The sequence below is a fragment of the Sphingobacterium sp. UBA7249 genome, assembly GCF_002472835.1.
In the GTDB taxonomy this organism is placed as follows: domain Bacteria; phylum Bacteroidota; class Bacteroidia; order Sphingobacteriales; family Sphingobacteriaceae; genus Sphingobacterium; species Sphingobacterium prati.
Map to the genome: position 1 here is coordinate 173,015 of NZ_DKST01000012.1, position 57,671 is coordinate 230,685.

The following is a 57,671-nucleotide window of genomic DNA, read 5'->3' on the forward strand; positions in this document are numbered from 1 at the left end:
GCAAATTTTAATGATTTTATGGACTGCTTTGGGAACAAGTAGTGTGGTTTATGGGCAAACAGCAAAATTGAAGCTGTCGAAAGAATTTGTTCAGCAGCAACTTGACGGCGCTGCCAAGCAGATAAAAGTTTTGGATAAGGAAATGCCAAAGGATAAATTTCCAAAAACATTTGAACATGGCAAGGAAGTTTTTTCATCGTCGAGCTGGTGGTGTTCGGGATTTTATCCCGGAACTTTATTTTATCTGTATGAAGGAACCCAGGATCAGCAACTATTAAAGAGCGCTGAAGATAAATTGACCTACCTGGAGAAGGAGAAGAACAATAAGGGGACACATGACCTGGGCTTTATGTTGTTCTGTAGTTTTGGGAACGCGTTAAGGTTGACTGGAAATACCCAACAATATAAACCCGTTTTGACGACAGGGGCAAATTCGTTAGCATCGCGCTATAGTCAGAACACAAAAGCAATTCGTTCTTGGGATCACGGATCGTGGGATTATCCGGTCATTATAGATAATATGATGAATCTGGAATTTTTAACGCAGGTTTCTAAAATTACAGGCGATAAAAAATATTATGATATTGCTGTCACACATGCTGAAACGACATTGAAAAATCATTTTCGAAAAGATTATAGTTCGTATCATGTGATTGACTATGATAAAAATACTGGTAAAGTGCGATCTAAAAAAACACATCAGGGTGCTTTTGATGAATCTGCATGGTCGCGTGGCCAAGGCTGGGCTTTATATGGTTACACAATGATGTACCGTGAAACAAAGAAAAAGGAGTTTTTAAAACAAGCGCAACAGATAGCGAAATATATCCTTGACAATCCAAACTTACCCTCAGACCTGATTCCTTACTGGGACTTTGACAAGGATAAAATCGCTGCCTCTGATAAGATGTATCCGAATAAAGATTTGAGAGATGTATCGGCAGCAGCGCTGTATGCCTCGGCGTTATTGGAGCTTTCACAATATACAAAAGGTCAGGAATCTGCAAATTATCTGGATAAAGCAGAAACGATGATCAAAAATCTATCGCAAGCACCTTATTTGGCTGCCTACGGACAAAATGGGGGTTATATTCTTCAACACAGTGTGGGGGCACTGCCTTTAAATTCGGAGATTGATGTACCTTTGACTTATGCTGACTACTATTATGTAGAAGCACTAGTGCGTTATAAGCGATTGTTGGCCGGTGAGCCAATGATTAAGGAAATCGCAAAATAAATAGACATCACATACAATATCAAGCCACATTTTTAGCCTAAAATGTGGCTTCTCTATTTAATGCCCCTGTTTAACATAAGGTTTCAGCTGTCTTGCTCTGGTTGTGAAATTTCTTCAGACGGGTTATGTCCAAATTGTTTCTTGAATTCCCTGCTGAAGTATTTTCTTTCGGAAAACCCAACGGCATAGGCGACCTCACTGATATTCATTGACGACTTCAACAACGTTTTGGCTTTATTAAGTCGGTACATCTTGACATAATTGTTGATAGACAAGTTGGATATGGCCCGGAGCTTACGATAAATAATCGGCGCACTCATTCCCATATTGCGGGAAATAAAGTTGACGTCAAAATCAGCTGATTGGATATTCGCTTCGATCAGTTGATCCAATGTCGCAATAAATTGAGCATCCAGTTCATTGTCGAAATCTGTTTTTTTAACATGAAACTCACGGCTCTTTTTGTGACTGATCGCCAGGAGGTTTTGCACAGATAGAAATAACTGTCTATTATCGAAAGGTTTTGTTAGGTAGATGTTTGCTCCGTATTGCAAGGCTTGGGTCTGAGAATTGCTATCTGTCACCGCTGTCAGTAAGATAACTGGAATATGACTGGTTACGATCGTTGTTTTTATGGCCTGACATAATTGTGCTCCATTCATATAAGGCATCATAAGATCTGATAAAATCAAATCAGGTATATATGCTTGTGCCTTTGATAGTGCATCTTCGCCATTGACGGCTGTGATGATGGTGTAGCTCTCCTGAAACAGGCGGACAATGGTATCCAATAGTTCCCTATTGTCTTCGACAATAAGGAGAGTCTGCCGCAAGGAGTTATCGAGCACGAAAGGCGTTACAGGGGTTGGATCTTCAGTCGTGCTTGGGAAGGGCTCTTCCAGGGAGATTGCTTTGCTGTCTGATTTAGGTAAATGCACGCTGAATACGGTCCATTTCCCTTTTTCATTTTGTGTTGTGGAACAGTTTACTTCGCCTTGATGCTGTTGGACAATCTGTTTGGTTAATGCCAATCCGATTCCGGTGCCTATGGTATCATTTGCTTGTTCCTCCCGATAATATTCTTCAAAAATCTTGAATTGATTCTCTGTAGCAATTCCGATTCCATTATCAACGATGTTAATGATGGTATTGTCTTTGTTATCAATAAGTTCTAGGTAAACGGTACCGTTTTCTGGGGTATATTTAATCGCATTTGACAAAAGATTGAACATCACTTTATCAAATTGTACCGTATCGATGAACTGGAGTCCAACGCTATCCAGTTGCCGAATATAGTAGTTAATGTGTTTATTCTGCGCGAGATCGTTGAGTAGGTAAAAGGTATCTTCTATATATTCCCTGAAAGGGATGTAATTTGGTTTCAATACGAAATGTTTGTCATCAAATTTTTTAAAATCAAGTAGTTCGTTAACAACACCTAGTAATTTAGTGGCATTCTTTTTAATACGTTTTATTTTAGATTGGGTAGACGATAAGTTTGCTGTTTCGGAAATAATTTCATCTAAAGGTGCTGTTATCAAGGTCAGCGGTGTTCGGATCTCATGAGAAATTTGTGTGAAAAATTTTATTTTCTTTTCATGGTCGCGTTCGGAATTGATCAGCATCTGCCGTTCGACGACAAACTTAATAATAAAGTGTACTCCGAGCGCAAATAGCCCTGCATATAATAGATAGGCCCACCAGGTCCTCCAGAGAGGGGGCTTGATATCTAAGTGTATCTGAAGGGGAGTATCGCTCCAGATTCCATCATTATTGCTTGCGTATATGGTTAAGGTGTGCTGTCCCTCTGGGATATTTGTATACCTGACGCTGGGTGTGCTGGTTTCTATCCAATCTTTATCAAAGCCCTCGAGTTTATAACGATACCTGTTTTTCAGTGGTTTAATAAAATTGGAACTTGAAAAATTAACTGTGATGAAGTTTTCGTCATGGCGTAATTGCAGCTGATAGCTGTTGGATTTCTCGTCTTTTTGGAGACGTCCGTAATTTAAGGGGCTGTCCTCAAGAAATATATTCCGGAACAGGACATTGGGTTTTGCCTGGTTGAAGGTAATTTTTCGGGTATCGATGGAAACCAGTCCGTTCAGTGTCGTGACAAATAGCATACCGGCTTCGTTTTTATAAACCTTGGCCCCTTGCATATTTTTGACAGGCAGGCCATCATATTGATTGAGTGTTGTTGTGTATTTTGTTGTTGGATTAAAGAAAATCAGTCCATTTTTGCTGCTAATCCAGAAATGCCCATCGATCATGATAGGCCAGCCTAGGGTATTATTAGGGAAACCCACTGTAAGGGTCAAACGATCTTTAAGATCGAAGTGATATAAATCTCCTTTTGAAGTAATCCAAACATTGCCATTTGGGGCTACGTAAAAGCCATTTATGTAAAGTGAGCTTACTTGCTTTATGGGGTGGATAGTAGCACTAAAATTCTTTTTCCGAAATAGCTTTCCTGATTGGAGTAAATAAATCTGCTGTTTATCATCTGCCTGTATCTCATCTATTGTGTTTGCTGCGAGCGAGGAATCAAAATGTGGTGGTTTTTCCTGTTCCGCAATGTAAAGTCCCTTATTTGTACCTAAATAGATTCGTTGTGCTGGATCTACATAAATACTGTAAATATTGTTTTTCAGATTTAAGAGGTCCTTTTCGAGGAAGAAATTTTTGGTGTTGCCTGATTTTAAGTCAATGACGGAGTAGCCACCACCATATTGTGCGGCGTATAATTTTTCATCCCGAATATAGAGATCTTTTATAAGGTTTGATCGGGTAAATTTGGGCTGCGGACTTGTATTCCCTGTAATTTTATCAATTTTATTGATCCCTTCCTCTTCAGTCCCAATCCAATAAGCATTTTTGGAAACGGCAAAACTACCAATAATATCGCTGTTCAATCGTCGATTTAATAAAGAACGTGTAGAATAGGTTTGGATAGGGATCAAATCAGGATAAACTGCGTTGATACCCCCAAAATATGTTCCTAGCCAAATCACTTTTTGGTTATCCATAAAGATATCATAAATTGAGTTCTGACTGAGGGAGTTTTTGATGGACGTATTATGTTTGTAATTCGTGAAAACAGGGGACCCGTTGAAAATGGAAAGACCTTTCAACGTTCCAATTAATAGTTCCCCATTTGCATTTCTAATGATTTTGCGAACATTATTGCTCAAGAGATTACTATTTTCTTCGCTTAGATTTCGCCAGTTTCCACTGGAAAAATTGAACAGAAATAGCCCATGTAATTTTGTCCCTACCCAAAGTGTGTTGTCTTTAAAATGCATTGTACTAAAGATTCGTTCCTTTGGTGGTAATAGGGGAAATCCCAGGTTATGGGTTTGAGATATTCGTTTGTTTTTATAGGTAAATGATTCGATACCGTCGGAGCTAGCTATCGTATACGAATCTAGTCCTGTTTGAACGATAGCCTGCGTATGAGGGCGATCTAAAATTAATTTAAAATCATAGGAGCCTGAAGCTGGAACAGCTACGTATAAGCCTCTGTTTGTACATAGAAAAATATGACCGGAGAGAATTTGTATATCCGAGACAACGAGTTTTTCGATAAAAGGCTTTCCTCTTTTTAATACAGCCTTTCGTTTGTCTATGTTGAAAATAAATACTTGAGTTGCGGTAGCAATGAAAAGATCATCTTTGTCGTTTATACAAATCTTATTAATATAATCTAATTTGTTGAATATGCTATCCTGAACACGAAGGTTTACAATAGTTTGTGAGTCGTAAACAAACAGATTGTCCCCTCCTCCAAACCAAAGTTTCCCTTTTTTATCCTGAGCGATAGTTAAAACTGCCTGCTTATCTAATACATTGTCCTGTGTTAATGTCTCAAAATTGAAGTTCTGAGCCAAACAGGACATAAGTGGGCAAAATAGCCATACAATAATGACCATGTGTTGGATCTGCTTTACGAGGAAATTCATAGATAAATAGCGGTTACAGTTCAAATTTAAGATTTTACCCCTTAATATTTATAAAAATCACCCTATTAAATAGTTACGCTTGCTCAATTTTGATACTGTTAAGCAACCAATTTTTAATTTATAAAACCAATTTCCTAAAGTATGGTTAAGTTTTACGCAATTGGATTGTCCGCTATGACATTATTTGCTGTTGGTGTCGCTAACGCCCAACAGAAAGTAAGTGTTACAGGACAAATCAAAGACAGTCAGGGAGCACCATTATCAGGTGTTACAATTCGAGAGAAGGGAGGAACACTCTCAACCTCCACAAATGGATCGGGAACCTATTCCTTGTCCGTCAGTCCCAACGCAACACTAGTAATCTCCTATGTTGGATATCAAAACCAAGAGATAGCCCTCAACGGACGAAATGTCGTTAATGTAACTATGGATGGTACGAGTTCGGTTATTGATGAAGTTGTTGTTGTGGGGTATGGAAAGCAGAAAAAAGAAAAACTTTTGGGATCTGTAAGTACAATTGATGCAAAGCAAATTGAAAATAGACCCGTAACAAATGTTTCTACAGCATTAAGCGGTGCTGCTGCAGGTGTACAGGTGAAACAAAGTACAGGACGTCCGGGTTCGGACGGTGCAACTATTCGTGTACGTGGTATCGGTACGATGAATAATGCGGAAGCATTGGTTGTGATTGATGGAATAGTGGGGACAATGGATGCCGTAAATCCTAATGATATAGAAACAATCTCAGTATTGAAAGATGCTTCATCTGCCTCAATCTATGGTACGCGTGCTGCCAATGGAGTTATATTGATCACAACGAAAAAGGGTAAAGCGAATCAAAAGACACAATTGGCTTATTCAGGAATTCTATCGAAGACTAAACCTATGGGAACACCTGAGTTTGTATCAGACTACGTGCGCCACATGGAGTTAATGAATGAGGGAACATTTAACTTGGGAAAACCGGCAAAATATGCTGAATCTAGCATCGAGCAATGGCGAAAAGCAAATGCAGATCCAAATGGTGTTTTAGCACCTTCCGGTTTACCAAATAATGTAGCTTACCCAAATACTGATTGGACAGATTGGATTTATAACTCGAGCTGGCTTCAAAGTCATAATATTTCAGCAACAGGTGGATCAGAGTCTACTAATTATATGATTTCAGGACGGATCTTGGATAATCCAGGTATTATGAAAAATACGGGTGCCAAGAAGTATGAATTGAGGACGAACCTAAGTACCAAAATTGGAGACCGATTAACGATTGGAACAAACACTTTTGCCTCAACAGAAGATAGAAAAAAGGCAAATGTGGACAACTTGTATAATTTCTTACGGCAATCGACACCTGGAGTTTATCCGATGTATGATGGAAAATTTGGCGGCGCTGTAGCAGCAGAAGAGTCTGTTCAGTTGAACAATTTGATGCAGTATCTATACGAGCCTCAGGGGATGGACAAAGTATCGAATTTTAATTCCACAATTTTTGCTAATGTAAAAATTATCAAAGGATTAACGTTTGAGACTAAATTTAACTATTTGACCCGCTTTAGAGAGCAGACAGGTAGCAGTATTCCTGTAGATAAATATAATTTTGCAACTGGTGCAATTGTCTTTCCTGCTGGCGTAGCGGCAAATTTGACACTCTCCCAAAGCTATGAAAATCTTCGTACGTTAACATTTGATAATGTACTCCGTTATGAAACAACAATAGGAAAGCACAATATTGGGGCATTATTAGGGCATAATGAATTCCAAACAAAATGGTACATATTCTCAGCATCAAAAAGGGGAGTTATTGATCCGACGATTTCCAATATTAGTACAGCAAATGAGATGAACAGCATTGATGGTAACGAATATGAAACCAGTATGCGTTCCTTTTTTGGGCGGGTGAACTATGATTTTGATGGGAAATACCTTGTTGAATTCAATCTACGCCGAGATGCATCGTCAAAATTTGGAAAGGATAAGCAAGTTGGCTATTTCCCGTCTGTAGGTTTGGGTTGGTTGCTTTCCAAAGAGTCGTTTATGAAAGGTCTAGAACCTTATGTTCAAAATGTTAAATTACGTGGGTCTTGGGGTAAATTAGGAAATGATCGAAATAATGGGGATCCAAATAGTGAGAATTATTTTCCTGCACTTGCTTTTTATGGAAACGTGGGGTACTCTTATGGCGGGGCACAAGTTAGTGGTTTAGAACGGAGCAAATTCGGGAATAGGCTATTAGCTTGGGAAGAAAGCGAAAATAAAGAGGTCGGGTTGGAATTTTCTACTTTCAAGAGTAAGGCTTACGTCGAGGTAAATTACTATAACAAACTCACCTCTGGAATATTGGTTCCTGAACAATTGCCACTCACAACTGGTAACACTTCAGCCCCAATTGTCAATTCTGCTGCAATGCGTAATAGCGGTATTGAACTTAATCTGACCTGGAAGGATAAAATTGGTGAAGTTAGCTACAATATCGGCGGTAATTTTGCCTACAACAAAAGTAGAGTGACTAAACTCAAAGGTCAGCTCTTAAGAGGTTGGAATGACTTAAACGGTACGAATACCTACAGTACCAATATTGGACAAGTATCAAATGCTGTCGGAACTAACCAACGCAACCTGGAAGGTCATCTATATAAAGAGTTTTATGTAAGAGAACGATATAGGGGGGATGGCAGTTACTATTCTAGTGACGGATCAGTCAATCCAAATGGGGGGCCGCGAGATGGTATGATCCGAACAGAAGCAGATTATAAATGGGCGGAGGATATGAAAACTGCAGGGTACAGTTTTTCTCCGGTAAATACGCTTGGCAAAGAACAGCTTTATTATGGTGATTTTCTTTACGCAGATTTAAATGGAGATAAGATCTATGGAAATGAGAATGATCTTGATTTCACAGGAACTTCTGATATTCCGAAGTATATTTATGGTTTTAATTTGGGCTTTTCCTATAAGGGATTTGATCTGCAAATGCTGTGGTCAGGGGAAGGGAAATTACAATATTATTGGAATGATGAGGGGTACAGCAACAATATTGTGCGTGATGGAAATGGCATTTCAAAACGGGTAGCAGATGACCATTATTTCTATGATCCTGCTAATCCTAGTGATTCTCGCACAAATATCACTGGATCTTATGCTCGCTTAAAATATAATGGCGAAACCATCAATAACGTAGCAAATAATTATTACCTCTACGATGCAGACTTCATTAAATTGAGAAACTTGCAGATCGGTTATACCTTCAATAATAAGCTTACAGAACGTTTGCATGTGCGCAATCTACGCGTATATTTCTCTGGAGAGAATTTATTGATGTTTACAAAATTCCCGGGAGCTGACCCAGAAATCGGAGCGGGTGCTAAGTATCCGACGATGAAACAGTATGCATTTGGTTTGAATTTTGGATTTTAATACTAAGACAAATGAAGAAAATATTAACGATAGGTGTGCGTAGATTATATATGCATTACAAACAATATAATAAATGCTTAGGACATATTTCCATGTTGGCTATTGTCTTAGGTACAATGGGATCATGCAAAAAGGATTTATTGGATATTACCTCAAATACGCAAGTTCCTGAGGATAAAATGTGGACAACCGATAATTACACTGATCTTGGTGTAAATGGCGTGTATCAGGCTTTACGTTTTGGATATGCTACAGGAGGAACAAACAATCGCGAGCTTTATCAATATGACCGTCTGTCTAATACACTAATGCCAAGGGGCGGCGATCCGTTGCTAAATGCAACCGCCAATACTTCTTCAGGGATTTTTGTGGACGTTTGGAAGGAACTATATGAAAGTGTACATCGCGCTAATGATGCGATTTATGGGATAAGTAACATTTCACCTTCCACACCGGAAAAGAAAGCACGGTTATTGGCCGAAGTGAAATTTTTGAGGGCATTTTATTATTACAGATTAAATCAATTGTATAAAGGAGTACCCCTATATGATGCGCCAATAAATTATAATGAGGCAACTAAACCTAGAAATACAGAAAAGGAAGTTTGGGATTTTATTATAAAGGACCTTAGTGATTGCATTGGCGAAACTAACTTACCTACAAAATTTCCGGCTGGAAGTAAGGAGTTCGGCCGTATCACAAAGTCTGCGGCCTATGCTTTGCGCGGTAAAGTGTATATGTATTTGCAGGATTGGGATAAAGCGATAGCAGATTTTCAGGCCGTTAAAGATGCGGGGCATCAACTGTTTCCTGACTATAAAACGCTATTTACTGCTGTGAATGAAAAATCTGACGAAATGATTTTCTCTATTCAGAACATTGCACTGGATAATTATGGATCGACCATGCAGTTCTACTTTGGTAGCCGTTCTGCGTTTGGATCCAATTGGGATAGTTATTTGGTTAGCCCCGATTTTGTTGATTTGTATGAAAATAAAGATGGTAGTAAATTCAATTGGGATGATATTATCCCGGGCTATAACGCTATGGCTCCAGCAAAAAGAGAAATTTATTTCATACGCGATAACGTACAGCAAGTAGCTCAGGCCAATAACAAACCTGCTAAATACACGGATTTGGTCGATCCCAAACGTGGGCTCGATTTTGGACTTTATCTGCAAAATGGAAATGAGGCTCGTTTAAAGAAAGCTTTTGAAAATCGAGATCCACGTTTAAGTGCGAATGTTATTTTACCTTACTCGACTTTTGTGGGAATGAACGGCACTTCCGATCAAACTTTCACTTCTCGATGGCCTCATATCGAACAGTTGAACAATGTTTTTGATTTAAGAACAGATATTGAAAGCCAGTATTTTTACTTGCCACGCAAATTTGTATATGAAGGAGGTAAGCCTCCTATTCCAAGCAGGGTTGCAGGTGACATAGATTATCCGGTAATACGTTACGCAGATGTATTGTTGTTGTGGGCTGAAGCTCTAAATGAAAAGGGACTGACTGGACCTGCAATTGATAAAGTAAACGAAGTCCGTGCCCGAGCTAAAGTGGGACTGCTAAATAGTTCTGCTGCGACTACTGTTAGTGATAAAGCTGATTTAACCAGTCGAATTCGTAATGAACGCAGACGAGAGTTTTTTGGCGAAGGTGTTATTTATTTTGATGAGCTGAGATGGAAATCATGGAAGGACCAAGTCTTTGGCGGTAATGCCGGAAATAAACAACCATGGGGTGCAATCGTAGACAAATACACCTACTTGGGGGATCAACTTTATACCTGGCCTATTCCTGAACTGGAAAGACAACGAAATACAAGCTTAACCCAAAATACGGGTTGGTAGATCAGTCAGATCCATTTATGTTACGTAAAGAAGTTGTTATCAATCGCTCGTGCAATCGTTTGCTAGAGTGATTGATCCATTTTGGTTTGTTTTTTTATATTAAAATAAAGATTTTTAATGTTTGGTGTAATACTTAGTGTTTAAGTAGAGCTACCTAATAAACCGTTTTTGATGAAAAGAAGAGTCTTATTAAAACTGCTAGGTGGAGCTGGTCTGGGTGCATTTGCAACATCCTTGACTGTGGAAGCAAAAGCTAAAGATAGTACTTCTGCAAACCGATACTATAGTGATAATGATCGTGCCTATTGGGTATCTATCCTACACAAGATGGCCGCGCCTATATTGAGCAATATCAGTAAGCAGCAATGGCGTAAAAATATGCCAATGGAGGTGAGCCCAACTTTTGATAGTAGAGATCCTGGGGTCGGGTATTTGGAAGCTTTTGGCCGATTATTGGCTGGTATGGCTCCTTGGCTAGCATTACCGAATGATGCGACAGCGGAAGGTAAATTGCGTAAAAAATTATGCGATCAGGCATTACTCGGGATACAATATGGTGTCGATCCGAAATCTCCGGATTATTTTACCTGGCGGGGACCTTCGTCACAAACTCTCGTAGATGCAGCACATCTTGCTCTCGCTTTCCTGAGAGCACCAAAAGCGTTGTGGGAACCATTGGAAGAGGTAACCAAAAAACGCGTTGTAGAAGAATTTAAGCTATTGCGCAAGATCAAACCCAATGAAAGTAACTGGTTGCTTTTTGCAGCAATGACCGAGACATTTCTGTATAGTATAGGAGAAGAGTGTGCACGTGAAAAAATAGATTATGCGGTCAATAAATTTGACCAGGAATGGTATGTCGGTGACGGCTGGTATAGTGATGGGGCTCGATTTAGTTTTGATCATTACAATGGCTATGTGATCCATTGCATGCAAGTCGAATCGCTGCGCCATAATATCTCAGCTGGTGGGAAATATAAAGAAATGTATGAACGGGCTTATAAACGCATGCAGCGCTATGCGCATCATCTAGAGCGGATGATATCCCCAGAGGGACATTATGTGGTTGTGGGGCGTTCGTCTACCTATAAGAATGCAGCTTTCCAGCCGTTGGCAGCAGTAGCTTTAGAAGATAAATTGCCAGAAGATATCTCAAAAGGTCAGGTTAGGGCTGCGTTAACAGCGGTACTCAGGCATATCTATATTGATAAAACTTTTGCCCCTTCAGGATGGCTTCGCATGGGCGTGGTAGGGGACAAACAAACGAATCTAGCAGATTACTATACAAATGCGGGTTCGATGTATGTGGCATCGCTGTCATTCCTTCCGCTGGGATTACCTGCTACGGACGAGTTCTGGACATGCGCTCCGCAGAAATGGACATCGCAAAAATGTTGGGACGCAGAGCAGTTTCCCAAGGATTACTATGTTAGCTATTAAAAAAGAGCAAAGATTAAGGGTTGGCTATGGCAGGTTGCAGGTTCGTTAAATAGAGCACTGAACCCCTTCTTCTTAATCTAAATACTGGAAAAAAAATGTACTTAAATAAGCCGAAGGTTTGCATTATGTGCATCTAAATACGCAATACTAAAAAATGAAGATACAATACTATATTACAGGTGCTTTACTGGTTGGGCTGGGAATACAAGGAATTTCCTGTTCCAGTCAGAAAAGTTTAGGGTCGGTTAAGTTAGAGCTTGACAAAGAATTCGTTCATTCCAATTTGGAGGATGCTCGTAAACAAATTAGCTATCTTGCTGAATCGATCAGTGAATCAGATATGCCGACGACTTATAAGGATGGCAAATATGTGAATTGGGGTTCGACCTGGTGGTGTTCGGGATTTTATCCCGGTACAGTGTTATATCTATACGAATATAGCAAGGATGAAAAGTTATTGGTCGAAGCAAAACGTAAATTAAAACATCTTGAAAAAGAAAAGAATAACAAAGGAACCCATGATTTAGGGTTTATGTTGTATTGCAGTTTTGGTAATGCCTTGCGATTGACCGGAGATTCAGTGGCCTACAAGGAAGTTTTAAGTACAGGTGCAGCTTCATTGGCAACACGTTTCCATGAGGCTCCGAAGACTATTCGTTCATGGGACGGGGGCAAAAACTGGGATGGTCAGCCTTGGAACTATCCTGTGATTATCGATAATATGATGAATTTGGAGTTTTTGACGGAGGTTTCTAAGATGACGGGCGATAAGCGATATCAGAATATTGCCGTGCAGCATGCCAATACGACGATGATCAATCATTATCGAAAAGATTATAGTTCCTACCATGTCGTGGATTACAACCCGAAAGATGGAAGCATTATATCGAGAAAAACCGCGCAAGGTGCTTTTGACGAGTCCGCATGGGCCAGGGGACAGTCTTGGGGACTTTATGGTTATACAATGATGTACAGGGAGACTGGTGACAGGAAATATCTAGAACAAGCACGTCATATCGCCCAATTTTATTTGAATCATCCCAATCTACCGGAAGATTTAATTCCATATTGGGATATGGATCAAAATAAGCTTACTCCAGATAGTAAGTACTATGGCCAAAAGGATCTACGTGATGTTTCTACCGCTTCGGTTACTGCTTCAGCACTATTAGAATTGGCACAGTATACTCGTGGTAGTGAAAGCCAACTGTATATTTCGAAGGCAGAGCATATGTTGCGGTCACTCTCGTCAAAACCATATAAAGCAGAGTATAAGGAAGCGGGTGGTTATATTTTGAAACATAGTGTCGGTTCTATTCCACATAAAACCGAAGTCGATGTACCATTGACTTATGCGGATTACTATTATGTTGAAGCATTGATCCGATATGATCGAATGCTCAATGGAGAAAAAGTGATCAAACAATAATAATGATGTCTCCTGAGGCTTTTTAAACAAAATAAATCACGATTCGAAGTGTTGGATCGTGATTTTTTGCTTTGTTATGTAGTTGATTAGTCCTTATGATTTTGCTTAAAAATATGGAATAACTTGTACCTTTATCCTTATGACCGACATTCAGAAAAGATTTGATCGTATACTCGCTATTTATATGCATCTGCAGGCGAAGCCTGTGGTAACTGCTGCTGCGTTGGCGGAAAAATATGAAGTAAGCCTACGGACGATCTATCGTGATATCCGATCTCTGATGCAAGCTGGAATTCCCATTTATGGTGAAGCAGGAAATGGCTATTCACTGGTCGAAGGATATAAAATGCCGCCCCTGCAATTTAGCCGGGAAGAGGCATTGAGTTTTGTTGCAGCAGAAAAATTGGTTGAGAAGTATACAGACAAGAATCTCGCCCACCATTTTACGACAGCTATGCTCAAGATGAAGGCTATTTTGAGAGGGAACGAAAAGGAACATGTTGCTTTGTTGGGGGACAATTTTCTCGTTCGAGGCGGCCGCCATCAGTTTAATGAAAAATTGACGCACGGAACCAATACGCTTATTGAGAGTATAGCTGCAAAAAAATGCGTGGAGATCTATTATTCCAAGCCTTCGGATAAAGTGCCAGAAAAACGCGAGATCGAAGCAGTTGGTATTTTTGTAGAGAGTAAGTTCTGGTATATACTTGCTTTTTGTAAACTCAGGAAGGACTATAGACAATTTCGTCTGGATCGGATCAGTAATATCCGAATGCTTCCTGACAATTTTGGAAAGGAACATCCCGAGCTTTCTTATTTTCTAAACAAGCGCCATGAAATGCCAACCACGAAAGTGGTGATCCGGGTAGATAGGGAAATGGCGCGGTATATGGAATGGGATCGTCACTATTTCGGGTTTCAGAAAGAGGTGGTGACAGATAATTATGTAGAAATGCATTTTGAAAGCATTAACGTGGAGGGTGGATTCGCACGCTGGTACTTGATGTTTGCCGATAAAGGGGAGATTATCGAGCCGGAATCGCTAAAAGAAACGGTGAAGCAATTGCTTTCGGCTGCGCTCGAACAGGTGTAATCTGAGGTTAGGGGGCTTGGGGTTCCCCGTCGAGAGATTACTAAAAAGAATACTTGTCCGGTATCTGAATTGAACCCGAACAAGTATCTATATATGATATAGATTTTAAGATGTCAGTGATAATAATGTGGCAGGTCTCCAATATTATATAGAGCGTCTTCGACTAGTAATACTAGAATCTCCCATTTCAAATCTAATATCTCTCATCTAATAAGTTAATCCCGCTCCCAGAAAAATGGTGGTTGGATACCCAACAAACGTAAATAAACAAATCCTTGACCACGGTGGTGGATCTCATTATCGATGAAATAAAATATACTTTGGATGATTGGCGAGTTGTATTGTCCGAACAGGTTAAATTCCTCGGAGAAACGTTCTGTTGGAATCTTGTCGAATAATGCACTGATCTGTGGAGTAGCCTCATCCCAAGCTTGTAACAGTTGAGCTTTGGTCGTATAGTTGAACTTCTCGTTAAGTTCGCCATTTTTATTATTGACAATTTCCTGTAACCCCGGGACAGCAATACCCAAAAGCTCTTGGGTCATTTCTGCAAATGTCCGCATGCCTTCTACTTTATAATTGAAAAGCGCTTCCTCTGGAAATTTTTCGATTGCTTGTCTTGTTAAGTTTCTGTGGCCTAACCAATGTGCAAGTAGTTCGTTCTTAGAAATGATTTCTGTTTTCATGATTGTCGTATTTAAAGTATTAAAATTTTAGTCTATTTTAAACATCTTACGTTGTTAAGACATCTCAAAATTAGGTGAACCAATGACAGCAGTATGGCAGCAGGAAAATAGAAATATTGTTTTTTATTTTTTTGGGGAGGGCTGTCGTGATCGGGAAAGGGAGCCGTGTGATTGGATGAATAAAAACTGGAGATAGAATAAAGTAGAAAATAAAAAAAATAATTCACTAATTATTTGACAGTTATAAAAATGTTTGTAACTTTGCAGTCCCTTAATGGGAATAGTGTGTCTTGAGCGAAGCCCTACTGCTTCGAAGGACTTTTAATTAATTAATTTACAACATGTCAGGTATTATTGGAAAAAAAGTAGGAATGACGAGCCTGTTTAACGCTGATGGGAAAAATATTCCTTGTACAGTGATTCAGGCCGGGCCGTGCGTGGTTACGCAGATACGTACGGAAGAAAAGGATGGCTACTCGGCAATTCAACTTGGTTTCGACGAAGCTAAGGAGAAAAACACGACAGCTCCTTTGAAAGGGCACTTTGCGAAAGCAAACACAACGCCTAAGCGTAAGTTGGTAGAGTTTAAAACTTTCCCAGATGCAAAACAACTTGGTGACGTAGTTGACGTTACACTTTTCGAGGAAGGCGAATTCGTAGATGTAGTCGGTACTTCAAAAGGTAAAGGTTTCCAAGGTGTAATGAAACGTCATGGATTTGGTGGTGTAGGTGGTGCGACTCACGGTCAGCACAACAGATTACGTGCTCCAGGTTCATTAGGTGCTTCATCATGGCCTTCACGCGTATTTAAAGGTATGCGCATGGCTGGTCGTACAGGTGGTGACAGAGTTAAAGTTCAAAACTTACAGGTGTTGAAAGTTTACGCTGAGCAAAACCTTATCGTTGTTAGTGGTTCCATTCCAGGAGCTAAAGGTTCTTATGTAATCGTAGACAAATAGTAGAGATGGAAGTTAAAGTTTTAAATTTATCAGGTAAAGAAACAGGTGCCAAGGTGCAACTTCCTGAGTCGGTATTTGGGTTAGAGCCTAACGATCATGCGATCTATTTGGACGTGAAACAATACTTAGCGAACCAACGCCAAGGAACTCACAAATCTAAACAACGTAATGAAATCGCGGGTTCAACTCGTAAATTACACAAACAAAAAGGTACTGGTGGTGCTCGTGCGGGTTCTATCAAATCTCCATTGTTTAATGGTGGTGGTCGTGTGTTCGGTCCTCAACCTCGTGATTACTCGTTCAAATTGAACAAAAAATTGAAACAAGTAGCACGTAAATCAGCGTTGTCTTACAAAGCTCAAGATAACAATGTAGTTATTTTGGATGCAGTTCAATTTGATTCTTGCAAAACAAAAAACTATGTAGCTTTAGTAAACGCGTTGAACATTGCTGACGAAAAAACGTTATTGGTTTTGCCAGCATATGATAAAAATGTTTATTTATCAAGCAGAAACTTGAAAAAAGCAAAAGTTATTGTTGCTTCTGATTTAAATACATATGATGTATTAAATGCAACAAAATTATTGTTAACGACAGATTCTGTTAAAACTTTGGAGGAAGCATTAGCTAAGTAATATGGAAATTATCAAAAAACCTATCTTGACTGAGAAAGCTTCTTTGTTAACGGAAAAATTAAACCGTTATGCTTTCAAAGTAGATCACAGAGCAAACAAAATCCAGATTAAATCAGCTGTTGAAGCTATGTTCGGTGTTACAGTTCTTGCTGTAAACACTGCAGTTGTAGCAGGTAAAGCAAAAAGCCGTTACACAAAAGCAGGTTTCGTATCTGGTAGAGCTCCTAAGTATAAAAAAGCTATCATTACTATTAAAGATGGCGAAACTATTGACTTTTACAGTACTATATAATTTAAGATGGCAGTTAAAAGATTCAAACCGGTAACCCCTGGTACTCGTTTCAGAATAGGCGCAGATTATTCTGATGTTACTACAAACGTTCCTGAAAAATCGTTAGTAGTAAAAATCAACAAGAAATCAGGTGGTCGTAATAACTCCGGTAAAATGACTATGCGTTATCTCGGTGGGGGACATAAAAAAGTATACCGATTAATTGATTTCAAACGCGATAAAAAAGATATCCCTGCAAAAGTAGCTACTATTGAGTACGATCCAAACCGTACTGCTCGTATTGCTTTGTTGCACTACGTAGATGGTGAAAAACGCTATATTATTGCTCCAGCTGGTTTAAAAGTTGGTCAAACTGTAGTAGCAGGTGATAAAGTTGCCCCAGAAGTTGGTAATACATTACCATTAGCAAACATTCCATTGGGTTCTATCATCCACAACATTGAATTAAATCCTGGTCAAGGTGGTTCAATTGCTCGTTCGGCTGGTACTTATGCTCAATTGTCTGCTCGTGATGGTAAATATGCCATCATCAAATTGCCTTCAGGCGAAACACGTATGATCTTATTGACTTGTGTTGCTACAATTGGTTCAGTATCGAACCATGAAAGATCTAACCAAGTGTTAGGTAAAGCAGGTCGCAAACGTTGGTTAGGTCGCCGTCCAAGAGTTCGTGGTGTTGCAATGAACCCAGTAGATCACCCAATGGGTGGTGGTGAAGGCCGTACTTCAGGAGGTCACCCACGCTCACGTACAGGTGTATTAGCTAAAGGCTTCAAAACACGTTACAAGAAGAAAACATCGAATCGTTACATCATTGAGAGAAGGAAAAAATAATGGCTCGTTCAATTAAAAAAGGTCCTTATATCGATCACAACCTAGAAAGAAAAGTTCTTTCTATGAATGAAACTAACAAAAAGTCAGTTATCAAAACATGGTCTCGTAGATCAATGATTTCACCTGATTTTGTTGGCCATACCTTCGCAGTGCACAACGGGAATAAATTTATCCCTGTTTATGTAACAGAAAATATGGTAGGTCACAAGCTTGGTGAATTCGCGCCTACGCGTACATTCAGAGGCCACGCAGAAAAGAAAAAATAATAGGTAATGGAAGCAACAAAAAAACTTAAAAAGTCTGTCTTAATTAGACAGCGCAAAGAGCAAGAGAAAGCTCAACAAGGTGGAGCTTCGGATGCCAAATTATTGAACTGCCCTACTTCGCCTCGTAAGATGCGTTTAGTGGTAGACTTAATTCGTGGCCAGCGTGTTGAAAATGCATTATACATTTTGAAACACTCTAGTAAAGAAGCTGCTGCTCGTGTAGAAAAATTATTATTATCTGCAATCAAAAACTGGGAAGCCAAAAACGAAGGTAAATCAGTGGAAGAAAGCGAACTTATTGTAAAAGAAGTATCAGTAGGTGGAGGTCGTCAATTGAAAAGATTGCGCCCAGCTCCTCAAGGTCGCGGATACAGAGTTCGTAAACGTTCAAATCACGTTACGTTGGTAGTTGATAGCAAATTAAACGTTGAACAAAACTAATTTATTGAGAAATGGGACAAAAAGCAAATCCAATAGGTAGCAGATTAGGAATCATCAAAGGTTGGGATTCTAACTGGTTCGGAGGTAAAAACTATTCCGATAAATTAGTTGAAGACGAAAAAATCAGAAAATATCTTTCTGTTCGTATTGCAAAAGGTGGTGTAGCTAAAGTTGTTATCGAAAGAACTTTAAAACGTATCACTGTTACAATTCACACTGCTCGTCCAGGTATCGTTATCGGAAAAGGTGGTCAAGAGGTTGACAAGATCAAAGAAGAGTTGAAAAAACTGACTAAAAAGGATGTTCAAATCAACATTTTCGAGATCAAACGCCCTGAGTTAGATGCTAAGTTAGTAGCTGAAGGTGTCGCTAAGCAATTAGAGGCGCGTATTTCATTCCGTCGTGCAATGAAAACTTCAATCGCTTCTACAATGCGTATGGGTGCAGAAGGTATCAAAATCATGTGTTCTGGTCGTTTAGGTGGTGCTGAAATGGCGCGTACTGAACAATACAAAGAAGGAAGAACTCCTTTACACACATTGCGTGCTGATATCGACTACGCTTTAGCTGAAGCATTGACTACATACGGTAAAATTGGTATCAAAGTTTGGATCTGTAAAGGTGAGGTTTACGGTAAACGTGACTTATCTCCAAACATTGGTCAAGCATCTGGTGTAAAATCACGTGGCAATCACGAAGGTGGTGGCGAACGTCGTGACAACCGTAACAAAGGTGGTCGCGGTGGAAACAGTCGTGGTGGAAGCAACCGTGGTGGAAATAACCGTGGTCCGAAAAAAGATTAATAGAGTTTATTTAGATTACAACAAAAACCTGCTGAGGAAGCAGATTTAAAAAGTATACGAACATGTTACAGCCAAAAAGAACGAAGTTCAGAAAGATGCAGAAAGGCCGCATGAAAGGTAACGCTTCTCGTGGAGCGGAGTTAGCTTTCGGTTCTTTCGGTATCAAAACAATGGAGCAAGCATGGATCACTAGTCGTCAAATCGAGGCAGCTCGTATTGCGGTTACACGTTATATGAAACGTGAAGGTCAAGTTTGGATTCGTATTTTCCCTGACAAACCTGTTACGAAAAAACCTGCAGAGGTACGTATGGGTAAAGGTAAGGGTGCTCCAGAATACTGGGTAGCAGTAGTACGCCCAGGCCGTATGTTATTTGAAGCAGAAGGTGTGCCTTTGGAAATTGCCAAAGAAGCTTTACGCCTTGCAGCTCAAAAACTTCCGGTTCAAACTAAGTTTGTGATTCGTAGAGACTACGTTGAAGCATAAAAATCTTGGTAATGTCATCATTTAAGCGTTAGGGCCGTTACCCCTAACGCTATATATAAACGGATGATAACCCAAATAACAACTGAAAAAACATGAAAAATTCAGAAATTTTAGAATTATCTAATGAGGACCTTGCAGCTCGTCTAGTCGAGGAGAAAACGGCCCTTACAAAATTGAAATTTGCACATGCTGTTTCAGCTATTGAGAACCCTAACGTGATCAAAGCAGCACGCAGAGCTATCGCTCGTATTAGTACGGAGATCAGTGCACGCAAAGCTGCAGCTAAAAATGAAACAGCCTCTGAGGCATAAAATTAAGTCGAAATGGAAAGAAATTTAAGAAAAACAAGAATCGGCTTAGTAGTTAGCAACAAAATGGACAAGTCTATCGTGGTAACTGTTGAACGTAAAGTTAAACACCCTATCTATGGTAAGTTCGTTAAAAAAACTACTAAATTTAAAGCTCATGACGAAACTAATACCTGCGGTATCGGCGATACGGTATTAATCATGGAAACTCGTCCGCTGAGTAAAACAAAAAACTGGAGATTAGTTGAAATTATAGAAAGAGCTAAATAACATGGTACAACAAGAATCAAGACTTAATGTAGCTGACAATAGCGGTGCTAAAGAAGTTTTAGTAATCCGTGTATTGGGCGGTACGCGTAAGCGTTATGCATCAATCGGAGATAAGATTGTTGTATCGGTGAAAAGCGCTATGCCTTCAGGAAACGTGAAAAAAGGTTCCGTTTCTAAAGCAGTAGTAGTTAGAACGAAAAAAGAAATCCGTCGTAAAGATGGTTCTTATATCCGTTTTGATGACAACGCCGCTGTATTATTAAATAATAATGATGAGCCACGTGGCTCACGTATCTTTGGCCCTGTTGCCAGAGAATTGCGTGAGAAACAGTTCATGAAAATTGTATCACTAGCACCGGAGGTTTTATAATTATGGCAATCAAGAAAACAAAAACGACTACGCACAAAATCAAAATTAAAAAAGGTGATTTAGTGAAAGTTATCGCTGGTAACTCTAAAGGTGTTCAAGGAAAAGTATTAACTGTTTTAGTGGATAAAAATAGAGCTATCGTTGAAGGCGCTAACATCGTAAAAAAACACACTAAACCAAGTGCAGCTAATCCTAATGGTGGTATCATTGAGAAAGAAGCTGGTATTCACATCTCTAATTTAGCTGTTATCGATCCTAAAACGGGTGAAACTACTCGCGTAGGTCGTAAGTTAAATGCAGATGGTAAATTAGTTCGTTACGCTAAAAAATCAGGGGAGGAAATTAAATAATGACTTACGTACCAAGATTAAAAGTGAAATATGCGGAGGAGATCCGTAAAGCACTTCAAGAAAAATTTCAGTATAAAAGTATTATGCAGGTTCCTAAACTTGAGAAAATCGTTGTTTCACAAGGCGTAGGGGCTGCAACAGCTGACAAAAAATTAATCGATAACGCTATCGCTGAATTGACTTTAATTACAGGTCAACAAGCTGTTGCTACAAAATCGAAAAAAGATATTTCAAACTTTAAATTGCGTAAAGGCATGCCTGTAGGGGCACGCGTTACTTTACGTGACAACAATATGTTTGAATTCTTGGATCGTTTGGTAGCAGTATCGCTTCCACGTATTCGTGACTTCCGCGGTATCAACGATAAAGGTTTTGACGGACGTGGTAACTATAACTTAGGTATCACTGAACAAATCATTTTCCCTGAGATCAACATTGATAAAATCAACAAGATCCAAGGTATGGATATCACTTTCGTGACTTCTGCTCAAAATGATGTTGAGGCTTTAGAATTGTTGAAACAGTTCGGTTTACCATTTAAAAATCAAAATACTAATAACAATGGCTAAGGAAGGATTAAAAGCACGCGAAGTAAAACGCGCTAAATTGGTAGCTAAATATGCGGCAAAACGTGCAGAATTAAAAGCTGCTGGCGATTACGTTGCATTAGATAAATTACCTAAAAATGCTTCTCCGGTACGTTTACACAACCGTTGTAAATTGACTGGCCGTCCTAAAGGATATATGCGTCAATTCGGTATCTCTCGTGTAACTTTCCGTGAGATGGCTTTAGATGGCAAGATCCCAGGGGTGAAAAAAGCTTCTTGGTAATTAAAAAAAAATACTTAATTTTGCCCGGGCAATTCTACTGAGGATTGCCGGGGTTTTTGCATTTTAAAATTGTTTAACAGATAGAAGGTCCCATACCAATGGTTGGGAGGGAAACCGCTGTCACAAATTTTCATATATAATGACTACAGATCCAATTGCGGATTACCTTACACGAGTAAGGAATGCCATCAAGGCCAACCACAGGGTTGTTGAAATTCCTGCATCGAACCTAAAAAAAGAAATCACTAAAGTTCTTTTTGATAAAGGTTACATTGCTAATTACAAATTCGATGAGAATGGCGTACAGGGTACGATCAAAATCGCATTGAAATATAATCCAATTAGCAAAATTCCGGCTATTCGTACGTTGACACGTGTGAGTAAACCTGGTTTAAGAAAGTATGCAAGCGTTGATACTATGCCTCGTGTTTTGAATGGTTTGGGTATTGCTATCTTGTCAACATCGAAAGGTGTAATGACAGATAAAGAAGCTAGACTTCAAAATGTTGGTGGTGAAGTTTTATGTTACGTTTATTAATCTAGGTAAAAACACGAAGAAATGTCAAGAATTGGAAAAGCGCCTATCGCTATCCCTGCAGGGGTAACTGTTACTATTTCGGACAAAAACTTAGTTTCAGTAAAAGGTCCTAAAGGCGAATTAACACAACAAGTTGACCGTGACATCACGATTGCGCAAGAAGAAGGCAATATCGTAGTTACGCGTCCAACTGATCAAAAGAAACACAAAGCATTACACGGTCTATACCGTTCCCTGTTGAATAACATGGTTCAAGGTGTGACTGAAGGTTACAAAACTACTCAAGAGTTAGTCGGTGTAGGTTACCGTGCAACAAGTACAGGTAATGTATTAGAGTTAACTTTAGGTTTCTCTCACCAGATTGTTTTTGTATTGCCAAAAGAGGTTAAAGTATCAACTACTGCTGAAAAAGGTAAAAACCCTACAATCACTTTAGAATGTGCTGACAAACAATTGATCGGACAGGTAGCGGCTAAAATCCGTGGCTTCCGTAAACCAGAACCTTACAAAGGAAAAGGTATCAAGTTTGAAGGTGAAGTATTGAGAAGAAAAGCAGGTAAATCAGCTAAAAAATAATAATCATGGCAGGACAAAAAGCATCTCGTAGAGAGAGAATCAAAAAAGGAATCAGAAAAAACCTTGCTGGAACGTCTGAACGTCCACGTTTATCGGTTTTTAGAAGTAACAAAGGTATCTATGCGCAAATCATTGACGACAATGCAGGTAAAACATTAGTTGCTGCTTCTAGTTTGTCAAAAGAATTTGTTGCATCCGGTAACAAAGTTGATCAATCTAAAGCTGTCGGTAAATTAGTTGCTGAGAAAGCAGTAGCAGCAGGTATTAATAAAGTAGTTTTTGACCGTAATGGGTACTTATACCATGGCCGTATCAAATCTTTGGCTGAAGGTGCTCGCGAAGGCGGTTTAGACTTTTAATCATAGAAAGAAATGGCATTAAGCAATATAAAAAGAGTGAAATCAAGCGAAATTGAATTAAAAGATCGCTTAGTAAGTATCCAACGTGTAGCTAAAGTTACTAAAGGTGGTCGTACTTTCAGCTTCTCTGCAATTGTTGTAGTAGGTGATGAAAACGGTATTGTTGGTTACGGTTTAGGTAAAGCTAAAGAGGTAACTGAAGCAATCACTAAAGGTATCGACGACGCAAAGAAAAATTTGGTAAAAGTTCCTGTAATCAAAGGTACTGTTCCTCACGCACAATATGGTAAATATTCTGGTGGTTCAGTTTTGATTAAACCAGCTGTTGGTGGTACAGGAGTTTTGGCAGGTGGTGCAATGCGTGCAGTATTGGAGTCTGCTGGTATCAAAGACGTATTGGCTAAATCATTAGGTTCTTCTAACCCACACAACGTGGTAAAAGCAACTGTAACTGCCTTAGCAAACATGCGTGATGCATATACAGTGGCACAGCACCGCGGTGTCGATTTGAATAAAGTATTTAACGGTTAATTATCATGGCAAAAATCAAAATCACCCAGATAAAGAGCGTTATCGACAGAAGCGAGCGCCAAAAGAAAACTATTGAGGCATTAGGTTTGAAAAGAATCAACCACTCAGTAGAAGTTGAAGCTACTCCATCAATTATTGGAATGGTACGTAAAGTAAACCATTTAGTAGCTATCGAAACTATTTAATATTAGCATATGGAAAGGGTCTTTGGGCTCTTTCCATTACTTGTTATTAATAATAATTATTTTTTAATCGCTAGTACCTGTTTAGTGAGAGCGAAGGGCTAGCACAATTTAGTTTAAAAATGAACTTAAGTAATTTAAAACCTGCAAAAGGTGCAGTAAAAGGTAGCAAACGTATCGGTCGTGGTACTGGTTCTGGTCGCGGTGGTACTTCTACACGTGGTCACAAAGGTGCTGGTTCCCGTTCAGGTCACTCAACGAAAATCGGTTTCGAAGGTGGTCAAATGCCTTTGCAACGTCGTGTGCCTAAATTTGGTTTCAAAAACATCAACCGTGTAGAGTACAATGGTGTAAACTTGGATACTTTGCAAGCGTTGATCGAGAAATACAATTTGACAGCTGTAGATTTCGATGCATTAAAAGCTCATGGATTAGTGTCTAAAAATGACAAAGTAAAAATCTTGGGTCGCGGTGAATTGAAAGCTAAAGTTGAAGTAACAGCGCACGCGTTTACTGCTTCTGCTCAAAAAGCTATCGAAGCTGCAGGCGGTTCTATCGTTAAAATTTAATAAATGAAGAAACTAATCACAACCTTAACCAATATTTGGAAAATCGATGATTTACGTACGCGTATTCTAAATACCTTACTTTTTCTTTTGATTTACCGTATTGGATGTCACGTGGTATTACCAGGTGTAAATCCTCACGCTTTGGCTTCTGGTCAAAAGGAGGGTTTATTAGGCTTATTAGATATGTTTGCGGGAGGCTCGTTCTCTCGTTCAGCTATCTTTGCTTTGGGGGTAATGCCATATATCTCGGCATCCATTGTTGTTCAATTGTTGGGCATCGCGGTTCCTTACTTCCAAAAGATGCAGAAAGAAGGGGAAAGTGGTCGTCAAAAAATGAATCAAATTACTCGCTATTTAACATTAGGGATTACTTTGCTTCAGGCTTTTGCTTATGTACGTACTCAGATTGAGCCAAGTGCTAAGACAATCGCAGACCCATTATTCACTATTCTAACTGCCATAGTTTTGACAGGCGGTACTTTATTTGTGATGTGGTTAGGGGAAAAAATTACCGATAAAGGCATCGGTAATGGTATTTCTTTGATCATTATGACAGGTATTATCGCTCAATTGCCAAGTGGTATCACTGCGGAATGGGTTTCTAGAATGGCGAAAGGTGGTGGTGGTCCAATTCCATTGTTGCTTGAATTTGTAGCTTTATTCTTTGTTGTGATCTTTACGATCTTGATTGTACAAGGGGTTCGTAAGATTCCTGTACAATACGCGAAGAAAATTGTCGGTAACAAGCAAGTCGGTGGGGTACGTCAGTATATACCGTTAAAGGTAAATGCTGCAGGTGTAATGCCGATCATTTTTGCGCAGGCAATTATGTTTGTGCCAATGAGTTTAGGGCAGTTCTTCCCGAATCTTCAGTCGGAATTTTTGACTTCGTTGAGTAACTACACTTCTGTAGCCTATAACGTGACTTTTGCGGTGTTAATTATCGCATTTACGTTTTTCTATACAGCAATCATGGTTAATCCGCAACAGATGTCAGATGACATGAAGAAAAACGGAGGTTTTGTCCCAGGTATTAAACCGGGATTGGAAACTAGTAATTTTATAGACCGCGTAATATCAAATATTACATTTCCAGGTGCAATTTTCTTAGCGATCATTGCTATTCTACCTGCTATTGCAAGTTTGTTTGGTATTAATAATCAATTTGCACACTTCTATGGAGGTACGTCATTATTGATTTTAGTAGGTGTGGTGTTGGATACTTTGCAACAGATCGAATCTCATTTGTTGATGCGTCATTATGATGGATTGATGAAAACAGGTCGTATTAAAGGTCGTTCGGCCGCGTCTGTTGAGGGAATGGATCATTCGGCAATTTAATTTCTTTAGATGTCTAAAGTATTTTATAAGTCAGCAGATGATATAGAGCAATTGCGAAAGTCAGCAGATGTGCTTTCGCAATTGCTTGGTGAAATCGCAAAAGTGATTAAACCTGGGGTAAAAACTATATCTCTTGATAAATTAGCTTATGAGTATATCCATGATAATGGAGGGACGCCAGCGTTCTTAAACTATCAAGGATTTCCATACTCTTTGTGCATCTCTGTCAACGATCAGATTGTACATGGTTTTCCTAGCGATTATGAAATTAAAGATGGTGATCTTGTTTCGGTCGATGGGGGTGTCAATTTGAATGGGTTTATCAGTGATTCGGCCTACACCTTCGGGGTTGGTGAAATTTCTGAGGAAGCGCAGTTGTTGTTGGATGTAACAAAGGAATCATTGTACAAAGGTGTTGAACAGGCTGTGGCCGGTAAACGTGTTGGGGATATCTCCTCCGCGGTTCAAGAGTACGTGAGCAAGTTCGGTTTCGGAATTGTACGCGAACTGGTAGGGCATGGAGTTGGATATCATTTACATGAAAAGCCAGAGGTTCCGAATTATGGGAAACGTGGTGCAGGCCCGAAATTGGAAGAAGGTTTGGTCATTTGTATCGAACCCATGATCAATGCGGGACGCGCAGGCGTTCGTTTTTGGGATGATGGTTGGACAGTAAGTACAGTAGATGGGAAGTTATCGGCGCACTTCGAACAAATGGTTGCAATCCGAAAAGGTGAGCCAGATGTGTTGCTGACATTCGAACATGTAGAGAAAGTTTTGAACAAAAAGTAGTTGGTTTTCAATTATTTTTATTTATCTTTGCACTCCTGTTCGCAGGCTTTTAAATTAAATTTAATCGAGAATATATGGCTAAACAAGCCTCAATAGAACAAGACGGTATAATTAGAGAGGCACTTTCTAATGCTATGTTTAGGGTAGAATTGGAAAATGGACATGAAATCATTGCCCATATTTCTGGTAAAATGCGTATGCACTATATCAAAATTTTACCTGGGGATAAAGTTAAATTGGAAATGTCTCCGTATGATTTGACTAAAGGAAGGATTACTTATCGCTATAAATAGTCGTAAGCCTTTTAACTAGCGCAAGCTTTTGAAAAAATAAATATCATGAAAGTAAGAGCATCAATTAAAAAACGTAGCGCGGACTGTAAGATCATCCGTCGTAAAGGTAAAGTTTTTGTAATCAACAAAAAGAACCCTAAGTTTAAACAACGTCAGGGTTAATTCATTAAAAATAATAGCTTAATATTATATGGCAAGGATAGCAGGTATTGATTTACCTAAAAACAAAAGAGGTGTGATCGGCCTTACCTATATTTTTGGTATCGGTCGTACAAGAGCTCAATATATCTTGGAAAAAGCTGGTATCAGCGAAGATGTGAAGGTACAAGAGTGGAATGATGAGCAATTGGCAGCAATTCGTAGCATCATCAATGATGAATTGAAAGTAGAAGGTTCATTGCGTTCAGAAATCCAATTGAACATCAAACGTTTGATGGATATCGGTTGTTACCGTGGATTGCGTCACCGTAAACACTTACCAGTTCGTGGTCAACGTACTAAAAACAACTCACGTACTCGTAAAGGTAAACGTAAGACAGTTGCAAACAAGAAAAAAGCTACTAAATAATAAATAAGAAATGGCTAAAACTAAAAAAGCTGCAAAAAAGCGTATCGTTGTTATCGAACCTATAGGTCAGGCTCACATTAACGCAACGTTTAACAATATCATTGTAACTTTGACTAATAATCAAGGACAAACTATTTCTTGGTCTAGTGCTGGTAAAATGGGTTTCCGTGGTTCTAAAAAGAACACTCCATATGCTGCTGGTCAGGCTGCACAAGACTGTGGAAAAGTTGCTCATGACTTGGGTTTACGCAAAGTTGAAGTGTTTGTTAAAGGACCTGGTGCTGGTCGCGAATCTGCAATCCGAACATTACAAACTGTAGGAATCGATGTGACTACTATTAAAGACATCACACCACTTCCTCACAACGGTTGTCGTCCTCCAAAACGCAGAAGAGTTTAATTGATTTAAAGATAAGATTCATTGGCTATAGGCTGATAGATACTTTAATTGTAAAAGAAAATGGCTAGATATACAGGACCTAAGTCCAAAATTGCCCGTAAATTTAGAGAGCCGATCTTCGGCCCTGATAAAGCGTTAGAAAAGAAAAATTACCCTCCTGGACAACATGGAGCTTCTAAACGCAGAGGTAAACAATCTGAATATGCTATTCAGTTGTTAGAAAAACAAAAAGCAAAATACACTTATGGTGTACTAGAGCGTCAATTCGCTAACTTATTTGTTAAAGCTTCCTCTAAACAAGGTATTACAGGTGAGATCTTCTTGAAATTATTAGAAGCTCGCTTGGATAACGTAGTTTACCGCTTAGGTATCGCTACTTCTCGTGCTGCTGCTCGTCAGTTAGTATCTCATAAACACATTACTGTTAACGGAAGTGTTGTTAACATTCCATCATATAGCTTGCGTCCAGGTGACGTTGTAGCAGTTCGTGAACGTTCTCAAACTCTTGAAGCCATCACAAATTCAGTTGCAGGCCGTACTGTAAATAAATTTTCTTGGTTAGAGTGGAATGCGAAAGAATTGACAGGTACTTTCTTAAGCTATCCAGAAAGATCTGATATTCCTGAAAACATTAAAGAGAACTTAATCGTTGAGTTATACTCTAAATAATAAATAAAATAGAAGTATGCATAGTCCAATTTTGGGGTATGCATCTTTCTGTTGTATTACAATTATTATTACAAATAAAACATTAAAAGAAAATAAATGGCAATTTTAGCATTTCAAAGACCGGATAAAGTTATCATGCAGAAATCTACGGATTTTGATGGTACGTTTGAATTTCGTCCATTGGAGCCTGGTTTTGGTGTAACCATTGGTAATGCTTTGCGCCGTATTCTATTGTCCTCGTTAGAAGGATATGCAATTACGTCGATAAGGTTTTCTGGCGTTTCGCACGAATTTTCAACGATCAAAGGTGTTGTTGAAGACGTAACTGAAATTATCTTGAACTTGAAACAGATCCGTTTCAAAAAAACAGGTGAGATTGGCGACAACGAAAAGGTATTTGTAGTAATCAATGGTCAAGAACAATTCTTAGCTGGTGATATCACAAAATTCTCTAATAACTTTACTGTCTTAAATCCAGACTTAGTAATCTGTAATATGGATAACGCAGTGACAATTGAGTTGGAATTGAGTATTGCTAAAGGTCGTGGATATGTAAATGCGGACGAGAATAAAGTGACTGATGCGCCAGTAGGTGTTATCGCTATCGATTCGATCTTTACTCCGATCAAGAATGTTAAATATACCATTGAGAATTACCGTGTAGAGCAAAAAACTGACTATGAGAAATTGTTGTTGGATATCTCTACAGATGGCTCAATTCACCCCGAGGAAGCTTTGAAAGAGGCTGCTAAGATCTTAATTCAACACTTTATTTTATTCTCTGATGAGAATATGCTTCTTGAGTCACAAACGAAGGAAGAAACCAAAGTGGTAGATGAAGAAATTTTGCATATGCGTAAGATTTTGAAAACGGAATTAGTAGACCTTGATCTTTCAGTGCGTGCATTGAATTGTTTGAAAGCTGCTGATATTCGCACATTAGCTGAGTTGGTAACTTACGATGTAGCTGATATGTTGAAATTCAGAAACTTCGGTAAAAAATCGTTAAGTGAAATTCAAGAATTGGTTAAATCGAAAGGTTTGTCATTCGGAATGAACTTGGCAAAATATAAATTAGACGAAGAATAATAATTTATTAAGCGACCACTATATGTAATTCCTCTTGAAGTTGATTGCTGAAGAAGATGTGTAGATTGCCTTTGAAAAGTTTAGCGATTTAAGTAAAACAAGAACGGTATATATAGTATAATAAAATCAAAATGAGACACGGAAAAAAAGTAAATCACTTAGGCCGTACGGATAGCCATAGAAAAGCAATGTTGGCTAACATGGCAACATCATTAATCCTACACAAACGTATCACAACTACTTTGGCTAAAGCTAAAGCGTTGCGTACATATGTGGAGCCTTTGATTACTAAATCTAAAAACGACACAACACACTCTCGTCGTACAGTATTCGCTTATTTGAAAGATAAAGACGCAGTTTCTATCTTGTTCCGCGAAATTTCTGAAAAAGTAGCTAACCGTCCAGGTGGTTACACTCGTATTATCAAAATGGAAAACCGTTTGGGGGATAACGCGGAAATGGCGTTCATCGAGTTAGTTGATTACAACGAAATCTACGGTAAGAAAGCTGCTGCTGAGAAAAAAGCTACTCGTCGTCGTGGTGGTGCTAAAAAAGCTGCTACTCCTGCTGAAACTGACGCTCCTGCGGAAGTGAAAGCTGAAGTTGAAGGCGAAGAAAAAGTGGACGGAGAATAATATTGATCCGTTATAAAATAAAAAAAGTCCTCTTTTTAAGGGGACTTTTTTTATTTTATAATCATTCCTACCGTTATAACTGATATATTTGTAATGCTAAAATTTGATAGCTTTTCTATTACAAGCTATTTCGTTTATCAATCTATAATTCATTAAGATGAAACCATTTGATGTTTATCCCATTAATCCCATTAACATAGTGAAAGCTAATGGATCAACGGTGTGGGATGCCGAAGGAAATGCTTATTTGGACTTGTATGGTGGTCATGCCGTAATATCGATCGGACACACGCATCCACATTATGTGCGACGTATTACAGAACAATTGAACCGTATCGGATTCTATTCCAATTCTGTTGAAATTCCAATTCAGCGTGAACTTGCACGATTGCTCGGCGAAGTATCTGGTAAGGTTGATTATGACTTATTTCTATGTAATTCAGGGGCAGAAGCGAATGAAAACGCATTGAAACTTGCTTCTTTCTATAATAAAAGAAAGAAAATCATTGCATTTTCGAAATCTTTTCACGGTCGAACTTCGTTAGCCGTAGCTGCTACGGACAACCCAAGTATTGTTGCTCCTGTTAACGAAACAGAAAATGTTGTTTTTCTTCCGTTTAACGACGAGGAAGCCCTGAAGGAGGCATTTGCAGTATATGGAGAAGAGATTTCTTCCGTTATTATTGAAAGCATACAAGGTGTCGGTGGGATTAGAGAAGCATCTATTGCTTTCCTTCGCTTGATTCGTTCACTTTGTGATCAATATAATGCAGTATTTATTGCTGATGAAGTGCAATGTGGCTATGGTAGAACAGGCTCATTTTATGCACAAGACTATTCTGGTGTAAGCGCGGATATTTATACGATGGCGAAAGGAATGGGAAATGGTTTTCCTATCGGTGCGATCAGTATCTCTCCTAAGTTTAAAGCTACACATGGTAGTTTAGGAACAACCTTCGGTGGCAATCACTTGGCCTGTGCAGCAGCTATGGCGGTATTAGAAGTGATCCATCAGGATAATTTGATGGCGAATGCGAATGCGGTGGGACAGTACCTTATTGATGAGCTAAAGAAAATTGATGAAATTGTGGAAGTAAGGGGGAGGGGGTTGATGATAGGAATTGAACTTCCGGCGTCTTTAGCACATGTAAAAAAGGATCTTTTGTTAAAAAATCGCATTTTTACAGGGGAGGCCAAACCTTTTGTTATTCGATTGCTTCCAGCATTGAATATTACCAAAGAACATGCTGACCAATTTTTATCAGCATTGAAAGAACATATAAAAGCGGCTGTGGCCGTATAAAGATAATAGATGAAATTATGATGATGGAACTCAGGTATAACAGAGTATTCATCAAAATTGTTTTATCAACATAAACGAACAAAACGGGTAGCGCAGATTATTGCGTGAAATAATACTCGTATAAAGATTTACATAGATGAAAAAATTTTTCTCTGTTAATGACGTATCCAATGTAGCTGACGTTGTCCAAGAGGCCTTAGCCTTAAAAGCTGCTCCTTATGATAATCAAGATCTTGGTAAACATAAAACCTTGGGGCTTGTATTTTTAAATCCTAGTTTGCGTACGCGTTTGAGCACTCAAAAAGCGGCAATGAATCTGGGCATGGATGTGATGGTTATGAATATGGACAAAGACGGTTGGGCCTTGGAGACTCAGGATGGTGTTGTAATGAACGGCAGTACCGTTGAACATATCCGCGAGGCAGCAGCAGTCATGGGGGAATATTGTGATATCCTTGGCTTGCGATCTTTTCCAAAGCTCAAAGACCGAGAAGAAGACTACAGCGAGGATCTGTTTAATAAATTTATTAAATATTGCGGAGTACCTGTAGTATCTTTGGAAAGCGCAACACGTCACCCTTTACAAAGTTTAACGGACATAATCACCATTACTGAACATAAAAAGACAGCAAAGCCAAAGGTTGTTTTGGCTTGGGCTCCGCATGTGAAAGCTTTGCCACAGGCAGTTCCGAACTCTTTTGCAGAATGGATGTGTAAGGCGCAAGAAGAAGGACTTGTGGAGTTTACGATTGCACAACCTATGGGCTATGAACTTAGTAAGGATTTTACGAAAGGAGCTACGATTTCAACGAATTTAAATGAAAGTCTGAAAGACGCTGATTTTGTTTATGTGAAAAACTGGTCATCCTATCAGGAATATGGCGAGGTATATACGGTAGATGAGGATTGGATGATGGATAATGAAAAACTGTCTTTGACAAATGACGCGAAAGTCATGCATTGCTTGCCAGTCAGACGAGACCTGGAACTATCTTCTGAGATTTTAGATGGACCAAACTCGTTGGTTATTAAAGAAGCAAGTAATCGTGTATGGGCTGCACAGGTTGTTTTAAAACGAATGCTGGAAGATCTAGTCTAAGACAGGTCTTTTGATTATTGAGAAACTATTTTTATTTGGGAAAAGTTGCGTAATGGCTAATAGTGTATTAAATATTATAAAAATTGGCGGAAATATTATCGATGATGAGGATCTATTGGATTCTTTTTTAGAGAAATTTTCTGCACTGTCCGGGAAGAAAATCCTCGTGCATGGCGGTGGCAAAATTGCGACCCGTCTAGCAAGTGAACTTGGCATACAGGCCCAGATGGTTGAAGGACGGAGGGTGACTGACGAAGATATGTTAAGGGTGGTTACTATGGTGTACGCCGGATTAACAAACAAAACAATTGTTGCCAAATTACAAAAATTAAAATGTGATGCTGTGGGGTTATCAGGGGCAGACGGGGATGTAATCAAGGCTATAAAACGCCCTGTCAAAGATGTTGACTATGGTTTCGTAGGGGATTTACTGCACGATTCGGTTAATACATTGGCGATAAAAAAATTCTTGGAAGCAGGTTTTATACCTGTATTTTCTGCCATTACACACAATGGTTTAGGACAATTGCTCAATACCAATGCCGATACCATTGCATCATCCTTGGCAGTTTCTTTGGCATCCTTATACGAAACGTCATTGGTCTATTGCTTTGAAAAAAATGGCGTATTGCGGGATGTGACGGATGAAAACTCCGTCATACCGACGATTAAATCTGAGGAATTTGAATTTCTCAAAGAATCCGGAATAGTCAATGATGGTATGATTCCAAAGCTACAAAATGCATTTAATGCAATAAATAAAGGTGTTCAGGAGGTATATATTGGCCATGCCAACAATTTACACCTGTTCCAGCAGGGACAGTTCGGTACCTGTTTGACATTAAAATAATAATCTAATCTAAACCCAACTATGAAAAAGGTCACTATTATCGGGAGTGGGAATATCGGTCTCTCTTTGGCAAAAGGGCTTGTAAAAAGCGAGTTTGCCAGCGCTGCGGATATTACATTGACCCGTAGAAATCTAAATGCTTTGGCTGACGAAGCGAGCCAGGGATTCTCGGTTAGTAACGATAATATAGCTGCTGTTAAAAGCGCCGATATTGTTGTGTTCGCCATATTACCACAGCAGTTAAAAAAGGTATTGGCTGAAGTCGCTCCCGAAATAGATAAGAAAAATCAGATTTTTGTTTCCATTGTATCTGGTGTTTCCTGTGCTGATTTGAAAGCTGTGTTGGGTGAAGATGCGACTGTAATACGTGCCATGCCGAATACAGCGATTGCCATTGCTCAATCAATGACCTGTATTGCTAGCGATAGTGCTTCGGATAGTAGTCTTGCCGAAGTCGAGAAAATGTTTGAGACTGTTGGTTCAGTTGTGATTATAAATGAAGATCTGATGACTTCGGCAACAGCCCTGTGTGCCTGTGGGATCGCATTTTTCTTACGTGCTATACGTGCTGCATCACAAGGTGGAGTGGAAATAGGTTTCCACGCTCATGATGCCTTAAAAATGGCTGTTCAAACGGCTAAAGGTGCTGCGGACTTATTGTTGCATACGAATGCGCATCCAGAGGGCGAGATCGATAAAGTAACTTCACCAAAAGGATGTACAATAGCGGGATTGAATGAAATGGAACATCATGGTTTTAGTTCCGCATTTATCAAAGGAATAAAATTGTCTGCAGATAAAGCAGGAGGATTATATCATGAAGGATAAGGATAGCTTATTCCAGGATAGCCTCGCTTTGTTAAAACAGTTGATTTCCGTTTCGTCCTTAAGCCGGGAGGAAGTATTGACAGCTGCACTGATTGAGGAATTCTTCAAAAAACGGCGGATTAAGACCTTTAGGAGAGGAAATAATATTTGGGCATATAATGCACATTATGATCTAAATAAACCCACTATTCTGCTTAATTCGCATCATGATACAGTGAAAGCAAATCCTGGATACACTCGTGATCCATTCAAGCCCACTGAAAATGGCGGAAAGCTCTATGGTTTAGGTAGTAATGATGCGGGTGGATGTTTGGTGTCCCTGATTGCTACCTTCTTGTATTTTTACGAGAGCGTGGATTTAAAATATAATTTTTGTCTGGTGGCGAGTGCTGAAGAGGAAATATCAGGCAGAAATGGGATTGAGTCTGTATTGGAAGATATCGGACCCATTGATTTTGCAATCGTTGGCGAACCGACATTGATGAACTTAGCAATAGCGGAAAAAGGTCTAATGGTATTGGATTGTCATGCAACTGGAGTAGCAGGTCATGCTGCCCGTAACGAGGGTGATAATGCTATTTATAAAGCGATAGCTGATATCCAATGGTTTAGGGATTATACTTTTGAAAAAGTATCACCAACCTTGGGCCCGGTTAAAATGTCGGTAACAATGATTCAGGCGGGATCGCAGCACAATGTCGTGCCTGCTGATTGCAGTTTTGTGGTCGATGTACGGACGACTGACGCTTATACGAATGAAGAAACACTGGCGATTATCAAATCTCATGTATCCTCGGAGGTTTCGGCTCGGTCGACCCGTTTGAAATCTTCGTTTATTCCGGAAGAACATCCAATTGTACAGGCAGGGATAGCACTTGGGCGCAAGTGCTATGGATCTCCGACAATGAGCGACCAGGCGCTTATTCCAGCACCTTCTTTAAAACTGGGGCCTGGAGACAGTGCTAGATCCCACATCGCCGATGAATTTATTTATATTGATGAAATCAGGGAAGGAATAGAATTGTATATAGCGATGCTCCAAAAAATAGTATAAAAAAAGCTTCCAATTCTGGAAGCTTTTTTTATACTAGACTAAGCTGATCTGGCGCTTAATACTTTCTTCGAGCGAGATGATCGTTTCTGTACGCTGGATACCAGGTACCGATTGGATATCTTCATTCAACACTTTTCTGAGATGGACAGTGTCCCTACAGATGATTTTTGCAAAGATACTGTATTGGCCAGTACAATAATGTAGCTCAACCACTTCTTTGATTTCTTTCAATTTATCTACTGCATCTGCATATTGTGAACCTTTTTCTAGATAGATACCGAGAAAGGCAGTAATGTCAAATCCAACTTTTTGAGGGTTGATAATAAGATTTGAACCTCTGATGATACCTAACTCTTCCATCTTCTTCATTCTAACGTGGATGGTACCGCCTGATACAATTAGCTTTTTTGCTATTTCGGTATAAGGAATAGAAGCATCATTCATTAGAATAGACAGGATTTGGATATCCAAATTGTCTAGATCATAGTTTGCATATTGATTTTCCATTAACAATGGGTTTTGTGTTTCATTCATTGGTCATAGATCAAAATCTGACCAATAGCCAAGATAATTAAATTTATTTCAAAATTACTAAGAATTTTCGGTTTATAGATGTAAATTTAATAAAAAATACTTGTTGATATTGATAATGTTATATGTTTTTGTTTAAAAGTGCTTATAATTGTTTTAGCGGTGATTTTATTGTAAGGTTATCGGATTGTTTCGTTATCTTGTTATTAAAGTCAGAAAGACGATAAAGAGATAGGACAAAGATCAAAAACAAAAGACAGGTAAGTAAACTGCAGGTATATTAGATCAAAGTACCAATATGCATATCTAATATCTCAAGACTAAAATAGAAATGGAAGAAGTTCAAGATGTAAAGATTTCGCGAAAGAAGCCAATTTTTGAGGTAGGGGAAGGGCTTCATAAATATCTTAAAATGTATCAACGCGATGAAAAGCTGCCTATTGGTTATAAGGATCTATTAAATTTTACCGAGACTGTGCCGGTAATGGATAAATTTGGTCATGATACTTTTTGGGAAACGCCACTTTATCCACAACATGTGATCGACCAATTATATGACGGATTAAAGGTCATCTATGCCAAGCTTAAAGCTTCTGGTAATACACGAATTGTACAGCACAAATATATCGATCGCGTCGAGTATTGTGGTTTTGGCAATACAAGACCATTCCGGATTCGTATTGTAAACCGATTGAATGACGTCTACGATTATTTTTATATCAAACAGGCAGACGCATCAAGGATCTATGGTTTGGAATTGGAGGAAATATTATCGCCCAATCAGGTGAATTATATGGTGGATCAGGATACATTGGTTGAGGAACATATTGTTGGTATTCCAGGAGATGTATTTTCCCAAACCAGAATGTTTACGCCTGATTATAATTTGACGCGTATTTCGAAGGAATTTGTGAAGTTTAATGAGCGTTGTATTATCACTTTGCTGGGAGATATGCGTGCCTATAATTTTGTCATGCAGATTACTCCCGATTTTGACGATTTTCAGTTCAGGATCAGAGCGATTGATTTTGATCAGCAATTTTATGAGGGCAATCCTAAGGTATATATGCCACAGTTTTTTAAAGAGAATTATCCATATGTTAAACTTGCAATGGAGCATTTAACTGAAAAAACCGTGTTGCAATATCAACAGGAGGAACGTTCTTCCATTGTACATAGAGTGCGAAGTGAGCGACACCGGATCGCTGATCTCCGGGACGCATCACAGATGCAAGTTCTTTCAACAGCAGAGAATATCAAGCAACTTCGCGAGGGCTATGCTGAGTTTTACCAAAATAATTCCTACCTGAAATGTAAAACAATGACGGATATTGTAGAATTAAACGTAAAAAATGTTATTCGGCAAGTGCAAATGTAGCTACTTGATTCGGTCTTTGTTGTCTTTGATAAAAGAGGACCAACCTGAGTAGGATTTTCCACCGCCTGAGGTACTATTTTTTTGAAATGAATGACAAACTGCAATGGCTAAGCCATCTGTTGCATCCAAAAATTGTGGAGTTTCTTCAAATTTTAGGAGATTTTTGAGCATGGCCGAAACCTGTTCTTTGGTAGCATTTCCATTTCCCGTGACTGACTGCTTTATTTTTCTAGGTGAATACTCAAAGATCGGAATATCCTGCGCCAATGCTGCAGCCATTGCAACACCCTGTGCCCGCCCGAGTTTGAGCATAACTTGAATATTTTTTCCATAGAAAGGAGACTCCAGTGCAACACAATCCGGATTATATTCTTGCATTAATGCAGAGGTCTTTTTGAAAATGCGTTGTAGTTTTAGCGCATGGTCATCGAGATGCCCCATTTTGATCACACCCATTGAAATAAGGGATATGGTATTGCCGACTTCTCTGATAATTCCGTACCCAAGTACCACTGTACCCGGGTCTATCCCTAGAATAATTCTTTCTTTCGCCTTTTCCTTCTGCATGTACAATATTACAAATTTTGCTCTTTATAAGTGGATTGATGTGTACAAAACTTAATCATTTGGCTAAAATTTAGTAACATTGCTCTCTAATTATCAAAAGTTGACTGGGAGACAAAAAAAATATATCAGTCTTTTATTGAAGATACTCGTTTTTGTACTTGCGACATGGTACATCATTGCCAAAGTATCTGATAAGAGCAATATCGGTAAGTTTAAGACTTTAATCGTAGGATTAGAGCAGCATTCTGTCGTCTTGACATTGATCTTGATTGTCGTTTTAATGCTCGTAAACTGGCTTTTGGAGGTTGTTAAATGGCGCTATCTTGCATCCAAGCTGGAACAAATATCGTTTTGGAAAGCATTTCAATCCGTTTTTTGTGGGCTTACATGGGCTATTTTCACGCCAAATAGGATTGGGGAATATGGTGGGAGGGTTTTGTTCCTCCAGCCTCAAAATAGGGCAAAGGGCGCCGTTGCGATGGGGGTGGGGCTATTTGCCCAATTGGTATTGACAAGTGTAGCTGGATCACTGAGCATTGCCTGGTTTATCTGTAAGTTTTTATCCACACCTTTATCCGTTCAATTTGCCGTTTGGTTGCTTGCTATTATTTATGCTATTGGATTTGTTATATTGTACTTTAATGTGAGATGGGTGGATATACTCGTTGGTAAAATTAAATTTTTGACAAAGATCAAACCGTTTTTTGAAGTCCTTGAACATTATTCAGCACGTGAACTTAGTATTGTCTTGATAAATTCATTGGCCAGATTCATCATTTTTACTTCACAGTATATTATTTTGATGAAGTTGACTTTACCTGAGTTACCACTTCTGTCCATGATCTTGATGATTTTCATTCTTTTTTTCGTCCAGGCAGCATTGCCTACCTTGGATATTTTTGATTTTAGTGTCCGCAGTTTTGTTGCAAGTAATCTTTATAGCTATATTACAACACAAGAAATTGCAGTGATGGCGATCGTATCCTGTATTTGGTTTGTTAATTTGATTCTACCCGCAGTATTTGGTTCTATTTTTGTTTTTAAGATTAATTTTTTCGGTGATACAAATTCTTAGCTATTTATTGATCAGTTTTGCTTGTGTGTACGCAATTTTGGTATTGTGGATGCGTAAAGGCTGGACTACCATCCAAGCTCCCATCAGTCCTTTAGTTTGTACGAAGACTGTATCGGTAATTATCGCTGCGCGTAATGAGGAGCTAAATATACGGCGAACGATAACGTCAATATTGAATCAAAATTTTCCGGACGAACTTCTTGAACTCATTATCATTGATGACCATTCGGACGACAATACCTCTGCCATTGTTAGAGAATATACTGAAAATGGTGTAAAATTGATCCAGCTTAATGAGAATGGACGAATGAATTCTTATAAAAAGTTGGCAATTTCACGAGCAATTGACTGCTGTAGAGGGGAGATTATTATCACTACAGATGCAGACTGCCGAATGGGACCAAATTGGCTAGCTGCCGTGATCGGAACCTTTGAAAAAGAAAATGCTTATTTATTGTCTTCTCCTGTAGTCTATTCAGAGGAAAAGAGTTTTTTCGAGCGCTTGCAGACCTTGGAATTCCTTTATCTTATAGGTCTTGGAGCAGCTGGAATAGGCAATAGAAAACCAACGACCTGTAACGGAGCGAATTTAGCGTATCGAAAAGACGTTTTTACGCAAATGGGCGGTTTTAGAGGAATTGATGAACTTGCTTCTGGTGACGATGAGTTATTTTTGCATAAGGTAGCGGAAAAGTTTCCAGAACGAATTGCGTTCTGCAAATCGGAGGAGGCGATCGTGTATACCGATGCTAAGCCTGATCTTAGCTCATTTATTAGCCAAAGAAGACGTTGGGCTTCTAAAAGTACAAAGTACAAAAATAAAGGTGTTATTGCTTTAGGAATCGCTATCTGGCTATTTAATGTGCTGTTGTTGGTCGTAACGATTCTTGCGGTTGTAGCTGTTAAAATCCTTGCTTGGGTTGTCCTCTTTGCATTCCTGCTTAAAATGACAGTCGAATTTTTCTTTATCCAACCGCTAACAAAGTTTGCAAGGCGCAGTAATTTGCTCTGGTATCTCCCAGTCCTGAGCCTTGCCCACATTTTTTACCTCGCCTATATCGGGATATTAGGAAATATTGGCAAATATGATTGGAAAGGTCGGCAAGTCAAATAATACAATTTAATTTTCCACTTTTTGCTTAATCTTCTCTTCAGCTAATTTTACGATTTCCTCAATATTTTTATTGCTTGTATCCAAAGGGTCCAGTACCTCCCATGTCATATGTAGAAAAGGTGTTAGGGGATACATACCATATTGGACCATTTCGTAAGATCCTTTGATTGCAATCGGAACAACCAATGCATTGGGATTTTTCTTTAACAGCGTCGCAATACCTCCAATGTGAAAAGCTTTCATCTTACCTGTTTTAGATCGGGTCCCTTCCGGAAAGATAAAGGCAGACCAGTTCTTCGTCTTCATATTGTTGGCAAGTTTGAGAATTTCTGCGATTGACTGTTTGGGATCATTGCGGTCTATATTGGCGGCGCCGCCATGTTTAAGATTGAATGAAATACTTGGTATACCACTGGCCAGTTCGATCTTTGAGATAAATTTTCCATGAAATCTCCGCAGAAAATAGATGAGTGGAGGAATGTCAAAGGTGCTTTGATGATTGGCAACAAAAATAATAGGTTGCCCCAAAGGGATGGATTTGTTGTCAATAAAAGTAACTCTATTGAATAATGTATAATAAGATGCAACCAAACAGGCATTTAATAGATCCACGCTTTTTTTGTGCGCACGATAGCCCCCCAGTTTTAAACATAGCCATTGAATGGGATGAAATATAACAAGGGATAAACCAAAACAGAACCAAAATAAAATAGATAGGATATAGCCTAAAAACTTTTTCATACACTTTGTTTAATGTTTACAAATATATCATTAAGCGATGATTTTGTAAAATATTAATAATATGTTATTTTATATTAATATTATTAATGCTATATTTAACAATGTTAATATTTATATTACGAAATGAAAAAGATACCCGTAAATTGTCCATGTTGTGATGCGAAGCTAAAAGTCTCTAAATTGGTTTGCGATTCCTGCAACACGGAAGTTGTCGGTAAGTTTACTTTACCCTTGCTTATGCAACTGACTATTGATGAACAAGAATTTGTCCTGAATTTTCTTAAGTATTCCGGTAGTTTAAAAGAGATGGCCAATCAAATGGGTAAGTCTTATCCAACTGTTCGTAATATTTTGGATGATCTGATCCATAAATTAAATTCGCTTGCTAATACGAACAATGTTGGTGCAAATAGGATGATTTAGGTAGCCTTAAGTATTGAAGCAGTGATATACAAAGCAATTACTCAAGATGAGAAATAATACACTTTATAACGAGAGTCAATCATTTTTTAGTTGGTGGCTATGTCTGATCCTTTTATCTGTTAGCGTAGCTAGCATCTCCGCTCACTGGCAGGATATTTTACAGTTCAATTTTGCTCCTCTGTTTAGATTACCTGGATTCTGGATAAATTTAGCCTTGTGGTGTTTCTTCGGCGTGCTTCGTTTAAAGACCACTATTCATGAGAATGGGATTGAAGTCTATTTTTTTCCATTTAATTTCTATCGAAAAAGGATTGCGTGGGGTGATATAACTACAGTTGAAGTACGAAAATATAGTCCAATTGCAGATTTTGGAGGCTGGGGCCTGAGAAGAGGAAGTAGAGGAAGAGCTTTTTCAGCTCAAGGTAATATGGGCTTGCAACTTACCATGAGAAATGGGAACGTACTGCTCATCGGAACTCAAAATCCAGCGGAGATCGAACAATTGAATTTATCCAAATTCTTAAACAATGAAATTTAAACAGCTATTTCTAAACCCATTTGAAGAGTTTTCGGAATGGAAACTATTTTTTGCAGGCGCCATTGGTTTTTTGCTATCGAGCTATTTTGTCTATTTATCAGGGGAGCAATTCAATGGTTTTATGCACTTCTATCGACCAGAGATAGCAGTCTCTTTCGTTGCTGTTTTAAGAGTCCATGCTTATATGGTTTTAGCTCCTTTAGCCTTATTATATATTGTAGGTCTTATATTATACACCAAAACAAGGCTTATTGATGTATTAAACGTGATCCTGATTGTGCCATTTCCGCTTTATTTAGCACTTCTTTTGGGAAGACTATTGCATCAGGATAAGTTTACCAAACAACTGGATGAAGCATTAAAAAGTGGTGACCATACTTTGTCGAGTATAGACAAGAGCCAAATGATCCTGTTTGGTATATTCGGGTTATTGGTTTTGTTTCTTCTGTTTTATCAGTTTTATTTATTGGTGAAAGGAATGAATATAGCCGTTAACAATAAAAAGATTTGGGTTAGTATACTGTTTGTGGCACTATATTTTATGCTTGATGTGGGTATACAGTTTTATTTTTAATGGAAAGGAACTTATGAAGAAAATTCTCTACTTGTTTTTAATCTGTTTACATTTTTCATGTGCAGACGCACAGTCATTTGATGGGTCGTGGAAAGGTGAGGTGAGCGTGTCTGGGCAGAAATTACTTTTGGTATTCAATTTACAGAAGGATAGTGCTAATAACTGGGTGGGAACCTTTGAAAGCCCCATGCAGACCTCGCTGAAGTTTCCAGTTGATATGATAAAAACGAACAAAGACTCGATATCGATGGAGGTCAAAGCGATTGGTTTATTTTATAGAGGCTACTTGGACCGCGACAAAGATGTGATGAAAGGCGCCATGAAACAGGGCAGTTTTGAATCCGCGATGATACTGGTGCGTAGTGAGAGTGAGCAAAGTGGGCTTTCACGCAAGCAAGATGTCTTTCCGCCCTATGATTACATCGAGCAGGAAATCTCATTTCAGAATGTAAAAGGTAATGCTTCGCTTGTCGGAACCTTAACATATCCAAAAGGAGGGGGATCTTTTCCGGCTGTTGTCCTGGTCAATGGTAGCGGACAGCAAAATAGAGATTCAGAAGTTTTTGGACACAGACCATTTAAAATATTAGCGGATCATCTTACTAAAAAGGGCTTCGCTGTGCTGCGTTATGATGACCGTGGTATTGGAAAGTCCAAAGGAGAAGTTAACTTGGCTACGACGATTGATTTCGCATCAGACGCAAATGCAGCCGTGGATTTTCTGAGCAAGCAGCAGATGGTCAAAACAGGAAAGATTGGTGTCATTGGCCATAGCGAAGGTGCTTTAATAGCGGAAATGGTTGCAGCAGAAAACAGTAAGGTCAACTATATTGCGCTTTTATCTGGTCCTGTCCTCAAAGGAGATTCTTTATTGATTCTACAGAGTTATGCGCTCGGGAAAGTCGCAGGGTTGTCTGAGCCAGCATTGGAATTGAATAAGGCTAATAACAGAAAGCTATATGACATTCTTTTGAGAGATGAGCCGCCAAAGATTTTGTCGGAATTATTGGAAAAAGAACTTATTCGCCAAAACAATGGAAATGTATTAACATCGGATATGAGAATCAAATTAAGTCCGATGTTAATGCCTTGGTTTAAAACTTTTCTCCGAATCGATCCAAGTTATTACCTTAAGCAAGTAAACGCACCTATTTTTGCTTCTTTTGGAGGAAAAGATATTCAGGTGCCTGCTAACGAAAATATTTATGCACTTCAACGTTTACGCCTGAATACGACAGATGTGACGATCAAAGACTACCCAAATTTGAATCATCTCTTTCAAAATGCACGGACGGGGAAAATTGAAGAATATTTTGAAAATTCAGAAAGTTTCAATGAGCAATTGATGGATGATCTTACGAAATGGCTTAAATTGAAAACAAAATAATCGAATCTTAAATTTGGTCTTTACGGTATTCGCTTTTGGCAACCTAACATAAGTTTTCGGAATCGGAGAAAAATTAAATTCCGATTATACATGTTCAAGGCTGTATAATCGGAATTTATAAATGTATATTCTGGTGTCGATGATCAGCAACAACCTGTTGCCTTTAAGCGCTCTGTTATGGCGTCGTATTGGCGACAGGAAGAATTTTGCCATTGAAATATTGGTGTCCGTTCTGAGCAAACTCCGCAATGTACCGACCCATTTCAAAGGCTAGCGTGCCCGCTTGCATACCGGGAAAAGCTGCTTCAAACATTTCAGTTTGTGACGAGCCTAATGCTAAACAGTTGACCTTAATTCCCTTTTCCTTAAATTCTTCAGCGAGACATTCTGTTAAAATAGCCAAAGCACCTTTACTGGTAGAATAGGCTGAAAGTCCCGGAAATTTCATTGATCCTTGAAAGCCGCCCATGCTGCTGATGTTGACAATATGGGAACCTTCGTGCATGAATGGAACAACGTGCTGTATCATATTGACATGTCCCATAATATTAGTCTGCAGCATTTCTGCAAAATCCTGCCCACTGGTCTCCATGAATGGTTTATTAATTAATGCACCGGCATTGTTGATCAAGATGTCGACGCTGTCAAATTTCGATTGAATAAAAGGAATTAGCGTTGTGTAATCATCATAGACAATATCAAATTGTGCGGGGAAAAGTGTACCCCCGTCATAATTAAGTTGACTAGCTATTTCATGAAGCTTCCTCAATTTGTCTGCAGATCGAGCCAATGCGATGACTTTGTTGTCCTTTTTTGAGGTCAAATCAAGTACAGCCTCAAATCCGACGCCACTGCTTGCTCCTGTTATAATAATATTCGCCATGTTTATTCCTCTAATTTTTGACTTTGTTCAACTTCTTCGACAGAAGGTAGTTTATCCTCACCAATTGCTTTAGGATTGAAGATAAAATAAATTCCGGAGAGTGCGACCATCGCCGAGATAATATAAAATAACAATGTGATCAACACCGCATTGTGTGAGTCAACCTGAAATATGCCTGCTCCCCACATGATCACGAGCTCACGCATACCCAATCCCCCCACAGAGAAAGGAATGATAGAGACTAACGAAGAGGCCAAAAATAGAAATAGGTAAGGGGAGAATTTTCCGTTAAATCCTAAGGCATAAAGAATTAAAATCGCTGCGATCACTTGCATTGACTGTACGCCTATAGCTTTTAAGTGTGCTTGTAAAAAGGTAGACTTATATTCACTGAAAAATTTTGTAACAACAAAATAGTAGAGGATGCTCCCTGATACAAACAGGATGACCGTCAAGTAATTTGGTATTCCTAGTTGTGGCATGTAAGTGACTAATGCTGCAATGATTAGGCATAAGGCCCATAAACCACTTAATCTATCTAAGAATAATGCTGTAAATAATTTCCTGCCTTTGATACTGAATCTTTTTCGAAGGAAGAATATTTTGTAACCATCCCCGCCCACTCCACCAGGTAAAATGAGGTTATAGAACAGTCCCAATTGGTAAAGCTTCAAATTATATTTTTCAGATACGTCTAAGCCAATAGCCCTCAGAAATGTCAATAAACGTGATGAGGATATAAAAATTGAACTACTATATGCTAATAAAGCTAGAAATAAATAGAAGGGATTTGAATGAATTACAGCTTCTTTGAGATCTTTTAATGAAACTTTACTGAAAACCCAGTAAAGGGCTCCCACTGTAACGACAATCTTCAATATATTTTTTAGGATCTTAAAACCTTTTTTTTTGTCCATAGAAGTTTATTTTTCCAATCTTAATCATACGTATTAGCGATTTTGGAAAATTCAAAGTTAGGAACTTTGTCGAATTGTGCAATTGTACTTATGCGATAGTTGGGTAAATTCTTGAATACAATAATATCAAGTATAAAATACCGAATATTGTCGCAAGAGAAAATAGCCAATTTAGGTCAATTCTATTATATTTGTGTTTTAGCACAGCAATCATTAATCCGACGATAAAACAAAATAATAAGATAGGGGCAATGAAAGCAACCTTATTTGTGAACGCTAGGCTGATTTGGTTTAATTTCGTCTTTGCTTCCTGTCCCAAAAAAAGAGGGTAGGTGGCGAAGGCTAAAAGAATAATGAATAACCTTAAAAGAGTTTTTGCGATTATTTTGCTTATGGTATGATTTTTGGCTGTAATCTTCATGATTTGTGGATTAATTTTACCCCAAAAATACAATTTGAAATTAAAACTAGACATATGAATCGATTCGTTTTATCATTAGCAACAGTTTTTGCTACGGTGACCTTGTTCTCTTGTGGTGCACAAAAGCAAGGTACATCTACTGGAAATCCTGGTTATGGGTCTTCCAATACAAGTGCAACTTCGGGACCTAGCGCCTCAGAATGGAAATCTGCTGTGAAGGGAACTTGGACACTAAATTCAATCGATAGAGAAAACTTACCTTCGACATTCACCATTAAAAGTGTATTTGAGGAAGCTCCTGCGGAATGTTTTGTCGGTAGTACATGGAACTTCATTGGAAATGGAAAGGGATCAATCACGTTCAATGCCCAAGGTACTTTATGTGCTCCGGGTGCATCGCGTGAGATCTTTTGGTCGATATACAATCCTGGAAAAGGTTTAGGCGAACCGCAATTCCAATTTAAAAAGATCTATGCAGGAGACAAAGCAAAGAATGTAACAACAGGTTATCGTTTAGATCTGTCTTATTCTGATGGCAACAAATTAGTTATGAAAATGCCATTGACAGTATCTAATGGTGAAGCTTACTTGGTGTTGAATTTTTCGCGTGTAAACTAAGCTCAATCGAGAAAAAAAGAATAACGAGAAGCTATAGGAAATCCTATGGCTTTTTTTTGTGGAAAATTTAATACTTTTACACGCTGAATCCATCATGATTTATTCAAACTTGAAGTGTGAATTGATGAATACAAAAAGCGGAAGCTGTATGAATAATTGCTTTTGAGACGAATAAATCAGATAGCAGCGTTACCTTAGAAAACAGATTTATCAGATGAAAAATAGCATGATTCCCAATGCTTAAGCTAGGAACTGCTTAATATAGATAGAAATATGGCTGAACAAAACACGAAAACTGCATTGATAACAGGTATTACAGGGCAAGATGGCGCCTATTTAGCAGAATTCCTATTAAAAAAAGGATATAGGGTTCATGGGCTAAAACGCCGTAGCTCCCTATTCAATACCGATCGTATTGATCACCTTTATCAAGATCCTCATCTTGACAATAGAAATTTTACATTGCATTTTGGTGATTTGACAGATTCAACTAATTTGATCCGTGTCATTCAGGAGACTCAACCGGATGAAATCTATAATCTAGCGGCTCAATCCCATGTTAAGGTGAGCTTTGATACGCCCGAGTATACGGCCAATGCTGACGGTATCGGTACACTTCGTATTTTAGAGGCTGTCAGATTATTAGGAATGATCGAGAAAACACGTATTTACCAAGCCTCAACTTCGGAGCTATATGGTCTTGTGCAAGCGGTACCACAAAGTGAGACGACTCCTTTTTACCCAAGAAGTCCATATGCTGTTGCCAAAATGTATGGCTATTGGATTACTGTTAACTATCGTGAAGCTTACAAGATGTATGCCTGCAATGGGATTTTGTTTAATCATGAAAGTCCTGTCAGAGGTGAAACATTTGTAACGCGTAAAATAACCCGAGCCGTTGCAAAAATTGCATTGGGATTGCAGGATAAACTTTATTTGGGGAATCTTTCGGCTCAGCGTGACTGGGGACATGCCAAAGACTATGTTGAAGCGATGTGGCTAATCCTACAACAGGAAAAACCTGAGGATTTTGTCATCGCAACCGGAGTTACAACAACGGTCAGAGATTTTGTCCGTTTGGCCTTTGCGGAATTGGGAATAGAAATTGAATTTAGTGGGAAGGGCGAACAAGAAAAAGGAGTAATTATTGATGTTGATGAGGAGCGTTTAGCTGAATTAAATATTGATAAATCACTTATTAAATTTGGACAAACTGTCGTTAAGGTAGATCCTGCCTATTACAGACCGACGGAGGTCGATTTACTTATCGGAGATCCTACCAAAGCGAATACCAAACTAGGTTGGACACCTAAATATAATCTTCAGATGCTGGTAACAGATATGGTACAATCCGATCTTCATTTGATGAGAAAAGAAGAGTATTTGAAACAAGGTGGTTTTCAGACGTTGAACTATTTTGAATAATTCATAAATGATAATGAAAAAATAAAACTGGAATAATTTTTGTTTAAACATTTATTGGTATGAATTGATGTATTCATACAATGAATATGATAGTGTATTATGATGAATTCAGAGGTTGTTTCGAGCAAGAAGGAAGAAGAGAAGAAGAAAGATACTTCTAAAGTTTATTTCTTCATCATTGCGATCGCAGCGTTACTAGCAACGAATATATATTTTTATGTTAAGTTTAAGACAAATGGAGAGAAAGTCTATGCCTTAACTGTGGAAAAGGAAAATCTTCAGGTACAGATCGACCGGATAGAGGCCGAGTTGGACAAGATTGATGTAGAAAATGTTCAATTGACTCCTGAGATGACGGTGCAAAAAGATGATTCGCGAGCGGAAATTGCTGAACTAAGAAAAAAACTTGAAAATAAGAGTATAACTCCTAAAGATATTGATGACGCTCAGCGTAAAATCAATTTGTTAAAAAAGCAGGTTGATCATTATCGGGTAGATGTTCAACGCTTGGTTCAGGAAAATCAAATTTTATCAAAGCAGAATTCAAATTTGAATGAATCGGTTGTCGAGAAAAATAAGCAAATTACTTCTCTGACAACAACTAATGCTGAATTAAAAGAAAAAGTGACGACAGCATCTGCTTTGAAGGTTTCAAGTATCAGTATCAATGGTCTTGAAGTCAAAAAGAACGGTAAGGAGTCAGTTGAAGAGCGTGCGAAACGGGTGGATAAATTGAAAATTAATTTTACCATAACTGACAATTCATTGGCTAAAAGTGGCGAACGCGATATTTTTGTGAGAATCATTGATCCTCAGGGGAATCTTGTGATACAAGGAGATAATATTTTCTTTGTACATGGGGAGAAGTTGCAGTATACCTTTAAACATAATATTTTGTTTACAAATAAAGGTGAAGATTATGTGGTGTATTGGTCTGCTGAAAACGGTTTTACCAAAGGGGCGTACACCGTCTTGCTTTATGAAGACAATGCTATAATGGGTAGATCAACAGTTGTATTGCGTTAGACAGATGACGTATTTTCTCTCGTTGCAAGTCGTAAGATAGAGCCTGTGATGTTTTTCAAAAGATGAATGTAAAGTAGAGCTTTTTGGTTCAGGGTACTGTTTCATAAAGTGTGTAAGTTATAGAAATGCGGAGTTCGAAAGGACCTCGCATTTTTTATTATTTACTGAACTTTATAATAGTAAGACAGGAGGGCACTATTAAACGATAAAGAGCTCTTAGAGAATTTTAAGGCCGTATTGTTGAAGTTTTTCGCACTCGAAATTCTCTTTTTACCGACATGTTAGTCTATATTGTAGGATTTGTATTGTATCAATACGCATAGGATAGATTCGCTATCGGCTTTGCCTTTTCCTTCGCGAACAAAGCCATTAAAGTTGCTGCAGCTTTTCAGGAGCTATCCAAGGAGGGTATTTTACCATGAAATACTATGGAGTTCTTTTATGAAATGGGACAATAAAGCATTAAGATTCTGTTTGTTGTAATGGAAGTAATATATGAAAGGTAGTTCCTTCTCCTTCCGTTGTTTCAAAATATATCTGTCCATTACTAGCTTCGATTGTTTTCTTTACCAATACCAGACCTAAACCATTTCCTGAGCTTTTTGTAGTGAAGTTGATCTGAAATATTTTATCTTTCATTCCTTCGGGGATTCCATAGCCGTTGTCTTTGACATCTATCTTTACAAACTTGTCGGAGTAACGTTCGATGGAAATTTCTATCTTCATATTTTTTCGTCCATACCCGCCCTCAATAGCGTTTTTTATCAAATTATTAAATGTACGCAATAGTTCATTTCCATCTGCTTTAACAATCAATGTTTTTTGATCGGCATTGTTTATTAGTCGGATGTTGACATTAGGTGTGTTATTATAAAGGGATATTGATTTTGCTATTTTTTCGACGATATTGATATTTTCCATCACAGTTGTTGGAAATTTTGCAAAATGGGAGAACTCGGAAGCAATTTGTGTTAACGCATCTATTTGTTCAATAAATGAAGTAGAGAACTTATTGAAACGATCAGGGAATTTAGGATCATCGTCTTTATAGGATCTCCGCAGCTGTTGTATGCCCAATTTCATTGGCGTTAGCGGATTTTTGATCTCATGAGCAATCTGCTGGGCCATCTCACGCCAGGTTGATTCACGTTCGGTATCCTTTATTTTATTGGCATAGTCCTCGAGTTTTATGATCATGAGGTTATACTCTTTGATCAATGTCCCAATTTCATCATTTCTTTGCCAAAATAAAGGTTCATTGGGCTGTCCTAGTCGAAGTTGGGAGATCTTTTTACTGATTATGCTAAGTGGATTGGTTACACTGTTTGCGACGAAAGTCGCATAAAAACCGAAGCCGATGATGATCAAAGAGTAAATGTTAACAATTGTGTTCAGTAGCAAATTTTTATTGATATTCTCCTCTTTTTGAAGTGAGAAATTCGGAATGCCAATATAGGCCAATGTACTGTAGTTTCTATCCCTTATTGTCGCATAGCTTGTTTCAAATTGGAAAGTTCCGATCCGTTCATCTTCAATCGTTTCTGATTTTTTAAGCAGGGAGAGATTTTTGAGCGCCGCCGGATTGATAAAAGTGGAAAAGAGTTCCAAGTCATAAATCCTGCGTTGAGAACTGTACAATAACCTGCCCGATTTTGAGTATAAATTGAAATCCTTAGATATCGTCTCGGATAAAGTTTTTAAAATACTAATGAGTTGGTTTTCATTAGAGACTTCGTCCGTATAAGTGAGCATATTTTCCATCCGTTTGCCCAATTCAATAATGAAACGCTCTTTGCTATTTCTATTGTTGTTGTAAAGCTGTTTATTGATGCTGATATATGAAATCACAGCGGATATTAGAATCGCTAATATAACAGAGGAAATAATTGAGGTCTGTATACGTGTAGAATATTGTATCTTGTTGATAATTTTATAAAACTGATATTTCAAGTTGCGGAATGTAAGCTTCGTGTTCTTCAGAAAGATATAAAACGATGCTGCATAATGAAAGAGCATGAAAATCATGAAAAATACCAAAAACAGGAAAGAAGTTGTGGCAACATAGTCCCAGAAAGAAGGTTTCTGTTTGCTAATGACATAAGTCGAGAATGTATTGGCAATATAAGCCATGTGAAGATATGAATCTCGATCCAATACTTCAATGTATTCTCCCGGTTGACCTTTTAATCCTCGAAGGTTATTTTCGTAAGTATATTTGCCAAATTGAGTAACAAGTGATCCGCCTTTATATAGAGCAATTGAATATTCACCTTTATTATAATATTGCGAATTATTGATCCGCATATCTGTCAATATTTCAGGGTAGGGCACGGTGTAACTGAAATCCTTGTTGGATAAATTGATAATTACGTTAATAACCCTGTTCTGATCGATCCTCACTGGAATGATCGAAAAATATTCATGAGTCCCTAATTCGGCACTAGCACGGTAGAAATTTTGTGTAACTTTTATCGACTTATTGATTACTTTTTCTCTATATTCATTGATTCTGTTTTGACCATTTGGATTTAATGGAATATTATTTTGATCATAGTAATATGCCTTAAATTCATATTTCGAAAGATAGCCACTGAAATATTTTTTCTTGATAAAATCATTGATCCCCTCTGTATTTGTATACGGTAGACTGATGTTAAACAAATGTTTTAGTTCTTTATCATTGCTGATCCCCGTCTCAATGTCTGAAAATAATGAAACTGCATTCACGTCGTCTTCTGACTGCAGATTGTTCAGCAATATCTTCATATCGATGAGGTCTCGCTCCTGATAGAAACGTGCATGGGTAATTGTACTGATGATTGCCCAAAGGATAAGAACAGCAATATAATTAGTCAATAGATGTCTATCGAAATATTTTTCTCCAAAGGATTTGATTAGAATAATCAGAGCCAGAAGCAAATTGACCAAACTATTTTTCTCAATGTAGATTGAAATAATAAGAATGACAAAAATAACACTGGCTAATTGAATATTTAATAGTTGGGTAGGTTTTAGTTCTAACTTTTTAAGAAAAAATAAGACTAGGTCTATGTAAATATTTAGGGACAGAATCCCCAATCCGATAATACCAAGATCCACCCAACTTAGAAAGTGCAGATCAACAAGTTTGGTGAAATCAAAATAGATATTATTTGAATGTGTCACCAATGTTCCCGCAATATCATATAAAAGCGCAAAGGATAAATATATGCTTAGTATGAGGCCTATCGCAAGGGGTAATTTAAAGAGCCTAATGTTTTTGACCTTGTCAAAATTGAGTTCTTTTCGAATAGAATAGATAAATAACATCCACCATAGAATCAATATTGTCGTGGAGAGTACAGACCAAATATTAGGAAAGAAACTATTGTAGGCATAGTTGCGGGAATCAAATATAGCGAATGTAGCATTTTCTGAGAGTAGATTCCATTTCAAGTCTGCAAATTTGACAAGGATAAATATACCAGCAAGCAGTGCTATAGCCCACCAAGCTCTTTTGGTCTTAGCCATGTGGAGACAAAGGCTGTTAAAAAAAATCAATAGTGCTATCCAAGCTAGTAACCAGCAAAAGAATTGTAAGATGGTATAGATATTTTCATGATTACCGTCTTTGAGTTTCACAGAAAACAGATAAGAGCCCTCATTACTATAAATGTTTTTGATGGCTACGGTATCTGTATAGGATGCTATGTCGATGTTTCGTGTATCAAAGAGATTACGTCGCAGTGACGCGTTTAAATAAGGATTGTTATTGTTGGTATAGGGTTTAACTAGAATATATGCAAGTATGCTTATATTTCCAATTGTTTTTTTACGAACAATATACGAACGGTTGTCATCTTGTACGAAATTTGATTTTTCCAAAAAGCCCTGGTCAGTGATGGGAACAAATAAATTTGTACTCCATAGTTTTGGCTCGTGATCCTTAAAGAGGAATAAATAAACCTTCTGATCATTTTTATATCTTTCAAAGGCCTGATAGACTGCGATAGGGTACTGATCATAATTCTTAAATGTTTTGAGCAGCAAGGAGTCCTTAAAAATACGATCTACTTTTTTCTCTTGTTCGACAATATAGTCATTGAGCGATTTGGTATCGATGTCGAGTATTTCCTTATTTGTAACAGATTCTTTGATGGTAATAGCTGTTCCTATAAAGCAGAGTGTTAAGATCAGTAGAAGTAAACGAATTTTTATACCAGAATTCACGTTAGTCAATTTACATTAGCGTAAATATAAAAAAAAGTCCTTGCTTTCTTAGGGCAAGGACTCTTATATTATTTTATTCTAAAAATACTTATACGTGTGGTTCCTCTTGTCTGAATATTTTAGCAGTCAAGTACTCACGGTTTAAACGCGCAATATTAGTTAATTTAATACCTACAGGACATTCAGCTTCACAGGCACCTGTATTGGTACAGTTACCGAAACCTTCAGCATCCATCTGATCTACCATTGCTTGAGCACGTTCGTAACGTTCAGTCTGACCTTGTGGTAACAAGGCAAATTGAGATACTTTAGCCGATACGAATAACATAGCTGAAGCATTTTTACAAGCTGCAACACAAGCACCACAACCGATACATGTAGCCGATTCGAAAGCTTCATCCGCGATACGTTTAGGAATAGGAATAACGTTAGCATCAGGAACACCACCTGTATTGATATTTACATATCCACCAGCTTGTTGAATGCGATCAAAAGCAGTACGATCAACTGCAAGGTCTTTCAATACTGGAAATGCAGCAGCTCTCCAAGGTTCGATTACGATTGTTTGTCCATCGTGGAAGCTACGCATGTGCAATTGACATGTCGTTGTACCTTCTTTAGGACCATGAGGGCGACCATTGATTACTAACGAACACATTCCGCAAATACCTTCACGACAATCGTGGTCGAAATATACAGGGTCTTCACCTTTACGTGTCAATTCCTCATTCACAATATCAAGCATCTCTAGGAAAGACATATCATCAGCGATGTCCTTTGCCTGATAAGTTACAAATTGACCTTTATCTTTATCATTTTTTTGACGCCAAACTTTCAGCGTTAAATTCATATGTTGTGCCATGATAATTTTCCTTCTTATTTATAACTTCTTTGCGTTAACTGAACGTTCTCGAATACCAAGTCTTCCTTGTGCAACTCCTCAGGTACATTGTCTCCTTTGTATTCCCAAGCGGATACATAAGCAAATTCTTCATCATTACGTTTTGCTTCACCTTCTTCAGTCTGGCTTTCAAGACGGAAGTGACCACCACAAGACTCAGCGCGTTGTAATGCATCAACAACCATTAATTCACCCAATTCCAAGAAGTCAGCTACACGGCCAGCTTTCTCTAAAGAAAGATTTAGTTCTTCGTTCTCACCCAGAACTCTAACATTTGTCCAGAATTCCTTTTTCAACTCTTGGATCAAACCTTGTGCTTTTTGCAATCCTTCAGCTGTACGAGCCATTCCACAGTATTCCCACATGATGAGACCTAATTTTTTGTGGATATCATCAACAGTTTGTGTACCATTTAGGGATAGCAATTTATTGATTTTCTCTTCAACCTCTTTACGTGTAGCTTCGAAAGCAGGATGGCTATGATCTACTGGTGCGAAAGAACCTAGTTTAGCTAAGTAATCACCGACAGTGTAAGGGATCACGAAATAACCATCAGCAAGACCTTGCATCAATGCCGAAGCACCTAAGCGGTTTGCACCGTGGTCAGAGAAGTTACATTCTCCTAATGCATACAAACCTGGGATTGTCGTCATCAAGTTGTAGTCAACCCATACACCACCCATTGTATAGTGAACAGCAGGGTAGATACGCATTGGTTGTTTGTAAGGGTTCTCGTCAGTGATTTGGTAGTACATGTCAAATAAGTTACCATATTTAGCACGTACAGCATCTTCACCTAGGCGGCCGATAGCTTCTTTGAAGTCCAAGAATACGGCGAAACCAGTTTTACCAACACCACGACCATCATCAACGGCTTCTTTCGCATTACGTGATGCTACGTCACGAGGTACTAAGTTACCAAATGAAGGGTATTTACGTTCCAAGAAGTAATCTCTGTCATCCTCTTTGATGTCGTTAGCTTTGATTTCACCTTTGCGTAATCTTTCGGCCATTTCTTGCGTCTTAGGAACCCATACACGACCATCGTTACGTAAAGACTCGGACATCAGCGTCAATTTAGACTGGTGATCTCCAGTTACAGGAATACAAGTAGGGTGAATCTGTGTATAACAAGGGTTAGCGAAGTAAGCGCCACGTTTGTGTGCTCTCCAAGCTGCAGTAACGTTACATCCCATTGCGTTTGTAGACAAGAAGAATACGTTACCGTAACCACCAGTACACATTAATACTGCGTGTGCTGCGTGCGTTTCGATTTTACCAGATACCAAGTCACGTGTTACGATACCTTTAGCATGACCATCGATCATAACTAAATCCAGCATCTCGTGACGTGTATATGATTTTACTTTTCCTTTTTTGATTTGACGGTTCAATGCTGAATAAGCACCTAACAACAATTGTTGTCCCGTTTGGCCACGTGCGTAGAACGTACGGCTTACTTGCGCACCACCGAAAGAACGGTTGTCCAATAAACCACCATATTCACGTGCAAAAGGAACACCTTGCGCAACACATTGGTCGATGATGTTTACAGACACTTCAGCCAAACGGTATACGTTTGCTTCACGTGAGCGGTAGTCACCACCTTTGATTGTATCGTAGAATAAACGGAACACGGAGTCACCATCATTTTGGTAGCTCTTTGCTGCGTTAATACCACCTTGCGCCGCAATGGAGTGCGCACGACGAGGTGAATCTTGGTAACAGAAGGTAATTACGTTGTATCCTAACTCAGCTAGTGATGCTGCTGCAGATGCACCAGCAAGACCTGTACCAACAACGATAACGGTAAATTTACGTTTGTTAGCAGGGTTAACCAACTTAAGATTAAATTTATGATTTGACCACTTTTGGGCTAATGGGCCCGCTGGTACTTTTGAATCTAACATATCTCTTAATTTTATATTGATCGATAAAGCCTGAGCTTTACCTTAAAAGATTCTGAATTATTTAAAGAAGAAAAACAATGGCATTATTGCAAAGCCAATTGGAATTAATACCCCAAATACCCAAACTCCGATTGCTCTGATAATTCCAATATATCTTCTGTGGTTAAAACCTAAAGTTTGGAATGCAGATTGGAAACCATGAATTAAGTGGAAAGCCAACGCTGCCATTGCAATGACGTATAAAGCGACTAAGGCCACATTTTTGAAGGCAAAGTCAACTTGCTTGTACAAATCTCTTGCTTTTAAGATTTGAACATTGTTTTCTACCGTTTCTTGGTAGTCGTGGAATTCAGAAGCTTGAAGTTCTCTCGCTGTTGTCTGTCCTGTTGCCAAATCAGTACGGTATTCGATGTAGGGTACTTCATCATTGTGAAACTTCCACCAAAAATTAGACATGTGCGTAGCTAGGAACACTAAAATGACAGTACCTAAGATACCCATGTTGCGTGAATTCCATTTACTGTTTGCTTTACCATCATATTGGGCATAACCAATAGGACGTGCGGCTTTGTTTTTCATCGACAATGTAATGGCGTAGATGACGTGAACGATTACCGAAGCGTACAATAAGTAGGAAACAACTTTGATTGGTGTAAAGTGAGTCATGAAATAAGCGTACTTGTTGAACGCTAGACCCGCATCATCTTTAAATAATTGCAAGTTACCAACCAAGTGAACAACTAGGAATAAACATAGGAAGATTCCTGTTAAGCTCATGATTAGCTTCTTCCCAATCGAAGAACTGAAAACTGGCTTTGATTTACTCATTATCCTTTGTAATTTAATTTTAATTAAGCAAATCTACTATTTGCTATTAAATATGATACCATTTTGACAAGAAAAAGCAGCAATTTAGAATGTTTCTAAAGTTTATTGAAACAAAAAGTCCGTTTTGGATAAAAACGGACTTTTAAATACGGTATCGACTATGGCTAACGGTCTATAGGATACTGAATAATCTATAGCCTAAACCAATGCTCCACATGTTGATTTTTGGGTTTGCCTGGCTCTCGTTATTAACTTTGTTCAACCCCATTTCGTAACGTACATCGACACGTAAGCTCGATATATCAGCTCCAACACCGAATGCCCAAGCTGTACCACTCTTTTTGTAGTTATTTGGATCTAAATTGGCAATGACCTTATCTTGTTTGTCATCTACTTTAAATGAGAAGATCGGGCCGGTTTGAATTCTAGCGCCGATTGGGCCTAAGCCAAAACGCTTACCCAATAACACAGGGATATCAACAGTGGTAAATTTAACGTCTGTCGATTCACCTTCTGAATTAGTTACTTTTGTGTTTTTTCCAGTTAAGTAAATCTCAGGCTGAACATG

Annotated in this window: 62 protein-coding genes (1 of these 62 cut by a window edge); 50 read left to right on the top strand and 12 right to left on the bottom strand. The window is 38.5% G+C overall.

The features are described from left to right. The first annotated feature begins 10 nt into the window (after positions 1-10). Entirely contained in the window at positions 11-1,237 is a 1,227-nt protein-coding gene (locus B4A24_RS08540; protein ID WP_293944322.1) for a glycoside hydrolase family 88 protein, read from the top strand. A gap of 83 nt (positions 1,238-1,320) precedes the next feature. Here B4A24_RS08540 and B4A24_RS08545 read toward each other — a convergent pair whose 3' ends face one another. Further along, positions 1,321-5,199: a hybrid sensor histidine kinase/response regulator transcription factor gene (locus tag B4A24_RS08545; protein ID WP_293944324.1), complete on the bottom strand. Its 3,879-nt coding sequence runs from the start codon at positions 5,197-5,199 to the stop codon at positions 1,321-1,323. 141 nt (positions 5,200-5,340) lie between these two features. Here B4A24_RS08545 and B4A24_RS08550 point away from each other — a divergent pair, with 141 nt between their 5' ends. The 5 genes from B4A24_RS08550 to B4A24_RS08570 all read left to right on the top strand — a co-directional run bounded on the left by B4A24_RS08550 (position 5,341) and on the right by B4A24_RS08570 (position 14,431). Further along, on the top strand, positions 5,341-8,613 hold the full coding sequence (locus B4A24_RS08550; protein WP_293944326.1) for a SusC/RagA family TonB-linked outer membrane protein: 3,273 nt from the start codon (positions 5,341-5,343) through the stop codon (positions 8,611-8,613). A gap of 11 nt (positions 8,614-8,624) precedes the next feature. Further along, positions 8,625-10,469 carry a RagB/SusD family nutrient uptake outer membrane protein gene (locus B4A24_RS08555; RefSeq protein ID WP_293944328.1) on the top strand — a complete coding sequence of 615 codons (1,845 nt, stop codon included), beginning with the start codon at positions 8,625-8,627 and terminating at the stop codon, positions 10,467-10,469. A gap of 171 nt (positions 10,470-10,640) precedes the next feature. Next, complete coding sequence (locus B4A24_RS08560) at positions 10,641-11,909, top strand: DUF2264 domain-containing protein (RefSeq protein ID WP_293944330.1); 1,269 nt, start codon at positions 10,641-10,643, stop codon at positions 11,907-11,909. Between the two features lie 154 nt (positions 11,910-12,063). Next, positions 12,064-13,338 (top strand): glycoside hydrolase family 88 protein, encoded by a 1,275-nt coding sequence (locus B4A24_RS08565; protein WP_293944332.1) that lies wholly within the window; start codon positions 12,064-12,066, stop codon positions 13,336-13,338. Positions 13,339-13,477: 139 nt separating this feature from the next. Continuing rightward, positions 13,478-14,431, top strand: coding sequence for a helix-turn-helix transcriptional regulator (locus B4A24_RS08570; protein ID WP_293944334.1), 954 nt, complete (start codon positions 13,478-13,480; stop codon positions 14,429-14,431). A gap of 215 nt (positions 14,432-14,646) precedes the next feature. Here B4A24_RS08570 and B4A24_RS08575 read toward each other — a convergent pair whose 3' ends face one another. Continuing rightward, positions 14,647-15,117: a DinB family protein gene (locus tag B4A24_RS08575; protein WP_293944336.1), complete on the bottom strand. Its 471-nt coding sequence runs from the start codon at positions 15,115-15,117 to the stop codon at positions 14,647-14,649. Between the two features lie 341 nt (positions 15,118-15,458). On the opposite strand from B4A24_RS08575, the gene rplC reads away from it, so the two are divergent. The 34 genes from rplC (at position 15,459) to B4A24_RS08745 (ending at position 35,637) form a co-directional block, all read left to right on the top strand. Further along, positions 15,459-16,076, top strand: a complete 618-nt coding sequence (gene rplC / locus B4A24_RS08580; RefSeq protein ID WP_104385215.1) for a 50S ribosomal protein L3 — start codon at positions 15,459-15,461, stop codon at positions 16,074-16,076. Between the two features lie 5 nt (positions 16,077-16,081). Next, positions 16,082-16,711, top strand: a complete 630-nt coding sequence (rplD, locus tag B4A24_RS08585) for a 50S ribosomal protein L4 (RefSeq protein WP_120261738.1) — start codon at positions 16,082-16,084, stop codon at positions 16,709-16,711. 1 nt (position 16,712) lies between these two features. Further along, a complete protein-coding gene (gene rplW / locus B4A24_RS08590) occupies positions 16,713-17,003 on the top strand; it encodes a 50S ribosomal protein L23 (protein ID WP_120261737.1) in 291 nt (96 codons plus the stop codon). Positions 17,004-17,009: 6 nt separating this feature from the next. Next, the gene (gene rplB / locus B4A24_RS08595) at positions 17,010-17,837 is read left to right on the top strand and encodes a 50S ribosomal protein L2 (protein ID WP_172392283.1); all 828 of its coding nucleotides are present in this window, start codon (positions 17,010-17,012) and stop codon (positions 17,835-17,837) included. Continuing rightward, positions 17,837-18,103, top strand: coding sequence for a 30S ribosomal protein S19 (gene rpsS, locus B4A24_RS08600; protein WP_002997495.1), 267 nt, complete (start codon positions 17,837-17,839; stop codon positions 18,101-18,103). Before rplB ends, rpsS begins: the two co-directional genes overlap by 1 nt. A 6-nt stretch (positions 18,104-18,109) precedes the next feature. Then, on the top strand, positions 18,110-18,544 hold the full coding sequence (gene rplV, locus B4A24_RS08605; protein ID WP_077438121.1) for a 50S ribosomal protein L22: 435 nt from the start codon (positions 18,110-18,112) through the stop codon (positions 18,542-18,544). Between the two features lie 11 nt (positions 18,545-18,555). Next, positions 18,556-19,347: a 30S ribosomal protein S3 gene (rpsC, locus tag B4A24_RS08610; protein WP_293944340.1), complete on the top strand. Its 792-nt coding sequence runs from the start codon at positions 18,556-18,558 to the stop codon at positions 19,345-19,347. Positions 19,348-19,409: 62 nt separating this feature from the next. Then, entirely contained in the window at positions 19,410-19,832 is a 423-nt protein-coding gene (gene rplP, locus B4A24_RS08615; protein WP_046674870.1) for a 50S ribosomal protein L16, read from the top strand. Between the two features lie 92 nt (positions 19,833-19,924). Then, on the top strand, positions 19,925-20,143 hold the full coding sequence (gene rpmC / locus B4A24_RS08620; RefSeq protein ID WP_108636200.1) for a 50S ribosomal protein L29: 219 nt from the start codon (positions 19,925-19,927) through the stop codon (positions 20,141-20,143). A gap of 12 nt (positions 20,144-20,155) precedes the next feature. Continuing rightward, positions 20,156-20,410 (top strand): 30S ribosomal protein S17, encoded by a 255-nt coding sequence (gene rpsQ, locus B4A24_RS08625; RefSeq protein ID WP_153844936.1) that lies wholly within the window; start codon positions 20,156-20,158, stop codon positions 20,408-20,410. A gap of 1 nt (position 20,411) precedes the next feature. Continuing rightward, a complete protein-coding gene (rplN, locus tag B4A24_RS08630; RefSeq protein WP_104385212.1) occupies positions 20,412-20,780 on the top strand; it encodes a 50S ribosomal protein L14 in 369 nt (122 codons plus the stop codon). 2 nt (positions 20,781-20,782) lie between these two features. Next, a complete protein-coding gene (rplX, locus tag B4A24_RS08635; RefSeq protein ID WP_104385211.1) occupies positions 20,783-21,130 on the top strand; it encodes a 50S ribosomal protein L24 in 348 nt (115 codons plus the stop codon). Beyond that, positions 21,130-21,699, top strand: a complete 570-nt coding sequence (gene rplE / locus B4A24_RS08640; protein ID WP_046674875.1) for a 50S ribosomal protein L5 — start codon at positions 21,130-21,132, stop codon at positions 21,697-21,699. Before rplX ends, rplE begins: the two co-directional genes overlap by 1 nt. Then, positions 21,692-21,961, top strand: a complete 270-nt coding sequence (gene rpsN, locus B4A24_RS08645) for a 30S ribosomal protein S14 (RefSeq protein ID WP_028071569.1) — start codon at positions 21,692-21,694, stop codon at positions 21,959-21,961. Before rplE ends, rpsN begins: the two co-directional genes overlap by 8 nt. Positions 21,962-22,097: 136 nt before the next feature. Next, a complete protein-coding gene (rpsH, locus tag B4A24_RS08650; RefSeq protein ID WP_223584601.1) occupies positions 22,098-22,499 on the top strand; it encodes a 30S ribosomal protein S8 in 402 nt (133 codons plus the stop codon). Positions 22,500-22,520: 21 nt separating this feature from the next. Continuing rightward, on the top strand, positions 22,521-23,075 hold the full coding sequence (gene rplF, locus B4A24_RS08655; protein WP_172392282.1) for a 50S ribosomal protein L6: 555 nt from the start codon (positions 22,521-22,523) through the stop codon (positions 23,073-23,075). After that, positions 23,072-23,434 carry a 50S ribosomal protein L18 gene (gene rplR, locus B4A24_RS08660; protein WP_172392455.1) on the top strand — a complete coding sequence of 121 codons (363 nt, stop codon included), beginning with the start codon at positions 23,072-23,074 and terminating at the stop codon, positions 23,432-23,434. The genes rplF and rplR overlap by 4 nt, the downstream gene beginning before the upstream one ends. A 27-nt stretch (positions 23,435-23,461) precedes the next feature. Next, a complete protein-coding gene (gene rpsE / locus B4A24_RS08665; protein ID WP_223584602.1) occupies positions 23,462-23,965 on the top strand; it encodes a 30S ribosomal protein S5 in 504 nt (167 codons plus the stop codon). Between the two features lie 5 nt (positions 23,966-23,970). Continuing rightward, positions 23,971-24,150 (top strand): 50S ribosomal protein L30, encoded by a 180-nt coding sequence (gene rpmD, locus B4A24_RS08670; RefSeq protein ID WP_046674880.1) that lies wholly within the window; start codon positions 23,971-23,973, stop codon positions 24,148-24,150. A 119-nt stretch (positions 24,151-24,269) separates the two neighbouring features. After that, positions 24,270-24,716 carry a 50S ribosomal protein L15 gene (gene rplO / locus B4A24_RS08675; RefSeq protein ID WP_293944347.1) on the top strand — a complete coding sequence of 149 codons (447 nt, stop codon included), beginning with the start codon at positions 24,270-24,272 and terminating at the stop codon, positions 24,714-24,716. Positions 24,717-24,719: 3 nt separating this feature from the next. Next, entirely contained in the window at positions 24,720-26,057 is a 1,338-nt protein-coding gene (gene secY / locus B4A24_RS08680) for a preprotein translocase subunit SecY (RefSeq protein WP_046674882.1), read from the top strand. Between the two features lie 9 nt (positions 26,058-26,066). After that, positions 26,067-26,849, top strand: coding sequence for a type I methionyl aminopeptidase (gene map, locus B4A24_RS08685; RefSeq protein WP_172392281.1), 783 nt, complete (start codon positions 26,067-26,069; stop codon positions 26,847-26,849). Between the two features lie 74 nt (positions 26,850-26,923). Then, positions 26,924-27,142, top strand: a complete 219-nt coding sequence (gene infA, locus B4A24_RS08690) for a translation initiation factor IF-1 (protein WP_002997456.1) — start codon at positions 26,924-26,926, stop codon at positions 27,140-27,142. A gap of 45 nt (positions 27,143-27,187) precedes the next feature. After that, positions 27,188-27,304, top strand: coding sequence for a type B 50S ribosomal protein L36 (ykgO, locus tag B4A24_RS08695; protein WP_013665024.1), 117 nt, complete (start codon positions 27,188-27,190; stop codon positions 27,302-27,304). 28 nt (positions 27,305-27,332) lie between these two features. Beyond that, entirely contained in the window at positions 27,333-27,710 is a 378-nt protein-coding gene (gene rpsM, locus B4A24_RS08700; protein WP_108636195.1) for a 30S ribosomal protein S13, read from the top strand. Between the two features lie 10 nt (positions 27,711-27,720). Further along, the gene (gene rpsK, locus B4A24_RS08705) at positions 27,721-28,110 is read left to right on the top strand and encodes a 30S ribosomal protein S11 (protein ID WP_108636194.1); all 390 of its coding nucleotides are present in this window, start codon (positions 27,721-27,723) and stop codon (positions 28,108-28,110) included. Positions 28,111-28,170: 60 nt separating this feature from the next. After that, entirely contained in the window at positions 28,171-28,779 is a 609-nt protein-coding gene (gene rpsD / locus B4A24_RS08710; protein WP_108636193.1) for a 30S ribosomal protein S4, read from the top strand. A 96-nt stretch (positions 28,780-28,875) separates the two neighbouring features. Continuing rightward, positions 28,876-29,868, top strand: a complete 993-nt coding sequence (locus tag B4A24_RS08715) for a DNA-directed RNA polymerase subunit alpha (protein WP_077438111.1) — start codon at positions 28,876-28,878, stop codon at positions 29,866-29,868. Between the two features lie 131 nt (positions 29,869-29,999). Then, positions 30,000-30,503, top strand: a complete 504-nt coding sequence (gene rplQ / locus B4A24_RS08720) for a 50S ribosomal protein L17 (RefSeq protein ID WP_293944353.1) — start codon at positions 30,000-30,002, stop codon at positions 30,501-30,503. A gap of 157 nt (positions 30,504-30,660) precedes the next feature. Next, positions 30,661-31,806 carry an aspartate aminotransferase family protein gene (locus tag B4A24_RS08725; protein WP_293944355.1) on the top strand — a complete coding sequence of 382 codons (1,146 nt, stop codon included), beginning with the start codon at positions 30,661-30,663 and terminating at the stop codon, positions 31,804-31,806. Between the two features lie 136 nt (positions 31,807-31,942). After that, entirely contained in the window at positions 31,943-32,905 is a 963-nt protein-coding gene (locus B4A24_RS08730) for an acetylornithine carbamoyltransferase (protein WP_293944357.1), read from the top strand. 52 nt (positions 32,906-32,957) lie between these two features. Next, positions 32,958-33,755, top strand: a complete 798-nt coding sequence (gene argB / locus B4A24_RS08735; protein ID WP_293944359.1) for an acetylglutamate kinase — start codon at positions 32,958-32,960, stop codon at positions 33,753-33,755. Between the two features lie 21 nt (positions 33,756-33,776). Next, entirely contained in the window at positions 33,777-34,583 is an 807-nt protein-coding gene (gene proC / locus B4A24_RS08740) for a pyrroline-5-carboxylate reductase (RefSeq protein ID WP_293944361.1), read from the top strand. Further along, positions 34,573-35,637, top strand: coding sequence for a M20 family metallo-hydrolase (locus tag B4A24_RS08745; RefSeq protein ID WP_293944363.1), 1,065 nt, complete (start codon positions 34,573-34,575; stop codon positions 35,635-35,637). Before proC ends, B4A24_RS08745 begins: the two co-directional genes overlap by 11 nt. Positions 35,638-35,670: 33 nt before the next feature. On the opposite strand, the gene B4A24_RS08750 is transcribed toward B4A24_RS08745, so the two are convergent. Continuing rightward, the gene (locus B4A24_RS08750; RefSeq protein ID WP_046674894.1) at positions 35,671-36,144 is read right to left on the bottom strand and encodes an Lrp/AsnC ligand binding domain-containing protein; all 474 of its coding nucleotides are present in this window, start codon (positions 36,142-36,144) and stop codon (positions 35,671-35,673) included. Positions 36,145-36,499: 355 nt separating this feature from the next. Between B4A24_RS08750 and B4A24_RS08755 the strand changes: the two genes are divergently transcribed. Further along, the gene (locus B4A24_RS08755) at positions 36,500-37,546 is read left to right on the top strand and encodes a hypothetical protein (protein ID WP_172392275.1); all 1,047 of its coding nucleotides are present in this window, start codon (positions 36,500-36,502) and stop codon (positions 37,544-37,546) included. On the opposite strand, the gene ruvC is transcribed toward B4A24_RS08755, so the two are convergent. Beyond that, positions 37,547-38,113 carry a crossover junction endodeoxyribonuclease RuvC gene (gene ruvC, locus B4A24_RS08760; RefSeq protein WP_293944367.1) on the bottom strand — a complete coding sequence of 189 codons (567 nt, stop codon included), beginning with the start codon at positions 38,111-38,113 and terminating at the stop codon, positions 37,547-37,549. Between the two features lie 136 nt (positions 38,114-38,249). Here ruvC and B4A24_RS08765 point away from each other — a divergent pair, with 136 nt between their 5' ends. Together B4A24_RS08765 and B4A24_RS08770 are read left to right on the top strand one after the other, a co-directional pair. Beyond that, positions 38,250-39,188 carry a lysylphosphatidylglycerol synthase domain-containing protein gene (locus B4A24_RS08765; RefSeq protein ID WP_293944369.1) on the top strand — a complete coding sequence of 313 codons (939 nt, stop codon included), beginning with the start codon at positions 38,250-38,252 and terminating at the stop codon, positions 39,186-39,188. Beyond that, a complete protein-coding gene (locus tag B4A24_RS08770; RefSeq protein ID WP_293944371.1) occupies positions 39,172-40,302 on the top strand; it encodes a glycosyltransferase in 1,131 nt (376 codons plus the stop codon). The genes B4A24_RS08765 and B4A24_RS08770 overlap by 17 nt, the downstream gene beginning before the upstream one ends. Before the next feature lie 6 nt (positions 40,303-40,308). On the opposite strand, the gene B4A24_RS08775 is transcribed toward B4A24_RS08770, so the two are convergent. Continuing rightward, positions 40,309-41,043 (bottom strand): lysophospholipid acyltransferase family protein, encoded by a 735-nt coding sequence (locus tag B4A24_RS08775; protein ID WP_293944372.1) that lies wholly within the window; start codon positions 41,041-41,043, stop codon positions 40,309-40,311. A 123-nt stretch (positions 41,044-41,166) separates the two neighbouring features. Between B4A24_RS08775 and B4A24_RS08780 the strand changes: the two genes are divergently transcribed. Genes B4A24_RS08780 through B4A24_RS08795 form a run of 4 tightly spaced genes read left to right on the top strand, consistent with a single transcriptional unit; the run spans position 41,167 to position 43,965 of the window. Continuing rightward, a complete protein-coding gene (locus tag B4A24_RS08780) occupies positions 41,167-41,466 on the top strand; it encodes a DUF2089 family protein (RefSeq protein WP_293944374.1) in 300 nt (99 codons plus the stop codon). 46 nt (positions 41,467-41,512) lie between these two features. Then, a complete protein-coding gene (locus B4A24_RS08785) occupies positions 41,513-42,004 on the top strand; it encodes a hypothetical protein (RefSeq protein ID WP_293944376.1) in 492 nt (163 codons plus the stop codon). Continuing rightward, complete coding sequence (locus tag B4A24_RS08790; RefSeq protein ID WP_293944378.1) at positions 41,994-42,578, top strand: hypothetical protein; 585 nt, start codon at positions 41,994-41,996, stop codon at positions 42,576-42,578. The genes B4A24_RS08785 and B4A24_RS08790 overlap by 11 nt, the downstream gene beginning before the upstream one ends. Positions 42,579-42,591: 13 nt before the next feature. Continuing rightward, positions 42,592-43,965 (top strand): alpha/beta hydrolase family protein, encoded by a 1,374-nt coding sequence (locus B4A24_RS08795; protein WP_293944379.1) that lies wholly within the window; start codon positions 42,592-42,594, stop codon positions 43,963-43,965. A gap of 175 nt (positions 43,966-44,140) precedes the next feature. On the opposite strand, the gene B4A24_RS08800 is transcribed toward B4A24_RS08795, so the two are convergent. Continuing rightward, complete coding sequence (locus tag B4A24_RS08800) at positions 44,141-44,848, bottom strand: SDR family NAD(P)-dependent oxidoreductase (protein WP_293944381.1); 708 nt, start codon at positions 44,846-44,848, stop codon at positions 44,141-44,143. A gap of 2 nt (positions 44,849-44,850) precedes the next feature. Beyond that, positions 44,851-45,765 (bottom strand): lysylphosphatidylglycerol synthase transmembrane domain-containing protein, encoded by a 915-nt coding sequence (locus B4A24_RS08805; protein ID WP_293944383.1) that lies wholly within the window; start codon positions 45,763-45,765, stop codon positions 44,851-44,853. A gap of 475 nt (positions 45,766-46,240) precedes the next feature. Between B4A24_RS08805 and B4A24_RS08810 the strand changes: the two genes are divergently transcribed. The 3 genes from B4A24_RS08810 to B4A24_RS08820 all read left to right on the top strand — a co-directional run bounded on the left by B4A24_RS08810 (position 46,241) and on the right by B4A24_RS08820 (position 49,255). Next, the gene (locus B4A24_RS08810) at positions 46,241-46,804 is read left to right on the top strand and encodes a lipocalin family protein (RefSeq protein ID WP_172392265.1); all 564 of its coding nucleotides are present in this window, start codon (positions 46,241-46,243) and stop codon (positions 46,802-46,804) included. A 273-nt stretch (positions 46,805-47,077) separates the two neighbouring features. Continuing rightward, positions 47,078-48,229, top strand: a complete 1,152-nt coding sequence (gene gmd / locus B4A24_RS08815) for a GDP-mannose 4,6-dehydratase (protein WP_293944386.1) — start codon at positions 47,078-47,080, stop codon at positions 48,227-48,229. Between the two features lie 99 nt (positions 48,230-48,328). Further along, positions 48,329-49,255, top strand: a complete 927-nt coding sequence (locus B4A24_RS08820; protein WP_293944388.1) for a hypothetical protein — start codon at positions 48,329-48,331, stop codon at positions 49,253-49,255. A gap of 462 nt (positions 49,256-49,717) precedes the next feature. Here B4A24_RS08820 and B4A24_RS08825 read toward each other — a convergent pair whose 3' ends face one another. The 5 genes from B4A24_RS08825 to B4A24_RS08845 all read right to left on the bottom strand — a co-directional run. Further along, a complete protein-coding gene (locus B4A24_RS08825; protein WP_293944390.1) occupies positions 49,718-53,464 on the bottom strand; it encodes a HAMP domain-containing sensor histidine kinase in 3,747 nt (1,248 codons plus the stop codon). An 88-nt stretch (positions 53,465-53,552) separates the two neighbouring features. Further along, complete coding sequence (locus tag B4A24_RS08830; protein ID WP_172392261.1) at positions 53,553-54,326, bottom strand: succinate dehydrogenase/fumarate reductase iron-sulfur subunit; 774 nt, start codon at positions 54,324-54,326, stop codon at positions 53,553-53,555. 14 nt (positions 54,327-54,340) lie between these two features. Next, positions 54,341-56,275 (bottom strand): fumarate reductase/succinate dehydrogenase flavoprotein subunit, encoded by a 1,935-nt coding sequence (locus tag B4A24_RS08835; protein WP_293944393.1) that lies wholly within the window; start codon positions 56,273-56,275, stop codon positions 54,341-54,343. 57 nt (positions 56,276-56,332) lie between these two features. Then, on the bottom strand, positions 56,333-57,103 hold the full coding sequence (locus B4A24_RS08840; protein WP_293944394.1) for a succinate dehydrogenase cytochrome b subunit: 771 nt from the start codon (positions 57,101-57,103) through the stop codon (positions 56,333-56,335). 172 nt (positions 57,104-57,275) lie between these two features. Further along, on the bottom strand, positions 57,276-57,671 hold the 3' portion of the coding sequence (locus B4A24_RS08845; protein ID WP_293944396.1) for a porin family protein. It continues 201 nt past the right edge of the window; only the last 396 of its 597 coding nucleotides appear in the window; its start codon lies beyond the right edge, outside the window; the stop codon is at positions 57,276-57,278.

Excerpts from the sequence above, each read along its gene's own strand:
- rpsK (WP_108636194.1), top strand. The coding sequence starts at position 27,721 with ATGGCTAAAACTAAAAAAGCTGCAAAAAAGCGTATCGTTGTTATCGAA.
- rplV (WP_077438121.1), top strand. The coding sequence starts at position 18,110 with ATGGAAGCAACAAAAAAACTTAAAAAGTCTGTCTTAATTAGACAGCGC.
- B4A24_RS08545 (WP_293944324.1), bottom strand. The coding sequence starts at position 5,199 with ATGAATTTCCTCGTAAAGCAGATCCAACACATGGTCATTATTGTATGG.
- B4A24_RS08575 (WP_293944336.1), bottom strand. The coding sequence starts at position 15,117 with ATGAAAACAGAAATCATTTCTAAGAACGAACTACTTGCACATTGGTTA.
- B4A24_RS08790 (WP_293944378.1), top strand. The coding sequence starts at position 41,994 with ATGAAATTTAAACAGCTATTTCTAAACCCATTTGAAGAGTTTTCGGAA.
- rplQ (WP_293944353.1), top strand. The coding sequence starts at position 30,000 with ATGAGACACGGAAAAAAAGTAAATCACTTAGGCCGTACGGATAGCCAT.
- B4A24_RS08840 (WP_293944394.1), bottom strand. The coding sequence starts at position 57,103 with ATGAGTAAATCAAAGCCAGTTTTCAGTTCTTCGATTGGGAAGAAGCTA.
- rplC (WP_104385215.1), top strand. The coding sequence starts at position 15,459 with ATGTCAGGTATTATTGGAAAAAAAGTAGGAATGACGAGCCTGTTTAAC.
- B4A24_RS08565 (WP_293944332.1), top strand. The coding sequence starts at position 12,064 with ATGAAGATACAATACTATATTACAGGTGCTTTACTGGTTGGGCTGGGA.
- B4A24_RS08830 (WP_172392261.1), bottom strand. The coding sequence starts at position 54,326 with ATGGCACAACATATGAATTTAACGCTGAAAGTTTGGCGTCAAAAAAAT.
- rpsC (WP_293944340.1), top strand. The coding sequence starts at position 18,556 with ATGGGACAAAAAGCAAATCCAATAGGTAGCAGATTAGGAATCATCAAA.
- rplB (WP_172392283.1), top strand. The coding sequence starts at position 17,010 with ATGGCAGTTAAAAGATTCAAACCGGTAACCCCTGGTACTCGTTTCAGA.
- B4A24_RS08800 (WP_293944381.1), bottom strand. The coding sequence starts at position 44,848 with ATGGCGAATATTATTATAACAGGAGCAAGCAGTGGCGTCGGATTTGAG.
- B4A24_RS08785 (WP_293944376.1), top strand. The coding sequence starts at position 41,513 with ATGAGAAATAATACACTTTATAACGAGAGTCAATCATTTTTTAGTTGG.
- rplD (WP_120261738.1), top strand. The coding sequence starts at position 16,082 with ATGGAAGTTAAAGTTTTAAATTTATCAGGTAAAGAAACAGGTGCCAAG.
- B4A24_RS08730 (WP_293944357.1), top strand. The coding sequence starts at position 31,943 with ATGAAAAAATTTTTCTCTGTTAATGACGTATCCAATGTAGCTGACGTT.
- map (WP_172392281.1), top strand. The coding sequence starts at position 26,067 with ATGTCTAAAGTATTTTATAAGTCAGCAGATGATATAGAGCAATTGCGA.
- secY (WP_046674882.1), top strand. The coding sequence starts at position 24,720 with ATGAAGAAACTAATCACAACCTTAACCAATATTTGGAAAATCGATGAT.
- rpsD (WP_108636193.1), top strand. The coding sequence starts at position 28,171 with ATGGCTAGATATACAGGACCTAAGTCCAAAATTGCCCGTAAATTTAGA.
- rplN (WP_104385212.1), top strand. The coding sequence starts at position 20,412 with ATGGTACAACAAGAATCAAGACTTAATGTAGCTGACAATAGCGGTGCT.
- ruvC (WP_293944367.1), bottom strand. The coding sequence starts at position 38,113 with ATGCAGAAGGAAAAGGCGAAAGAAAGAATTATTCTAGGGATAGACCCG.
- gmd (WP_293944386.1), top strand. The coding sequence starts at position 47,078 with ATGGCTGAACAAAACACGAAAACTGCATTGATAACAGGTATTACAGGG.
- B4A24_RS08725 (WP_293944355.1), top strand. The coding sequence starts at position 30,661 with ATGAAACCATTTGATGTTTATCCCATTAATCCCATTAACATAGTGAAA.
- rpmD (WP_046674880.1), top strand. The coding sequence starts at position 23,971 with ATGGCAAAAATCAAAATCACCCAGATAAAGAGCGTTATCGACAGAAGC.
- rplW (WP_120261737.1), top strand. The coding sequence starts at position 16,713 with ATGGAAATTATCAAAAAACCTATCTTGACTGAGAAAGCTTCTTTGTTA.
- B4A24_RS08540 (WP_293944322.1), top strand. The coding sequence starts at position 11 with ATGATTTTATGGACTGCTTTGGGAACAAGTAGTGTGGTTTATGGGCAA.
- B4A24_RS08775 (WP_293944372.1), bottom strand. The coding sequence starts at position 41,043 with ATGAAAAAGTTTTTAGGCTATATCCTATCTATTTTATTTTGGTTCTGT.
- rpsS (WP_002997495.1), top strand. The coding sequence starts at position 17,837 with ATGGCTCGTTCAATTAAAAAAGGTCCTTATATCGATCACAACCTAGAA.
- infA (WP_002997456.1), top strand. The coding sequence starts at position 26,924 with ATGGCTAAACAAGCCTCAATAGAACAAGACGGTATAATTAGAGAGGCA.
- rplX (WP_104385211.1), top strand. The coding sequence starts at position 20,783 with ATGGCAATCAAGAAAACAAAAACGACTACGCACAAAATCAAAATTAAA.
- B4A24_RS08570 (WP_293944334.1), top strand. The coding sequence starts at position 13,478 with ATGACCGACATTCAGAAAAGATTTGATCGTATACTCGCTATTTATATG.
- B4A24_RS08560 (WP_293944330.1), top strand. The coding sequence starts at position 10,641 with ATGAAAAGAAGAGTCTTATTAAAACTGCTAGGTGGAGCTGGTCTGGGT.
- rplF (WP_172392282.1), top strand. The coding sequence starts at position 22,521 with ATGTCAAGAATTGGAAAAGCGCCTATCGCTATCCCTGCAGGGGTAACT.
- rpsM (WP_108636195.1), top strand. The coding sequence starts at position 27,333 with ATGGCAAGGATAGCAGGTATTGATTTACCTAAAAACAAAAGAGGTGTG.
- B4A24_RS08715 (WP_077438111.1), top strand. The coding sequence starts at position 28,876 with ATGGCAATTTTAGCATTTCAAAGACCGGATAAAGTTATCATGCAGAAA.
- B4A24_RS08835 (WP_293944393.1), bottom strand. The coding sequence starts at position 56,275 with ATGTTAGATTCAAAAGTACCAGCGGGCCCATTAGCCCAAAAGTGGTCA.
- ykgO (WP_013665024.1), top strand. The coding sequence starts at position 27,188 with ATGAAAGTAAGAGCATCAATTAAAAAACGTAGCGCGGACTGTAAGATC.
- rplE (WP_046674875.1), top strand. The coding sequence starts at position 21,130 with ATGACTTACGTACCAAGATTAAAAGTGAAATATGCGGAGGAGATCCGT.
- B4A24_RS08780 (WP_293944374.1), top strand. The coding sequence starts at position 41,167 with ATGAAAAAGATACCCGTAAATTGTCCATGTTGTGATGCGAAGCTAAAA.
- B4A24_RS08820 (WP_293944388.1), top strand. The coding sequence starts at position 48,329 with ATGATGAATTCAGAGGTTGTTTCGAGCAAGAAGGAAGAAGAGAAGAAG.
- argB (WP_293944359.1), top strand. The coding sequence starts at position 32,958 with ATGGCTAATAGTGTATTAAATATTATAAAAATTGGCGGAAATATTATC.
- B4A24_RS08550 (WP_293944326.1), top strand. The coding sequence starts at position 5,341 with ATGGTTAAGTTTTACGCAATTGGATTGTCCGCTATGACATTATTTGCT.
- B4A24_RS08745 (WP_293944363.1), top strand. The coding sequence starts at position 34,573 with ATGAAGGATAAGGATAGCTTATTCCAGGATAGCCTCGCTTTGTTAAAA.
- B4A24_RS08805 (WP_293944383.1), bottom strand. The coding sequence starts at position 45,765 with ATGGACAAAAAAAAAGGTTTTAAGATCCTAAAAAATATATTGAAGATT.
- B4A24_RS08555 (WP_293944328.1), top strand. The coding sequence starts at position 8,625 with ATGAAGAAAATATTAACGATAGGTGTGCGTAGATTATATATGCATTAC.
- B4A24_RS08810 (WP_172392265.1), top strand. The coding sequence starts at position 46,241 with ATGAATCGATTCGTTTTATCATTAGCAACAGTTTTTGCTACGGTGACC.
- B4A24_RS08750 (WP_046674894.1), bottom strand. The coding sequence starts at position 36,144 with ATGGAAAATCAATATGCAAACTATGATCTAGACAATTTGGATATCCAA.
- proC (WP_293944361.1), top strand. The coding sequence starts at position 33,777 with ATGAAAAAGGTCACTATTATCGGGAGTGGGAATATCGGTCTCTCTTTG.
- B4A24_RS08795 (WP_293944379.1), top strand. The coding sequence starts at position 42,592 with ATGAAGAAAATTCTCTACTTGTTTTTAATCTGTTTACATTTTTCATGT.
- rplP (WP_046674870.1), top strand. The coding sequence starts at position 19,410 with ATGTTACAGCCAAAAAGAACGAAGTTCAGAAAGATGCAGAAAGGCCGC.
- rplO (WP_293944347.1), top strand. The coding sequence starts at position 24,270 with ATGAACTTAAGTAATTTAAAACCTGCAAAAGGTGCAGTAAAAGGTAGC.
- rpmC (WP_108636200.1), top strand. The coding sequence starts at position 19,925 with ATGAAAAATTCAGAAATTTTAGAATTATCTAATGAGGACCTTGCAGCT.
- rpsQ (WP_153844936.1), top strand. The coding sequence starts at position 20,156 with ATGGAAAGAAATTTAAGAAAAACAAGAATCGGCTTAGTAGTTAGCAAC.
- rpsN (WP_028071569.1), top strand. The coding sequence starts at position 21,692 with ATGGCTAAGGAAGGATTAAAAGCACGCGAAGTAAAACGCGCTAAATTG.
- B4A24_RS08755 (WP_172392275.1), top strand. The coding sequence starts at position 36,500 with ATGGAAGAAGTTCAAGATGTAAAGATTTCGCGAAAGAAGCCAATTTTT.